The organism is Curvibacter microcysteis (assembly GCF_028649455.1).
In the GTDB taxonomy this organism is placed as follows: domain Bacteria; phylum Pseudomonadota; class Gammaproteobacteria; order Burkholderiales; family Burkholderiaceae_C; genus Curvibacter; species Curvibacter microcysteis.
The window spans coordinates 512,915-568,749 of the sequence record NZ_JAQSIO010000004.1; the positions used below are offsets into that span (position 1 = coordinate 512,915).

At 65.5% G+C, this 55,835-nt stretch carries 49 protein-coding genes (2 of these 49 running past the window's edge); 24 read left to right on the forward strand and 25 right to left on the reverse strand.

Annotated features, from left to right (window positions below):
- The 11 genes from PSQ39_RS13840 to PSQ39_RS13890 form a co-directional block, all read left to right on the forward strand.
- On the forward strand, positions 1–25 hold the 3' portion of the coding sequence (locus PSQ39_RS13840; RefSeq protein ID WP_273927397.1) for a M20 family metallopeptidase. 1,223 nt of this gene lie to the left of the window's left edge; 25 of the gene's 1,248 nt are visible here — the last part of the coding sequence; its start codon lies beyond the left edge, outside the window; it ends in the stop codon at positions 23–25.
- Positions 22–858 (forward strand): pseudouridine synthase, encoded by an 837-nt coding sequence (locus tag PSQ39_RS13845; protein ID WP_273927398.1) that lies wholly within the window; start codon positions 22–24, stop codon positions 856–858. The genes PSQ39_RS13840 and PSQ39_RS13845 overlap by 4 nt, the downstream gene beginning before the upstream one ends.
- Positions 859–952: 94 nt before the next feature.
- Positions 953–1,693 (forward strand): tyrosine-protein phosphatase, encoded by a 741-nt coding sequence (locus PSQ39_RS13850; protein ID WP_273927399.1) that lies wholly within the window; start codon positions 953–955, stop codon positions 1,691–1,693.
- A gap of 302 nt (positions 1,694–1,995) precedes the next feature.
- A complete protein-coding gene (locus tag PSQ39_RS13855) occupies positions 1,996–3,279 on the forward strand; it encodes a C4-dicarboxylate transporter DctA (RefSeq protein WP_273927400.1) in 1,284 nt (427 codons plus the stop codon).
- A gap of 118 nt (positions 3,280–3,397) precedes the next feature.
- A complete protein-coding gene (locus tag PSQ39_RS13860) occupies positions 3,398–5,263 on the forward strand; it encodes a methyl-accepting chemotaxis protein (RefSeq protein ID WP_273927401.1) in 1,866 nt (621 codons plus the stop codon).
- A gap of 21 nt (positions 5,264–5,284) precedes the next feature.
- Positions 5,285–5,974, forward strand: coding sequence for a GntR family transcriptional regulator (locus PSQ39_RS13865; protein WP_273927402.1), 690 nt, complete (start codon positions 5,285–5,287; stop codon positions 5,972–5,974).
- 216 nt (positions 5,975–6,190) lie between these two features.
- A complete protein-coding gene (locus PSQ39_RS13870) occupies positions 6,191–7,678 on the forward strand; it encodes a nucleobase:cation symporter-2 family protein (protein WP_273927403.1) in 1,488 nt (495 codons plus the stop codon).
- A gap of 152 nt (positions 7,679–7,830) precedes the next feature.
- Complete coding sequence (locus PSQ39_RS13875) at positions 7,831–10,131, forward strand: NADP-dependent malic enzyme (protein WP_273927404.1); 2,301 nt, start codon at positions 7,831–7,833, stop codon at positions 10,129–10,131.
- A gap of 190 nt (positions 10,132–10,321) precedes the next feature.
- Positions 10,322–11,353, forward strand: a complete 1,032-nt coding sequence (locus PSQ39_RS13880; protein WP_273927405.1) for an ABC transporter substrate-binding protein — start codon at positions 10,322–10,324, stop codon at positions 11,351–11,353.
- A gap of 32 nt (positions 11,354–11,385) precedes the next feature.
- Positions 11,386–12,225 (forward strand): ABC transporter ATP-binding protein, encoded by an 840-nt coding sequence (locus PSQ39_RS13885; protein ID WP_273927406.1) that lies wholly within the window; start codon positions 11,386–11,388, stop codon positions 12,223–12,225.
- Between the two features lie 22 nt (positions 12,226–12,247).
- Positions 12,248–13,021 carry an ABC transporter permease gene (locus PSQ39_RS13890; protein WP_273927407.1) on the forward strand — a complete coding sequence of 258 codons (774 nt, stop codon included), beginning with the start codon at positions 12,248–12,250 and terminating at the stop codon, positions 13,019–13,021.
- Positions 13,022–13,162: 141 nt separating this feature from the next.
- Here PSQ39_RS13890 and PSQ39_RS13895 read toward each other — a convergent pair whose 3' ends face one another.
- Positions 13,163–14,185 carry an isopenicillin N synthase family dioxygenase gene (locus PSQ39_RS13895; RefSeq protein WP_273927408.1) on the reverse strand — a complete coding sequence of 341 codons (1,023 nt, stop codon included), beginning with the start codon at positions 14,183–14,185 and terminating at the stop codon, positions 13,163–13,165.
- Between the two features lie 566 nt (positions 14,186–14,751).
- Between PSQ39_RS13895 and PSQ39_RS13900 the strand changes: the two genes are divergently transcribed.
- From PSQ39_RS13900 to PSQ39_RS13915, 4 genes are read left to right on the forward strand one after another with little or no spacing between them, the layout of a single operon-like run.
- Positions 14,752–15,792 (forward strand): ABC transporter substrate-binding protein, encoded by a 1,041-nt coding sequence (locus PSQ39_RS13900; protein WP_273927409.1) that lies wholly within the window; start codon positions 14,752–14,754, stop codon positions 15,790–15,792.
- Positions 15,793–15,818: 26 nt separating this feature from the next.
- On the forward strand, positions 15,819–16,817 hold the full coding sequence (locus tag PSQ39_RS13905; protein WP_273927410.1) for an isopenicillin N synthase family dioxygenase: 999 nt from the start codon (positions 15,819–15,821) through the stop codon (positions 16,815–16,817).
- On the forward strand, positions 16,814–17,263 hold the full coding sequence (locus PSQ39_RS13910; protein ID WP_273927411.1) for a VOC family protein: 450 nt from the start codon (positions 16,814–16,816) through the stop codon (positions 17,261–17,263). Before PSQ39_RS13905 ends, PSQ39_RS13910 begins: the two co-directional genes overlap by 4 nt.
- Before the next feature lie 31 nt (positions 17,264–17,294).
- Entirely contained in the window at positions 17,295–18,122 is an 828-nt protein-coding gene (locus PSQ39_RS13915) for an urease accessory protein UreD (RefSeq protein WP_273927412.1), read from the forward strand.
- Between the two features lie 37 nt (positions 18,123–18,159).
- Here PSQ39_RS13915 and urtE read toward each other — a convergent pair whose 3' ends face one another.
- From urtE to urtA, 5 genes are all read right to left on the reverse strand, one after another.
- Positions 18,160–18,852: an urea ABC transporter ATP-binding subunit UrtE gene (gene urtE / locus PSQ39_RS13920; protein WP_273927413.1), complete on the reverse strand. Its 693-nt coding sequence runs from the start codon at positions 18,850–18,852 to the stop codon at positions 18,160–18,162.
- 90 nt (positions 18,853–18,942) lie between these two features.
- Complete coding sequence (gene urtD, locus PSQ39_RS13925) at positions 18,943–19,824, reverse strand: urea ABC transporter ATP-binding protein UrtD (RefSeq protein ID WP_273927414.1); 882 nt, start codon at positions 19,822–19,824, stop codon at positions 18,943–18,945.
- Entirely contained in the window at positions 19,821–20,969 is a 1,149-nt protein-coding gene (gene urtC / locus PSQ39_RS13930; RefSeq protein WP_273927415.1) for an urea ABC transporter permease subunit UrtC, read from the reverse strand. The genes urtD and urtC overlap by 4 nt, the downstream gene beginning before the upstream one ends.
- A gap of 19 nt (positions 20,970–20,988) precedes the next feature.
- The gene (gene urtB, locus PSQ39_RS13935) at positions 20,989–22,566 is read right to left on the reverse strand and encodes an urea ABC transporter permease subunit UrtB (protein WP_273927416.1); all 1,578 of its coding nucleotides are present in this window, start codon (positions 22,564–22,566) and stop codon (positions 20,989–20,991) included.
- A 114-nt stretch (positions 22,567–22,680) separates the two neighbouring features.
- Entirely contained in the window at positions 22,681–23,943 is a 1,263-nt protein-coding gene (urtA, locus tag PSQ39_RS13940; protein ID WP_273927417.1) for an urea ABC transporter substrate-binding protein, read from the reverse strand.
- A gap of 343 nt (positions 23,944–24,286) precedes the next feature.
- On the opposite strand from urtA, the gene PSQ39_RS13945 reads away from it, so the two are divergent.
- Entirely contained in the window at positions 24,287–27,226 is a 2,940-nt protein-coding gene (locus PSQ39_RS13945; RefSeq protein WP_273927418.1) for a putative bifunctional diguanylate cyclase/phosphodiesterase, read from the forward strand.
- On the opposite strand, the gene PSQ39_RS13950 is transcribed toward PSQ39_RS13945, so the two are convergent.
- Positions 27,220–28,026 carry an N-acyl amino acid synthase FeeM domain-containing protein gene (locus PSQ39_RS13950; RefSeq protein WP_273927419.1) on the reverse strand — a complete coding sequence of 269 codons (807 nt, stop codon included), beginning with the start codon at positions 28,024–28,026 and terminating at the stop codon, positions 27,220–27,222. The two genes, PSQ39_RS13945 and PSQ39_RS13950, sit on opposite strands and share 7 nt — an antisense overlap.
- Before the next feature lie 281 nt (positions 28,027–28,307).
- Here PSQ39_RS13950 and PSQ39_RS13955 point away from each other — a divergent pair, with 281 nt between their 5' ends.
- Complete coding sequence (locus PSQ39_RS13955) at positions 28,308–29,579, forward strand: Glu/Leu/Phe/Val family dehydrogenase (protein WP_273927490.1); 1,272 nt, start codon at positions 28,308–28,310, stop codon at positions 29,577–29,579.
- Between the two features lie 107 nt (positions 29,580–29,686).
- A complete protein-coding gene (locus PSQ39_RS13960; RefSeq protein WP_273927420.1) occupies positions 29,687–31,147 on the forward strand; it encodes a flavin-containing monooxygenase in 1,461 nt (486 codons plus the stop codon).
- 131 nt (positions 31,148–31,278) lie between these two features.
- Here the strand turns inward: PSQ39_RS13960 and PSQ39_RS13965 are convergent, their stop codons facing one another.
- Positions 31,279–33,516: an NADP-dependent isocitrate dehydrogenase gene (locus PSQ39_RS13965; protein ID WP_273927421.1), complete on the reverse strand. Its 2,238-nt coding sequence runs from the start codon at positions 33,514–33,516 to the stop codon at positions 31,279–31,281.
- A gap of 280 nt (positions 33,517–33,796) precedes the next feature.
- Between PSQ39_RS13965 and PSQ39_RS13970 the strand changes: the two genes are divergently transcribed.
- A complete protein-coding gene (locus PSQ39_RS13970; RefSeq protein ID WP_273927422.1) occupies positions 33,797–34,252 on the forward strand; it encodes a DUF2177 family protein in 456 nt (151 codons plus the stop codon).
- Here the strand turns inward: PSQ39_RS13970 and hemW are convergent.
- The 5 genes from hemW to PSQ39_RS13995 all read right to left on the reverse strand — a co-directional run bounded on the left by hemW (position 34,235) and on the right by PSQ39_RS13995 (position 38,885).
- Entirely contained in the window at positions 34,235–35,413 is a 1,179-nt protein-coding gene (hemW, locus tag PSQ39_RS13975) for a radical SAM family heme chaperone HemW (RefSeq protein ID WP_273927491.1), read from the reverse strand. The two genes, PSQ39_RS13970 and hemW, sit on opposite strands and share 18 nt — an antisense overlap.
- A 29-nt stretch (positions 35,414–35,442) precedes the next feature.
- A complete protein-coding gene (rdgB, locus tag PSQ39_RS13980; protein WP_273927423.1) occupies positions 35,443–36,057 on the reverse strand; it encodes an RdgB/HAM1 family non-canonical purine NTP pyrophosphatase in 615 nt (204 codons plus the stop codon).
- Between the two features lie 35 nt (positions 36,058–36,092).
- The gene (rph, locus tag PSQ39_RS13985; protein ID WP_273927424.1) at positions 36,093–36,839 is read right to left on the reverse strand and encodes a ribonuclease PH; all 747 of its coding nucleotides are present in this window, start codon (positions 36,837–36,839) and stop codon (positions 36,093–36,095) included.
- A 136-nt stretch (positions 36,840–36,975) separates the two neighbouring features.
- A complete protein-coding gene (locus PSQ39_RS13990) occupies positions 36,976–37,878 on the reverse strand; it encodes a PP2C family protein-serine/threonine phosphatase (protein ID WP_273927425.1) in 903 nt (300 codons plus the stop codon).
- Positions 37,875–38,885, reverse strand: a complete 1,011-nt coding sequence (locus PSQ39_RS13995) for a serine/threonine protein kinase (RefSeq protein WP_273927426.1) — start codon at positions 38,883–38,885, stop codon at positions 37,875–37,877. The genes PSQ39_RS13990 and PSQ39_RS13995 overlap by 4 nt, the downstream gene beginning before the upstream one ends.
- 71 nt (positions 38,886–38,956) lie before the next feature.
- On the opposite strand from PSQ39_RS13995, the gene PSQ39_RS14000 reads away from it, so the two are divergent.
- Entirely contained in the window at positions 38,957–39,874 is a 918-nt protein-coding gene (locus PSQ39_RS14000) for a YicC/YloC family endoribonuclease (protein WP_273927427.1), read from the forward strand.
- Positions 39,875–39,907: 33 nt separating this feature from the next.
- On the opposite strand, the gene PSQ39_RS14005 is transcribed toward PSQ39_RS14000, so the two are convergent.
- The 9 genes from PSQ39_RS14005 to PSQ39_RS14045 all read right to left on the reverse strand — a co-directional run bounded on the left by PSQ39_RS14005 (position 39,908) and on the right by PSQ39_RS14045 (position 50,407).
- Entirely contained in the window at positions 39,908–40,675 is a 768-nt protein-coding gene (locus tag PSQ39_RS14005) for an enoyl-CoA hydratase (RefSeq protein ID WP_273927428.1), read from the reverse strand.
- A gap of 89 nt (positions 40,676–40,764) precedes the next feature.
- Positions 40,765–41,592, reverse strand: coding sequence for an acyl-CoA thioesterase (locus tag PSQ39_RS14010; RefSeq protein WP_273927429.1), 828 nt, complete (start codon positions 41,590–41,592; stop codon positions 40,765–40,767).
- A 635-nt stretch (positions 41,593–42,227) separates the two neighbouring features.
- Complete coding sequence (locus PSQ39_RS14015; RefSeq protein WP_273927430.1) at positions 42,228–43,427, reverse strand: acetyl-CoA C-acyltransferase; 1,200 nt, start codon at positions 43,425–43,427, stop codon at positions 42,228–42,230.
- Between the two features lie 12 nt (positions 43,428–43,439).
- A complete protein-coding gene (locus PSQ39_RS14020; RefSeq protein ID WP_273927431.1) occupies positions 43,440–43,964 on the reverse strand; it encodes a DUF4442 domain-containing protein in 525 nt (174 codons plus the stop codon).
- A complete protein-coding gene (locus PSQ39_RS14025) occupies positions 43,964–46,363 on the reverse strand; it encodes a 3-hydroxyacyl-CoA dehydrogenase/enoyl-CoA hydratase family protein (protein ID WP_273927432.1) in 2,400 nt (799 codons plus the stop codon). The genes PSQ39_RS14020 and PSQ39_RS14025 overlap by 1 nt, the downstream gene beginning before the upstream one ends.
- 50 nt (positions 46,364–46,413) lie before the next feature.
- Positions 46,414–46,845 carry a DUF2147 domain-containing protein gene (locus PSQ39_RS14030; RefSeq protein WP_273927433.1) on the reverse strand — a complete coding sequence of 144 codons (432 nt, stop codon included), beginning with the start codon at positions 46,843–46,845 and terminating at the stop codon, positions 46,414–46,416.
- 41 nt (positions 46,846–46,886) lie between these two features.
- The gene (locus PSQ39_RS14035; RefSeq protein ID WP_273927434.1) at positions 46,887–48,683 is read right to left on the reverse strand and encodes an acyl-CoA dehydrogenase C-terminal domain-containing protein; all 1,797 of its coding nucleotides are present in this window, start codon (positions 48,681–48,683) and stop codon (positions 46,887–46,889) included.
- Between the two features lie 54 nt (positions 48,684–48,737).
- Positions 48,738–49,412: a TetR/AcrR family transcriptional regulator gene (locus PSQ39_RS14040; protein WP_273927435.1), complete on the reverse strand. Its 675-nt coding sequence runs from the start codon at positions 49,410–49,412 to the stop codon at positions 48,738–48,740.
- A gap of 161 nt (positions 49,413–49,573) precedes the next feature.
- The gene (locus PSQ39_RS14045) at positions 49,574–50,407 is read right to left on the reverse strand and encodes a siderophore-interacting protein (protein ID WP_273927436.1); all 834 of its coding nucleotides are present in this window, start codon (positions 50,405–50,407) and stop codon (positions 49,574–49,576) included.
- 55 nt (positions 50,408–50,462) lie between these two features.
- Here PSQ39_RS14045 and PSQ39_RS14050 point away from each other — a divergent pair, with 55 nt between their 5' ends.
- The gene (locus PSQ39_RS14050) at positions 50,463–50,942 is read left to right on the forward strand and encodes a MarR family winged helix-turn-helix transcriptional regulator (protein WP_273927437.1); all 480 of its coding nucleotides are present in this window, start codon (positions 50,463–50,465) and stop codon (positions 50,940–50,942) included.
- Between the two features lie 12 nt (positions 50,943–50,954).
- On the opposite strand, the gene PSQ39_RS14055 is transcribed toward PSQ39_RS14050, so the two are convergent.
- A complete protein-coding gene (locus PSQ39_RS14055) occupies positions 50,955–51,764 on the reverse strand; it encodes an SDR family NAD(P)-dependent oxidoreductase (protein ID WP_273927438.1) in 810 nt (269 codons plus the stop codon).
- A gap of 133 nt (positions 51,765–51,897) precedes the next feature.
- On the opposite strand from PSQ39_RS14055, the gene PSQ39_RS14060 reads away from it, so the two are divergent.
- Positions 51,898–52,854, forward strand: a complete 957-nt coding sequence (locus PSQ39_RS14060; protein ID WP_273927439.1) for a LysR family transcriptional regulator — start codon at positions 51,898–51,900, stop codon at positions 52,852–52,854.
- Here PSQ39_RS14060 and PSQ39_RS14065 read toward each other — a convergent pair.
- Entirely contained in the window at positions 52,788–53,501 is a 714-nt protein-coding gene (locus PSQ39_RS14065; protein WP_273927440.1) for a Crp/Fnr family transcriptional regulator, read from the reverse strand. The genes PSQ39_RS14060 and PSQ39_RS14065 overlap by 67 nt on opposite strands.
- 146 nt (positions 53,502–53,647) lie before the next feature.
- On the opposite strand from PSQ39_RS14065, the gene PSQ39_RS14070 reads away from it, so the two are divergent.
- The gene (locus tag PSQ39_RS14070; RefSeq protein ID WP_273927441.1) at positions 53,648–54,184 is read left to right on the forward strand and encodes an Mpo1 family 2-hydroxy fatty acid dioxygenase; all 537 of its coding nucleotides are present in this window, start codon (positions 53,648–53,650) and stop codon (positions 54,182–54,184) included.
- Between the two features lie 64 nt (positions 54,185–54,248).
- Here the strand turns inward: PSQ39_RS14070 and gntR are convergent, their stop codons facing one another.
- Positions 54,249–55,274, reverse strand: coding sequence for an HTH-type transcriptional regulator GntR (gene gntR, locus PSQ39_RS14075; protein WP_273927442.1), 1,026 nt, complete (start codon positions 55,272–55,274; stop codon positions 54,249–54,251).
- A 192-nt stretch (positions 55,275–55,466) separates the two neighbouring features.
- On the opposite strand from gntR, the gene PSQ39_RS14080 reads away from it, so the two are divergent.
- Positions 55,467–55,835, forward strand: partial view of a gluconokinase gene (locus PSQ39_RS14080; protein ID WP_273927443.1) — the 5' portion only. The gene runs 141 nt beyond the window's last position; 369 of the gene's 510 nt are visible here — the first part of the coding sequence; it begins with the start codon at positions 55,467–55,469; its stop codon lies beyond the right edge, outside the window.

Below are 55,835 nucleotides of genomic sequence, written 5' to 3' on the forward strand. Positions count from 1 at the left end.
CACCCTCTGCGACCTGCTGAATTGAACCTCGCGCCCACCCCGCTGTCGGTGCTGTGGCGCGACGAGCACCTGGTGGCCGTCTACAAGCCCGCGGGCTGGCTGGTGCACCGCACCGGCCTGGACGCGGGCGAGACCCGCTTTGTCATGCAAACCTTGCGCGACCAGCTGGGCCAGCACGTCTTCCCGGTGCACCGCCTGGACAAAGGCACCTGCGGCGTGCTGGTGATGGGCTTGCATTCGGACGCGGCCCGCGCCCTGTCGCAGGCCTTTGAGCAGCACCTGACCCGCAAGCACTACCTGGCCCTGGTGCGCGGCTGGGCCCCTGGGGCGATTGAGGTGGACCACGCCCTGCGCCCTGACGACGCGCCGCCCGATGCCCCGGTGCAGGACGCCCGCACCCGCTTTGAGCGCCTGGCCACCCTGGCCCTGGCCCCCACCGAGGGCGAGGCGCCGGCCGACCCCCGCTACCCCAGCAGCCGCCTGTCCCTGGTGCAGGCCTGGCCCGAGACCGGCCGGCGCCACCAGATCCGGCGTCACCTCAAGCACCTGGCCCACCCCATCATTGGCGACGCCACCCACGGCAAAGGCCCACTCAACCGCTGGTGGGCCCATCACCTGGGCCAGGCCCGGCTGTGGCTGCACGCGGCCAGCCTGACGCTGCCGCACCCGGTGCACGGTCAGGCCTTGCAGTTCAGCAGCGGCCTGTTCGCGCCCGCAGGCCTGGCCGGCCACGCGCCCTGCCAGGACACGCCTGCGGATCTGCAAGACTGGCAGCGGCTGTTGCAGCGCTGGCCCTGGCAACGCGACAGCGACACCTGGGGGACAAGCCCCCACACAGATCAGCGGGCACAGCGCTAGCATGGAGGGCAGGCCCGCGCCGACCCGCGCCAGCCTGAGCAGCCCGTCCACCGCGCGGCCGCTCCGCTTTCCGGCTTTCTTCAGCACCACCCGCATGAACCTGCACAACCCGTCGATCCCCCTGGCTGGGGCTTCCAACTTCCGCGACCTGGGCGGCTACCAGGGCAAGGACGGACGCCGCCTGCGTCTGCGCCGGCTGTTTCGCTCCGATCACCTGGCCCAACTCAGCGCCGCCGACATCGAGCAACTGCAGGCCCTGCAGGTGGGGCGCACCGTGGACTTTCGGGGCGAACACGAGCGCCTGGCCCAGGCCTACACCCTGCCCGAGGTGACGCAACACGCGCTGTCCATCGAGCCCACCGTGGTGCAGCGCGCCAAAGACATGCAGGCCCGTGGCCAGACCTTGACGCCAGAGGGCGCTGCCGCCTTGATGGAGCAGACCTACCGCGACTTCGTGCTGAACAACTCGCCCCGTTTTGCCCAGCTGTTCGCCCTGCTGTTGGAAGACGACCAACCCCTGGTGTTCCACTGCACCGCCGGCAAGGACCGCACCGGCCTGGCCGCGGCCCTGATCCTGCGGGCGCTGGGCGTGGCGCCCGACGTGGTGATGCACGACTACCTGCTGACCAACCAGCTCTACCGGCGCCCAGCCCTGCCGCACAGCGAAGCCCCCGAGGCCGTGCTGCGCGTGATCTGGCAGGTGCAGCCCAGCTTTCTGGAAGCCGCCCTGCAGACCATTGACGAGACCCACGGCGGCCTCGCGCCCTACCTGCACCAAGCCCTGGGCCTGGGCCCGGCCGAACTGCGCCGGCTCGAATCGCTTTACCTTGCCTGACGACAGGGCCTGATCCACAGGCCTGACCCTCGATCCCGCCGGGCCTGAACAGGCCCGGGGACGGCGGCTGCGCGGCCCGCCATCGCCCATGGGCGCCTCACCCCACTGCGGCGCCCCGCCCCCTTCTGGCGCCAAAGGCCAGCCCGCGCACCAAAATCAGTCAGAACAGCTCTACAGACCCCAAATTGGTGCTATTTCGCACCGAGCCCCCACGTGAAAACCCTGTATCCATGGGCACGACATTTGCCTACAGTTCTTGCATACAAGATTTGAGAACAACATTCACATCCCTCGGAGCCAACATGTCCCGCCTCTTCAAATCCCTTTTTGGCCAGGTTGTCCTGGCCTTGATCCTTGGTGTCATCGTCGGCCTGGTCTGGCCCGAGCAGGCCGTGAAGCTCAAGCCCCTGGGCGACGGCTTCATCAAGCTGATCAAGATGCTGATCCCCTTCATCGTGTTCGGCGTCGTGGTGCACGGCATTGCCGGTACGGGTGACCTCAAGCGCGTGGGCCGCGTGGGCATCAAGGCCTTGATCTACTTCGAGGTGGTCACCGGCATCGCGCTGGTGCTCGGCCTGGTGCTGGCCTGGGTGTTCCAGCCTGGCGTGGGCATGAACATCGACCCCAGCACGCTGGACGGCTCGGCCTTGAGCAGCTACAAGGACAACGCCAACAAGCTCAGCGGCGGCGGCTTCACCGAATTTGCACTGCGCCTGATCCCCACCACGGCGCTCAGCGGCTTTGTCACTGGCGACGTGCTGCAGGTGCTGCTGGTGGCCATTTTGTTTGGCTGTGCCCTGGCCCTGCTGGGCCCCAAAGGCGTGCGCATCACCAGCGCCATTGAGGACCTGTCGCACGCCCTGTTCAAGACCATGGGCCTGCTGATCCGCCTGGCACCGCTGGGCGTGCTGGGCGCGATTGCCTTCACCGTGGGCAAGTACGGCATTGGCTCGCTCAAGCAACTGGGCATGCTGGTGGCGCTGTTCTTCGCCGCCACGATCTTCTTTGTCAGCGTGGTGCTGGGCTTGATCATGCGGATTTCGGGCTTCAGCCTGTGGAAGCTGCTGCGCTACCTGCGCGAAGAGCTGATGGTGGTGCTGGCCACCACCTCGTCGGACAGCGTGCTGCCGCAGATCATGGCCAAGCTCAAGGCGCTGGGCATCCGCGACTCCACCGTGGGCCTGGTCATTCCCACGGGCTACTCCTTCAACCTGGACGCCTTCTCCATCTACATCACGCTGGCCGCGGTGTTCATCGCCCAAGCCACCAACACGCCGATCTCCACCGCTGACCTGCTGGCCATCCTGGCCATCTCGCTGGTCACCTCCAAGGGCGCACACGGCGTGCCCGGCTCGGCCATCGTGGTGCTGGCCGCCACCTTGCAGGCCATTCCAGCCATTCCCGCGATTGGCCTGGTGCTGGTGTTGTCGGTGGATTGGTTCATGGGCATTGCCCGCGCGCTGGGCAACCTGATCGGCAACTGCGTGGCCACGGTGGCGATCGCTGCCTGGGAAGGTGACATCGACCGCGAACGCGCCCACGCCGTGCTGGATGGCCGCGCCCCTGGCACCGCCGCCGAGCAATGACCCCGTCCTGCCTGCCTCAGGCCCGCCAGGGCCTGGGGCCCCAGTGGGAGGCTGGCGCCGGCAGACCGTCCAACAGAGCCCGTCGCATGGGCTCGCCCCCCACCCCGAAGTTATCCCCATGCTGAGTTCACTGCGCACCAAACTGCAACTGATCACGACCCTGTCGGTCGTGGTGGCCTTGAGCCTCACAGGCGCCATCACCTACGTCCTGCTGCGCGCCAGCATTGCCCAGACCGCAGCGCAGCAACTGAGCGCGGCCAGCGAAGGCAATGGCATGGCCATCGACCTGTGGGTGGCCGCCAAAGCCACGTCCGTGCAGGCGGCCGCCAACGCCGTGCAGCATGGCGACCCGCAGGGCATCGTGCTGCACATGAACAAGGCCGGTGGCTTTCCAGTGACCACGGTGGGCTGGACGGACAAGACTTACGTCTCCAGCAGCACCACCACCCCCGCCAATTACGACCCCACGGTGCGCCCCTGGTACAAGGCGGCCGCGCAGGCCGGCAAACTGGTGGTCACGCCGCCCTACGCCGACGCCTCGACCGGGGTGGCTTTTGTGTCCTTTGCCGCACCGATGCTGCGCGACGGCACGCTGGCCGGGGTGGTCAGTGGGGCCGTGCCCCTGGACGGCGTGCGCCAGGTGGTGAACGCCGTGCACCCGACCCCCAACAGCTTGGCCATCCTGGTCACCCGCAGCGGCCAGTTGCTGGCCCACACCGATCCAAAGATGACCCTGAAACCCGCCTCGGAGCTGTCGCCCGCCTTGGCCGGTGACTCGCTGTCCAATTTGCTCAACGCCACCACCCCGCAGGCGCTTGAACTTGGCGGCGTCAGCAAACTGATGCAGGCGCGCGCCATCCAGGGCACCGACTGGTACCTGATCGTGGCGCTCGACAAAGCCGACGCCACCCAGGCCCTGGGCGAGGTGTCGCGCGGCATGCTGCTGGCCACCGTGGTGCTGGCCCTGCTGGCGGCGGCCCTGAGCGCGGTCTTCACAGCCCGAGCCTTCCGCCGACTGACCCAGGTGCGCGATGCCATGGCCGACATCAGCTCCGGCGGCGGCGACCTGACGCGGCGCCTGCCCATCTCGGGGCGGGACGAGGTGGCCCAGGTGGCCCGCTCCTTCAACACCTTCGCCGACAAGATGGCCCTGGTCCTGCGCGAGATCCGCCAGGGCGCCGAATCGGTGCGCCTGGCCAGTGACGAGATCCGCAACGGCAACCAGGACCTGTCCAGCCGCACCGAGGGCGCGGCCAGCAGCCTGGAGCAGACCTCTGCCGCCCTGGTGCAGCTGACGGCCAGCGTCCAGCAGTCGGCCGAAGCCACGGTGCGTGCCACCCAATTGGCCAGCGAAGCCAGCCAGGTCGCTGCCAAGGGGGGAGAAGTGGTGGCCGGCGCCGTCAGCACCATGGACGAGATCAACCAGTCGTCCGCCCGCATCAGCGACATCATCGGTGTGATCGACGGCATTGCCTTCCAGACCAACATCCTGGCCCTGAACGCGGCCGTCGAGGCCGCCCGCGCCGGTGAAAACGGCCGAGGCTTTGCCGTGGTGGCGGCTGAAGTGCGCAGCCTGGCGCAACGCAGCGCCACGGCCGCCAAGGAAATCAAGGGCCTGATCAGCACCTCGGAAGAGCGCGTCAGCACCGGCACCCAGCGGGTGCAGGCCGTGGGCCAGACCATGGACGCCATCATGGGCAGCATCCGCCGCGTCAGCCAGCTGATCGGGGAGATCAACGGCGCCATGCACGAGCAAAGCAACGGCATCGGCCAGATCAGCCAGGCGGTGGCCGAAATGGACCGCTCCACCCAGCAAAATGCGGCCCTGGTCGAAGAATCAGCAGCGGCCGCATCGGTGCTGAACGACCAGGCCCACCACTTGGCTCAGGCCGTCGGCACCTTCCAACTGGGCGACGCGTCCCTGCCAGACAGCGCGCTGGCAGGCCCTGCGGCACCGAGCGGCCACGCAGCTCGCCTGCGCTGACCCCCGATAATCCAAGACCCCATGAGCCGCTCCCAGACTGAAATCGCACAACAGGTGGTCGAATCCATCCTGGCCCAAAAGCTGGCCCCCGGCGAGCGCCTGGGCGAACAAGACCTGGCCGACCTGTTTGGCGTCAGCCGCACCCTGGTGCGCGAGGCGCTGATGCAGCTGCAAGCGCGCGGCTTTGTCGAGGTGCGCTCGCGCCGGGGCTGGTACGTGATCGAACCCTCGGTGGAAGAAGCGCGCGACGCTTTTTCGGCACGCCGCATTGTGGAGGCCGGCATCCTGGCCAGTGCCGCCGAGGAAGGCCGTCCCCTGCAGGCCCTGACACGCCGCCTGCGCGCCCACATCGCGGACGAGCAAAACGCCATTGAGGGTGCCGACGCGGCCACCCGGGCTTTTTTGTTGGCCGACTTCCATGTCTGCCTGGCGGAAAGCATGGGCCACCGCAGCCTCAGCGACGTGCTGCGCGACCTGACAGCGCGCACCACGCTGGCCGCCTCGCTGTACCAGTCGCGCCATGAAGCCAGCCAGTCGTGCGCCGAGCACACGGCCATCGTCGAGGCCCTGGAAGCCGGCGATCTGGCCTTGGCGCGCGACCGTCTGCTGGCCCACATCGGCCATGTGGAAGAGGCCTTGCGCCCTGACACACCGCGCAGCCACGACCGGCTGCGGGATTCGCTGAGCCCGCTGGCCCGCAGCCCAGGCTGATCCAGCCCATCACGCCGGCCAGCTTCTGCCTGGGCCGGTCGGTGATTTCTGGCTTGCTTCTTGCAGGCTTTTGGCGCTCGGGTTTTCACTGACCCCTCCGCGGCCTGGCGTGTATACACTTTTCACATACAAACATGTGCACGAAGTGTGCGGCGTTGTGTTGCGGCGGTTGCAGGTTCAGAGGCCCGCCCTTTTCCAGCCCTCAAGGAACTCAGCATGAATTCAGCGGTCCATCCCGTCGACGAACGCCTACCCCTCAACCGCCTGGCCGCGCTCGGCCTGCAGCATGTGCTGGTCATGTACGCGGGGGCCATCGCCGTGCCCCTGATCGTGGGCCGCGCTCTCAAGCTCGACCCGCAGCAGGTGGCCATGCTGATCTCGGCCGATCTGTTTTGCTGCGGCCTGGTCACGCTGATCCAGTCGCTGGGCGCCACACAGTGGTTTGGCATCCGCCTGCCGGTGATGATGGGCGTGACCTTTGCATCGGTGGGCCCCATGGTCGCCATTGCTGGCAGCCACCCCGGGCAAGCGGGGGCGCAGCTGATTTTCGGCGCCATCATCGGGGCCGGGCTGATATCCATCTTGATCGCCCCCATCGTCAGCCGCCTGCTGCGCTTCTTCCCGCCCGTGGTCACGGGCACGCTGATCCTGGTCATCGGGGTCAGCCTGATGCGCGTAGGCATCAACTGGATCTTCGGTAACCCCGTGGGCCCCACCGCCCCCAGCGTGCCCGACCCGGAGCACCTGCGCTGGCTCGCCGAAGCCGGCAAACTGGCGGCCGCCCCTGGCTCGGCCCTGCCCGCCCTGCCCAAGGGCCTGGCCATTCTGCCCACGGTGCCCAATCCCAAATACGCCGACCTGATGGGCGTGGGCGTGGCCGCCCTGGTGCTGGCTTCCATCCTGCTGATCACCAAGTACGCCAAGGGCTTTGCCGCCAACATCTCGGTGCTGCTGGGCATCGTCATCGGCGGCGTGGTCTCGGTGGCCTTGGGCATGATGAACTTCGACAAGGTCGGCAAGGCCGCCTGGTTCGACATCGTGCTGCCCTTCGAGATCGCCACCCCGGTGTTCGACCCCATCATGGTCATCACCATGACGGTGGTGATGCTGGTGGTGATGATCGAGTCCACCGGCATGTTCCTGGCCCTGGGGGACATGACGGACCGCCCGGTCAGCAACAAGGCCCTGACAGCGGGCCTGCGCACAGATGGCCTGGGCACCTTGATCGGGGGCATCTTCAACACCTTCCCCTACACCAGCTTCTCGCAGAACGTGGGCCTGGTGGCGGTGACGGGCGTGCGCAGCCGCTTTGTCTGCGTGGCCGGCGGCGTGATCCTGATCGTGCTGGGCCTGCTGCCCAAGATGGCGGCGCTGGTCGAGTCCCTGCCCACCGTGGTGCTGGGCGGCGCAGGCCTGGTGATGTTTGGCATGGTGGCCACCACCGGCATCCGCATCCTGGGCGGGGTGGACTTCAAGACCAACCGCTTCAACGCCCTGATCGTCGCCATCTCGGTGGGCGTGGGCATGATCCCGCTGCTGGCCCCCAACTTCCGCCAGTGGATGCCACACGCCATCCACCCGCTGATCGAGTCGGGCATTTTGCTGGCCACCGTCTGCGCCGTGCTGCTCAACCTGTTCTTCAACGGCGCCAAGCAAGACGACCAAGCCACCATCGCCGCGGCCAAGCAGGCCGACGCCCATTGAGGCCCCCGGCCCCACACCAAGGCCCCCAGGCTGCCCTGGGGGCTTTGTCGCTGGGCCCTCGCCAGGCCTGGCCCTGGCGCCGCGAGCGTCAGCCTGACGTCAGGATGGGGTAAGCTCCCAGCCCGCTATCGCCACCGAAGGAAAACCATTCAATGACCAAAACCTTGTCTGCGGCCGAACAAGCGCTGCGCGACGCAGCCCGTGAATACCACCGCACGCCGGTGCGGGGCAAAATCTCCGTCACCCCGACCAAACCCCTGTCCAACCAACGCGACCTGTCCCTGGCCTACTCGCCGGGCGTGGCCTACCCCTGCTTGGACATCGAAGCCGATCCGAGCAAGGCCTGGGACTACACCTCGCGTGGCAACCTGGTCGGTGTGATCACCAACGGCACCGCCGTGCTGGGCCTGGGCGACATCGGTCCGCTGGCCAGCAAGCCGGTGATGGAAGGCAAGGGCTGCCTGTTCAAGAAGTTCGCGGGTGTCGACGTGTTTGACATCGAACTGGCCGAGCGCGACCCGGACAAGCTGGTCGAGATCATCGCGGCGCTGGAGCCCACGCTGGGTGGCATCAACTTGGAAGACATCAAGGCGCCCGAGTGCTTCTACATCGAGAAGCAGCTGTCTGACCGCCTGAACATCCCCGTCTTCCACGACGACCAACACGGCACGGCCATCATCTCGTCGGCCGCCCTGCTCAACGGCCTGGAGCTGGTGAACAAGGCCATCGGTGAAGTGAAGATCGCGGTGTCGGGCGCCGGTGCCGCCGCCATCGCCTGCCTGGACGTGATGGTCGGCCTGGGCGTGAAGCGCGAGAACGTCTTTGTGGTCGACTCCAAGGGCGTGATCTACCAAGGCCGCCCCGGCACGCTGGACGCCTCCAAGCAGCGCTACGCCCAAGACACCGCCGCACGCACGCTGGCCGATGTGGTCAACGGCGCGGACGTGTTCCTGGGCTGCTCGGCCCCGGGCGTGCTGACCGCCGAGATGGTCAAGACCATGGCGCGCCAGCCCATCATCCTGGCCCTGGCCAACCCCGAACCCGAAATCCGCCCCGAACTGGCCAAGGCCATTCGCCCGGACTGCATCATCGCCACCGGCCGCTCGGACTACCCGAACCAGGTCAACAACGTGCTGTGCTTCCCCTACATCTTCCGGGGTGCACTGGACTGCGGCGCGACCAAGATCACGGCCGAAATGAAGCAGGCCTGCGTGCGCGAAATCGCCGACCTCGCCAAGGCCGAGATGAGCGACGAAGTGGCCGCCGCCTACGCGGGCCAGGAGCTGGTGTTCGGCCCCGACTACCTGATCCCGACGCCGTTTGACGCGCGCCTGATCCTGCGCATCGCCCCCGCCGTGGCCAAGGCCGCGGCCGAGTCCGGCGTGGCCACGCGCCCGATCGAGGACCTGGAGGCCTACCGCGAAAGCCTGTCGCGCTTTGTCTACGCCACCGGCATGTTCATGCGCCCGGTGTTCGCCGCCGCCAAGGCCGCCAACAAGCGCGTGGCCTATGCCGAAGGTGAAGACGAGCGCGTGCTGCGCGCCGCCCAGGCCGCCGTCGACGACGGCCTGGCCCGCCCGATCCTGATCGGTCGCCCTGCCGTCATCGCCGCGCGCATCGCCAAGGCCGGCCTGCGCCTGCAACTGGGCCGCGACGTCGAAATCTGCGACCCCGAAGACGACCCGCGCTTCCGCCAGTACTGGGAAACCTACCACCGCCTGATGGGCCGCCAGGGCGTCACGCCCGAAGCTGCCAAGGCCGCCGTGCGCCGCTCCAACACCTTGATCGCCGCGCTGATGGTCAAGCTGGGCGACGCCGACGCCATGCTGTGCGGCCTGGTCGGTCGTTACGACAGCCACCTGGAGCATGTGCGCGACATCCTGGGCCTTCAAGAAGGTGCCAGCGGCTTTGCCGCACTGAACGCGCTGATGCTGGACAAGCACACCCTGTTCATCGCCGACACCTACATCAACGAAGACCCGGATGCCGAGCAACTGGCCTCCATCGCGTTGATGGCGGTCGAAGAGGTGAAGCGCTTCGGCCTGCCGCCCAAGGTGGCTTTCCTGTCGCACTCCAACTACGGCTCGTCCAAGCGCGCCTCGGCCATCAAGATGCGCCAAGCGCGCGACCTGTTCGCCAAGCTGGCCCCCGACGTCGAGTGCGACGGTGAAATGCATGGCGACGCGGCCCTGTCGGAATCGGTGCGCGGCAACGCGCTGATGGACGGCAGCCTGACCGGCGAAGCCAATGTGCTGATCTGCCCCAACCTGGACGCGGCCAACATCCTGTTCAACGTGCTCAAGACCACGGGCGGCCACGGCGTGACCATTGGCCCGATCCTGCTGGGCGCCGCCGCTTCGGCGCACATCATGACCCCGTCGTCGACCATGCGCCGCGTGGTCAACATGACGGCCCTGGCCGCCGCCGGCGCCGCCGTGCAACAGGGCGCCTGAGCCCCGACCGGCCACCGCTCGCCCCGGGCCAAGCCCCAAGGCGCTGGCGGGGTGCCCGCCCCCCTTCAGCCCCCGCACCTGAGGCCAGGTCCGGGGGCTTTTTCATGGGCGCTCGCCGGCAGCCCTCGGCCCAGCGCCCGCCGTGCCGGGCACTGTTTTTGCTTTGAGTCTCCATCCCTTGGAGACTTGAATGACGCCACGCACTTTCCTCAAAGCCAGCCTTGCCCTCAGCCTTGCCGCCGCCCTGGGCAGCGCCCAGGCGCAAACCACGCCGATCAAGTTCCAACTGGACTGGCGCTTCGAGGGCCCCTCGGCCCTGTTCCTGCTGCCGGCCGCCAAGGGCTACTTCAAGGACGCCAAGCTCGACGTCACCGTGGACGCCGGCAACGGCTCGGGTGGCGCGGTGCAGCGCGTGGCCTCGGGCAGCTACGACATGGGCTTTGCCGACCTGGCCGCGCTGATGGAATTCCAGGCCAACAACCCCGACGCGCCCAACAAACCCGTGGCCATCATGATGGTCTACAACAACACCCCGGCCTCGGTCATGGCGCTCAAGAAAAGCGGCATCACCAAGCCCGCCGACCTGAACGGCAAGAAGCTGGGCGCCCCGGTGTTTGACGCCGGCCGCCGCGCCTTCCCCATCTTTGCCAAGGCCAACCAGGTCGGCACCGTGCAATGGACCGCCATGGACCCGCCGCTGCGCGAGACCATGCTGGTGCGCGGCGACATCGACGCCATCACCGGCTTCACCTTCACCTCGCTGCTCAACCTGGAAGCGCGCGGCGCCAAGGCCTCGGACGTGGTGGTGCTGCCCTATGCCGACTTCGGCGTGAAGCTGTACGGCAACGCCATCATTGCCTCGCCCAAGATCCTCAAGGAGAACCCGGCCGCCGTGAAGGCCTTCCTGCAAGCCTTTGCCAAGGGCGCCAAGGAAGTCATCGCCAAGCCCGAAGCCGCCATCGAGTACGTGAAGCAGCGCGACGGCATCATCAACACCGAGCTCGAAACCCGGCGCCTGAAGCTGGCCATCGACACCGTGATCAACAGCCCCGACGCGCGCAGCGAGGGCTTTGGCCAGGTCAACCCGGCACGCCTGTCGCTGATGGCCTCGCAGGTGTCTGACGCCTACGCCACCAAGACCCGCGCCAACCCGGACACCGCCTGGACCAGCGCCTACCTGCCCTCGGCCGCCGAGCTCAACATCCTGCCGGCCAAGAAGTAAGCCGCCCGGCCCCGTCCACGAGAACCGTCTGCATGAGCACTGCCCCCGCCCCCCTGGAGTCCGCGCCTTTCGTGGACTTCCGCGATGTCTGGCTGGCCTACAACGATGAGTTGCTGGCTCAGAACCACTTTGCCGTCGAAGGCATCAACCTGCAGGTCAAGCAAGGCGAGTTCATTGCCATTGTGGGGCCCTCGGGTTGCGGCAAATCGACCTTCATGAAGCTCACCACGGGGCTGAAGATGCCCTCGATGGGCAAGATCTTCATCGACGGCCAGCCCGTGACCGGGCCGCTGAAGATCTCGGGCATGGCCTTCCAGGCCCCGTCCCTGCTGCCCTGGCGCACCACGGTGGACAACGTGCTGCTGCCGCTGGAGATCGTCGAGCCCTACCGCTCCACCTTCAAGCAAAAGCGCAAGGAATACGAAGCCCGTGCCCGTGCGCTGTTGCAGAAGGTGGGCCTGGGCGGCTACGAGGACAAGTTCCCCTGGCAGCTCTCGGGCGGCATGCAGCAGCGCGCCAGCATTTGCCGCGCGCTGATCCACGAGCCCAAGATGCTGCTGCTCGACGAACCCTTCGGTGCGCTGGATGCCTTCACCCGCGAAGAGCTGTGGTGCATCCTGCGCGACCTGTGGACCGAGCAGAAATTCAACGTCATCCTGGTCACCCACGACCTGCGCGAGTCGGTCTTCCTGGCCGACACCGTGTACGTGATGAGCAAGAGCCCGGGCCGCTTTGTGGTCAAGCGCGACATCGAGTTGCCGCGCCCGCGCGAGCTGGAGCTGACCTACACCAAAGAATTCACCGACATCGTGCTGGAGTTGCGCGGCCACATCGGTGCGCTGCGCAAGACCGGCGCCGTGATCAACCAATGAGCCCGCAGGGACACCCCAAGCCATGACGAACAAGAAAAAACTCATCGAAGCCTGGTCGCCCTGGCTGCTGCTGTTGGCGGTGCTGGTCGCCTGGCAGTTGCTGTGCTCGGCCTTCAATGTGTCGGAATTCATCTTCCCCAGCCCGGCCCGCATTGGCAGCCAGTTCATGGAGTTCAAGTGGATCATCGCGGGCCACGCCTGGCGCACCTACTGGGTGACGATGGCGGGCTTTGGCCTGGCCATCGTGGTCGGCGTGCTGCTGGGTTTTGTGATCGGCAGTTCGCGCCTGGCCTATGCCGCGGTCTACCCGCTGATGACGGCCTTCAACGCCCTGCCCAAGGCCGCCTTTGTGCCCATCCTGGTGGTGTGGTTCGGCATTGGCGTGGGCCCGGCCGTCCTGACCGCCTTCCTGATCAGCTTCTTTCCCATCATGGTCAACATTGCCACCGGCCTGGCCACGCTGGAGCCCGAACTTGAAGACGTGCTGCGCGTGCTGGGCGCGCGCCGCTGGGACGTGCTGATGAAGGTGGGCCTGCCGCGCTCCATGCCCTACTTTTATGGCTCGCTCAAGGTCGCCATCACGCTGGCTTTTGTCGGCACCACGGTGTCAGAAATGACCGCCGCCAACGAAGGCATTGGCTACCTGCTGATCAGCGCCGGCTCGGCCATGCAAATGGGCTTGGCCTTTGCCGGCCTGCTGGTGGTGGGTGCCATGGCCATGGCCATGTACGAGCTGTTCAGCCTGATCGAAAAGCGCACCACCGGCTGGGCGCACCGGGGCTCGCAGGGCGAGTGAGTCAGTGACTGATTGATGGATTGAGCCATCCCGCGCGGCGCCCGCGCTGCAGCCTCCCCCCACCCCGGCCTGAGCCCCGTCTCGGTGCCGGGGTTTTTCATGGGCGCAGCGGACCCCACCGGGCCCGCCGCGCCGACGCCCTCAATACGGCTTGAAGTTGGCCGCCACGCGCTGCTTGAGGTAGTCGCCCGCCGTGATGGCCGGGTACTTCCGGCCGGGTCCTTCGATCACCGCGTCGCGGTTGGCCTGGCAAAAGAAGGCCAGGCTGTAGCGCGAGCCCATGAACTCACCGGGCACCGGGTTCTTCACGCGGTGGAAGTTGGAGGGCAATTGGTCGTCGCTCCAGCGCATCAGCATGTCGCCGATGTTGCAGGTGATGGCGGCCTCGTCGGGCTCGACCGAGGTCCAGGCCTGCGAGTCCATCTCCTTGCCCGGGCAGACCTGCAGACCGCCCTGGCCGGGGCGCTGGAACAGCAGGGTCAGGCAGTCAAAGTCGGTGTGGGCCCCGGCGCGCCACAGGCCCAGATGGGCCTGGGCTTCGGGCGCAATCGGGTAGTAGTGCAGCAGGCGCAGCGTGCTTTGGTACTGGTCGCAGGCCGGGTCGTGGGCCCCGGTGAAAAAGTCAGAGGCCAACCCCAGCCGGTCAGCAAAACAAGACAGCACCTGCATGCCCACGCCCCAGCACTGGGCCTCGAAGGCCAGCAGGGTGGACTGGAAGTTCGCCAACTCGGCCTCGCTGGGCCACAGGCCACTCATGTGCGGACGCGTGATTTGGTAGGACTCTTTTTGGTCCGGCGTGCCGGTGCTGGGCCGCACCTGGGCCTTGGACTCCCACCCCACGTTGTTGGCCTTCTGGTGCGGGTACTGGGCCTTGACGGCCTCGGGCAAGGCAAAGAAGCGCTCGGACATGGCAAAAGCCTCGCGCACACGGGCCAGGTCGATGCCGTGGTCGACGATCTGGAAAAAGCCCACATCGACCGAGGCGTCCCACAGTTGCTGGGCAATCTCGGCCTTGCGCTGGGCGTAGTCGGCCAGGGAGATGCGGCGTATGTCGCGCTGTGCATTCTCTTGGCCCAGGGCGCCCATGCGCGACTCTTTGGCCAGCTCGGACTGGGCCGAGGCGCCGGCGGTGGCGGGTTGGGGGGTCAGGGTGGCGGTGTTCATTCAGGGATCCTCATCAAGCAGTTGGGACAAAACCAAGCCCCCGCCTCAGAGCCCCTCCGCCCCGGCAGGCACCGGGGGCCGGAAAGCCACCTGAGGCCAAGACCGCAGCCGCCCCAAGGGGCAGCCCAGCGGGGGCCTCAAGAGCAATTCCCGGTGTGCGCCGCCCCTGCTGGGCCAACGGGCCAGGGGTCTGCGCAACTGAACGCTTCTACTCTTGCCGAGCAACAAGCAGGTTCCAGGCCAGCCAATTACGCCCCTCAACGCGCTGGCGGGGGGGATCCAGTTCAGGTCACGCACCAGCCTGGCGCAGCAGGCCTCATCCCAGTGCCTGCGCCACGCGCCACGGGGCCTGTGCGGGTGGCACGGAAGCTGCAACCGGTCCCCGCCAAGAGTAGAAGCGTTCAGCGGCCTGGCCGTCCGGAAATTGCTCTTGAAGTCAGGTGCTGCTGCCGTGGGCTACCCCACGCGCACTGCCATGTCTTCAAGGGCCTGCGCAGGCGCTTGGTGGCCCGGTGGTGAGGCGCTGCAGCACCGCATCCCAACGCCTACCCAGGAGTGACCTCTCTATGCAACGCCGTTCCCTTTTGCGCGCCAGCGCCGCCGCCCCTTTGGCCATCGCCAGCAGCCTGGCCAGCCCCTGGGTGCGGGCCCAAGGCTCGCTGCACAAATTCAAGTTCAATTTGGGCTGGAAGATCGAGGCCTCGGGTGCCGGCTTCTTGCTGGCCCAGCAGCGCGGCTACTACAAGGACCTGGGCCTGGACGTGGCCATCGACACCGGCAATGGCTCGGCCGCCGCCATCAGCCTGGTGGGCAGCGGTGCGTATGACGTGGCGTCGGCCGACCTGTCGACCCTGATCGAATTCAACGTCGCCAACCCGCAAGCCGCGCTGCAAGCGGTGGCCATCCAGTACGACCTGAACCCGAACTCGATCATCGTGCGCAAGGACAGCGCGATCAAGAAGCCTGCCGACCTGGCGGGCAAGACCTTGCTGGGCCAACCCTTCAACGCCTCGCGCAAACTGTTCCCGGCCTGGGCCAAGGCGCAGGGCTTTGACCCCAGCGGCGTGAAGTGGGAGAACGTCACGCCCGACATCGGCGACACGCGCTTTGCCAAGGGCGACTTCGATGGTGCGGCTTACTTCTTCTTCACCGGCCTGCTCAACCTCAAGGCGCGCGGCCTGTCGGCGGACCAGTTGACCGTGTTCCGCTACTCGGAGCTGGGCCTGAAGTCCTACGGCAACGGCCTGGTGGCCAACCCCAAGAGCCTGCAAGACCACCCCGAGGCCATGAAGGCCTTTGTCAAAGCCACCACCCGGGGCTGGATCGAGGTCATGGCCGACCCGCGCGCGGGGGCGGCCGCCATCAAGGCGCGCGAGCCTTTGGCCAATGAGGAGCTGGAGTTCGAGCGCCTCAAGCTGATCGTGGACGGCACCATGAAGACCGCCGACACCCGCGCCAACGGCTGGGGCGCAGCCACCCCGGCGCGCTTGCAAGCCACGCTGGACGAGACCGTGGCGGCCTTTGGCCTCAAGGGCGCGCCCACCCAGGCCGAGTTCTGGACCGACCGCTTTTTGCCCGTCGCCGCCGACCGCAAACTCAAGGCCTGAGCGCCGAGACCGCCCCGGAGCCCGCCATGCCCACCGCCCCCCAGCTCCCGATCCTGGACCTCCACGACGCGCTGACGCCCGGGGCGCCGCGCAGCGCCGAGGTGGCGCGCCAGTTCCGCGCCGCCGCCCAGGACTCGGGCTTTTTCTATGTGCGCCGGCACGGCGTGCCCGAAGCCCTGATCGCGCAGCAATTTACCCTCGCCGAACAGCTGCTGACCCTGCCACCGGCCGTGCGCGAGGCCTTGTCGATCCGGCATTCGCCCTCCTCGCGCGGCTTCGAAGCGCTGGGCGCTCAGACCCTGGACGCCAACGCCCACCCCGACCTCAAAGAAAGTTTTTATTGCGGCCTGGCCTACCCCGAGGAGCACCCCTATGTGCGCGCCGGCTACCAAACCTATGGCCACAACCAATGGCCCGCCCAACTGCCCGACGCGCCAACCCAATGCGAGGCCTACATGCAGGCCATGCTGGCCCTGTCACGGCGCTTGATGCAGCTGATGGCCTTGTCGCTGGACTTGCCAGAGAACTACTTTGACGCCGCCGACGGCAGCCCCATGGTCACCCTGCGCCTGGTGCGCTACCCGCCCCACCCACCGGGGGCGGATGAGCACACCTTTGGCGCCGGCGCCCACACCGACTGGGGCGCCCTGACCCTGCTGGCGCAGGACCACCACGGCGGCCTGGAGGTCTGCACGCCCAGCGGTGACTGGGTCGACGCCACGCCCCTGCCTGGCACCCTGGTGGTCAACCTGGGCGACATGATTCCACGCTGGACCAATGGGTGCTACCACTCCAACCCGCACCGGGTGCGCAACCGCCACTCCGGGGGCGCGGCGCGCTACTCGATCCCCTTCTTCTACGAACCCGACTACCTGGCCCCGATCACCCCGGTGCCCGGCACCGTGGCGCCTGGCACCCCCCCGCTGTTTGAGCCCTGCACCGCCGGCGAGCACCTGCGCCAGATGTACCTCAAAACCTACGCACCCCAGGCCAAGACTTGGGCCCCGACCGCCCCCAGCCCATGAGACTCTGGTTCAACCTGCTGTGCCCCGATCCCCAGGCCTTGATGCTGTTCTACCAAGCCCTGCTGGGCTTGCCCGAGGCCACCGCCAGCCGCTCCCCCATCTACCGGGCCTTGGCCTGCGAGGCTTTCGAGCTGGGCTTCAACGCCCTGCCCGCCTATGGCTTGCTGGGCCTGCAAGGCCGGGAGCCCCTGCCCGGGACCCTGCCGCCCGTGACGGCCTATGCGACCTTCATGCTCACCACCCCGGCCGAGGTCAGCGAAGCCGCCGGGCGGGTCGGTGCCTTGGGCGGGCAAGTGCTCAAGCCACCCTATGCGACCTACTACGGGCAATGGCAGGCGGTACTGGCCGACCCACAAGGCCATGCCTTCCGGCTCAGCACCGAACACCTGCCCGAGGGCGTCGAAAAGCCCGCATTTCCTCGGCCCCAAGACACCACCCAGGCCTGAGACGGCACAGCGCTCCCCTACACTCGACCCCATGTCCTGGCACGCCCGACTCGATCTCCAATACACCTTTGAAGCCCAACGCACTGCGGCCCGTTTTCAACACGACGGCCCGTTGCGGATTCTGCAAAGCCTCTACCCCGAAGGGCCGATTTGCCACAACGTGCTGGTGCACCCGCCGGGGGGGCTGGTCGGCGGTGACACGCTGGACATCACGGTGCAGGTGGCCGAGGGCGCGCATGGCCTGGTGACCACCCCAGGGGCGACGCGCTTTTACCGATCCCTGGGCGAGCCCGCTTTGCAGCGCGCGCGCCTGGACTTGGCCGCCGGCGCGCGCCTGGAGTGGCTGCCGCTGGAGGCCATTGCCTACAACCAGTGCCTGGCGCGCAACGAGCTGCACCTGCGCCTGGCGCCCGGTGCCGAGATGATGGGCTGGGACATCACGGCCCTGGGCCTGCCACACGCCAAGCAGCCGTTTGAGCAAGGTGAGTTTGCCCAGCACATTGAGCTGGATGGGGTGTGGCTGGAACGCGGGCGCATCGCCGCCAGCGACCACCGCCTGCTGCAAAGTCCGCTGGGCCTGGCTGGTCAGCGCTGTGTGGGTTCCTTGTTTTTCATCGCCGGCAGTGCGCTGAGCCGCGAACGCCGCGAACTGGGTTTGGACCTGGCGCGCCACGCGCTGGAGCCGCACACCTTGCGCGACCTGGCGGGTGCCACCTGCCCCAACGACCAGGTGATGGTGGTGCGGGTGCTGGGCCCGCAGGTGGAGCCGGTGATGCAATTGCTGCGCGCCGTGTGGGCCAGTTGGCGCGCAGGCCTGTGGCAGTTGCCCGCCACGCCGCCCCGCATCTGGGCGATGTGATCCATTCAGTGGGCGGTGTCGCCCACCAGCTTGAGCCTCAGATGGCGACCAGTTGACGCACGCCTTTTTCAGCCATCTCACTGCCGGGGCCGCGCGCGATGACCTCGCCGCGTTCCATCACCAGGTAATCGTCGGCCAGTTCTTCGGCGAAGTCGTAGTACTGCTCGCACAGCAGGATGGCCATCTCGCCACGGTCGGCCAACATGCGGATGACGCGGCCGATGTCCTTGATGATGCTGGGCTGAATGCCTTCGGTGGGTTCATCGAGGATCAGCAACTTGGGGCCGGCGGCCAGGGCGCGCGCGATGGCCAGCTGCTGCTGTTGCCCGCCCGACAGGTCGCCGCCTCGGCGGTGCAGCATTTGCTTGAGCACAGGGAAGAGCTCATACAGCTCGGCGGGCACGGGGGTGCTGCCGCTTTTGTAGGCCAGGCCCATGCGCAAGTTTTCTTCCACGGTGAGGCGGGCAAAGATTTCACGGCCTTGGGGCACAAAGCCGATGCCGGCGCGGGCGCGCTCGTAGGGCGTGGCTTTTTCGATGGCCTGGCCGTTGAACTCGATGCTGCCGGTCTTGATGGGCACCAGGCCCATCAGGCTTTTGAGCAAGGTGGTCTTGCCCACGCCGTTGCGGCCCAGCAGCACGGTGACTTTGCCGGGGGTGGTTTGCAGGCTCACGTCACGCAGGATGTGGGAGCCGCCGTAGTACTGGTTGATGTTTTTGACGGTCAGCATGGTGGCAGGCTAGTCGGGTTGAGGTGAGGTCGTGGTGGCAGGGGAGCCAATGGGGCGCAGCCCCTCGCTTCGCGCTGTGGGTTCTGTGGATCACCGCCCGAGGTAAACCTCGATCACGCGCTCATCGGCCTGCACTTGGTCCAGCGTCCCCTGGGCCAACACGGAGCCATCACACAGCACGGTGACGATGTCAGAGATGGTCCGGATGAAGCTCATGTCGTGCTCCACCACCATCAGCGAATGCTTGCCCTTGAGCGTCAAAAACAGCTCCGCCGTGCGCGCGGTTTCTTCGTCGGTCATGCCCGCCACGGGCTCGTCCAGCAACAGCAGCTTGGGGTCTTGCATCAGCAACATGCCGATCTCGAGCCACTGCTTTTGCCCGTGACTCAAATTGCCCGACAAGCGCGTCACATGCTCGGCCAGGTGAATGGTGTGCAGCACCTCGGCCAGTCGGTCTTTCTGCGCTGAATCCAAACGGAAGAACATCGAGGCGCGCACACCCTTGTGGGTCTTCAACGCCAGCTCCAGGTTCTCAAACACGGTCAGATGCTCGAACACGGTCGGCTTCTGGAACTTGCGCCCAATGCCCAACTGGGCGATCTCGGCTTCGCGGTAACGCAGCAAATCAATCGTGCTGCCAAAGAACACCTGGCCCTCGTCCGGCCGGGTCTTGCCTGTGATGATGTCCATCATCGTGGTCTTGCCCGCGCCGTTGGGCCCAATGATGCAGCGCAGCTCGCCCGGCGCGATGTCCAGCGACAGCTTGTTGATGGCCTTGAACCCATCAAAGCTCACCGACACATCTTCCAGGTACAGGATGCGGCCGTGGCTCACATCGACCTCGCCCTGGCTCACCACCCGGCCAAAGCCGGCACTGCGGCCACCGGACTCGGTGTTGCTCTTCTCGGCCTTCAAGGCGGCCAAGCGGTCTTGCGCGCGGCGCGCGCCCTGCTCCAACAGATCTGGCGTCATTTGGCGCCCCCTTCACGAAACTTCTTGGTCACCAAACCCACCACCCCTTGCGGCAGGTACAGGGTCACGGCAATGAACAGCGCGCCCAGGAAATACAGCCAGAACTCGGGTGCCGTGACGGTCAGCCAGCTCTTGGCGCCGTTGACAATGAAGGCCCCGATCACCGGGCCAATCAGCGTGGCGCGACCGCCCACCGCCGCCCACACCGCCATCTCGATGGAGGCGGCCGTGCTCATTTCACCCGGGTTGATGATGCCCACCTGGGGCACGTACAAAGCGCCCGCCACGCCGCACATCACGGCCGACAGGGTCCAGATGGTGAGCTTGTAGGGCAGCGGGTTGTAGCCCGAGAACATGACGCGGCTTTCCGCATCGCGGATGGCCTGCAGCACACGACCAAACTTGGAGCGGATCAACCAGCGCGCCATCAAGAAGAAGCCCAGCAAGGTCAAGCCAGTGAGCACAAACAGGGTCATGCGCATGCTGGGGGTGGCGATCGGCAAGCCCAGGATGCGCTTGAAATCGGTGAAGCCGTTGTTGCCCCCAAAGCCGGTCTCGTTGCGGAAGAACAGCAGCATGGCGGCAAAGGTCATGGCCTGGGTGATGATGGAGAAGTACACCCCCTTGATGCGCGAGCGGAAGGCGAAGAAGCCAAACACCAGGGCCACCAGACCGGGCACCAACACGATCAGGATCAAGGTGGCGACGAAGCTGTCCGAAAAGGTCCAGTGCCAGGGCAAAGTCTTCCAGTCGAGAAAGACCATGAAATCGGGCAGATCGCTTTTGTAGTTGCCGTCGCGGCCAATCTGGCGCATCAGGTACATGCCCATCACATAGCCGCCCAGCGCAAAGAACAGGCCGTGGCCCAGGCTCAGAATGCCGGTGTAGCCCCAGATCAGGTCCATGGCCAAGGCCACGATGGCGTAGCACATGATCTTGCCGATCAAGGCCACGGCGTAGTCACTGAGGTGAAAGGCGCTGTCTGCGGGCACCATCAGGTTGAGCACCGGGGCGATGGCGCACACCACGATCAGCGCCAGCAGGAAGGCCCCCCAACCCGCGCCGGACAGCAGCGGCGCGGGCGCCGGCAAGGCAAAGCGGGAGGACGTGGCGGCAGACGTCGGGGTCGAAGAGGTGGAGGTCATGGTCATTTGCTGCGCTCCTTCAGGCTTCTGCAGAGCGGCCCTTCATCGCGAAGATGCCTTGCGGGCGCTTCTGAATGAAGACGATGATGAAAACAAGGACCGCGATCTTGGCCAGCACGGCCCCGGCGAAGCCCTCAAGAAACTTGTTCAGGATGCCCAGGCCCAGCGCCGCGTACACGGTGCCGGCGAGTTGGCCGACCCCGCCCAGCACCACCACCATGAACGAATCCACGATGTAGCCCTGGCCCAGGTCCGGGCCCACATTGCCCACCTGGCTCAGCGCACAGCCCGCCAGGCCGGCGATGCCCGAGCCCAGGGCAAAAGCGTAGGTGTCGATGCGAGCGGTGTTGACGCCCATGCAGGAGGCGATCGGGCGGTTCTGCGTCACGCCGCGCACAAACAGGCCCAGGCGCGTCTTGCCGATCAGGAAGGCCATGCCCAGCAGCACGGCGGCGGCGAAGGCGATGATGATGATGCGGTTCCAGGGCAGCTGCAGATTGCCCATGAGCAGCACGCCGCCACTCATCCAGCTGGGGTTTTCAACGCCCACGTTCTGCGCCCCGAAAATCGTGCGCACCAGCTGCATCAGCATCAGGCTGATGCCCCAGGTGGCGAGCAGGGTTTCCAGGGGGCGGCCGTACAGGAAACGCAGCACGCTGCGCTCCAGCGCCGCGCCCATCAGGGCCGAAGCCAGGAAGGACGCCGGCACCGCGGCCAGCAAGTACCAGTCAAAGGCACCGGGCAGGTATTTTTGGAACAGGCCCTGCACCACGTAGGTGGCGTAGGCGCCAATCATCATCAGCTCGCCGTGGGCCATGTTGATCACGCCCATCAGGCCGTAGGTGATGGCCAGGCCCAAGGCGACCAGCAGCAGGATGGAGCCCAGGCTGATGCCCGAGAACAAGGCCCCCAGGCGGTCGCTCCAGACCAGGGAGGCCTCGATGTTTTGCAGCGAGCGTTGGATGGCGCTCTTGACGGCGACATCGCTTTCTTCTTTCAGGCGCTCGACCAACACCGTCTTGGTGCTGGCGTTGTGGCTGTCACCGAGCAGGCGCGCTGCCTCCAGGCGGCGGGCGGGGTCGCTGCTGCCCAGCAGGATGCGGGCGCGCACCACGCTGAGCTGGGCTTTGAGCGCGGCCACCGACTCGGCGGCCAGGGCTTTTTCGATCAGCGGCAGGCGGGCTTCGTCGGTTTCGGATTCCAGGGTTTTGACGGCCTCGCGGCGCAGCTTCTCGTCCGTCGAGAACAGCTTGAGCGCGGCCAGCGCGGCGTCGATCTCGCCGCGCATGCGGTTGTTGTTGATGACGTCTTCAGCGTCTTCGGCCACCGGCGACGCGGTGCCGGTGACCGGGTCCAGGCCTTGCCCGTCTTTTTGGATCAGCCACACCTGTTGGCCTTTGACCTTGACGGCATCGTCGGCCAGGGCCTGGATCAGGGCAGCGGTTTTGTCGTCGGGTGTCGCCGTCGCTTTGGCCAGCGCCTCGATGCGGGCGTCGGTCTCTCCGCTGACCAGCGACAGGGCCACAGCGGGTTCCAGGGCATGAACCTGGCAGGCTGCCAGCAGGGCAGCGAGGGAGAAAAGGAGTCGGGTCAGCATGGCGCCTCGGGGGTCTGGGTGGGGCGCTGTGCCGTATCTTGGCCAGCACAGCGCCCGGGTGACCTGCAAGGCGGGTCGCAGGTCCGGTGGCCCCCAGGCTGGGGGCCGGTTCACTTACTTCTTGGCGGGCTCGTCGGCCTTCTTTTCGTTACCTTCGATGAAGGGGCTCCAAGGCTTGGCCTTGACCGGGCCCGGGGTCTTCCAGACCACGTTGAATTGGCCGTCGGCCTTGATTTCGCCGATGAACACCGACTTGTGCAGGTGGTGGTTCTTTTCGTCCATCTTGGAGACGATGCCGCTCGGGGCCTTGAAGGTTTGGCCGGCCATGGCGGCGATCACCTTGTCCACGTCGGTGGACTTGGCCTTCTCAACGGCTTGCTTCCACATGTTGATGCCGATGTAGGTGGCTTCCATCGGGTCGTTGGTCAGCGGCTTGTCCTTGTGGCCAGCGATGTTGTTGGCCTTGGCGTAGGTGCTCCACTTCTTGATGAACTCGTCATTGGTCGGGTTCTTGATGGACATGAAGTAGTTCCAGGCGGCCAGGTGGCCCACCAGCGGCTTGGTGTCCACGCCGCGCAGTTCTTCTTCACCCACCGAGAAGGCCACCACCGGCACGTCCTTGGCCTTCAGGCCCGCGTTGCCCAGTTCCTTGTAGAACGGCACGTTGGAGTCACCGTTGATGGTGGACACCACGGCGGTCTTGCCACCTTGGCTGAACTTCTTGATGTCAGCAACGATGGTTTGGTAGTCAGAGTGACCGAAGGGGGTGTACTTCTCGTCGATGTCCGATTCCTTCACGCCCTTGCTCTTCAGGTAAGCGCGCAGGATCTTGTTGGTGGTGCGGGGGTACACGTAGTCGGTGCCCAGCAGCACCCAGCGCTTGGCGGCGCCGCCGTCCTTGCTCATCAGGTAGTCGACGGCGGGGATGGCTTGTTGGTTCGGGGCGGCGCCGGTGTAGAACACGTTCTTGGACAGCTCTTCACCTTCGTACTGCACCGGGTAGAACAGCAGGCCGTTGAGTTCTTCCACCACGGGCAGCACCGACTTGCGCGACACGCTGGTCCAGCAGCCGAAGATCACGCTGACCTTGTCTTGGGTCAGCAGTTGCTTGGTCTTTTCCGCGAACAGGGGCCAGTTGGAGGCCGGGTCCACGATCACGGGTTCAAGCTTCTTGCCCAGCACGCCGCCCTTGGCGTTGATTTCTTCAATGGCCATCAACACGGTGTCTTTCAACACGGTTTCCGAGATGGCCATGGTGCCCGACAGGCTGTGCAGCACGCCGACCTTGATGGTGTCGGCAGCGTGGGCCGGGATGGCGGTGATGCCTGCGAGCGCGACGGCAGCGGTCAGGGCCTTGAGGGTGAAGCGACGTTGCATGAGGAAACTCCGGTTGAGGTTGGATCGGTCCGTCACCGCTGGAGCCACCCCCTGGTGACCTTTTCGATGACGACGGATGTCATCGTAGGAAGCATGGGCGGTATGAGAAATACGCCGGGTGGCGTATGTGGGGGGAGGCGCGGGCGCGGCTCAGGGAACAGGCCGCCCTCGTTGGTAAAGCACCAACATCAACTTCATCGAAAGGGGGAATCCCTCAATTTGATGATTGCCATGGCAACAATCCCCTCATAATTGCTCAGTCAATTTACAACTTTCGATCCGAGGCAGGCAGCTGTGGTCAAGCACTGCCAGTGGCCTGGGTCTATGTGGCATATCCCAAGACGTGGCCTTATCCGACTCGACCCGCACTGATCACTGGCTTGACCGGTTCTTACTGGCACTGTCCATCTACGTGCTGCCTCTTGGCGTGCTGATGTTCTCGGCGTGGGCGTTGGTCTTCTGGCCTCACATCTACCCGGAATCCAACAGCGAGTCCTTGCGCTTCAAAGTGGCTGCAGCCGACACTGCCTGGAACCAGGAACAAGCGCTCAAGCAATTGAGCCAACAGACAGAGACCTCGCTGTACGACACGCATTTGTCCGAGCGCCCCGTTTGGTTCCAGTTGGACATCCCGGTGCGCGGCAGCCTCGGGCCGGGGACCCTGGAGTTCCCGTCGCGCCATGCCAGCCAGATCACTTGCTGGGACCGCCGCTCCATGAACTTGCTCGGCAGGGCCTCTCACCATGCAAGCGTGGGCAACATGGTCAGCTCGAGAGGCGGCTTTGCCTTGCAATTGAGTGATCAAAGCGCCAACACCCAATTGCTGTGCCAGGTCGATTTCGTCGGTCCCGCCAAACTGACCGCACAGTTGTGGCACCAGTCCGCCTGGACCGTGGCCGTGCGTGAATTCGAGCACAACTCGGGCTTGCTCAATGGCGGTCTGCTGGTCTTAGCCGTGTTCATCCTGATCACAGCGGCCCTCACGCGCAGTCACCTGCATCTGCTGTTCGCCGTCTGGCTGGTCATCAATCTGCGCATGGCCTCTCTGTCCGCAGGCTGGGACTTGGCTTGGCTGGAACGCATGATTCCTCCCGATTTGATCGGACGCAGCCGCCTGTTGACCGTGACCCTATTTTTCGTGGTCGGCGTGACCCTGTTCAGCAACCTGCTGCGTCAGGAGTTGGTGGCCACCCGACAGATAGGGCGTATCCGGTTGATTCAGCTGGTATGCCTGCCCTTGCTGCTGCTGTCGACCTTCATGTCGTTCGAGCATTTTCTGCCCTTGGTGTGGGTCAGCACGACATTGTGCGGAGCAGCGCTGCTGTACCTCTTGCTGCGCGTGCTGACCTATTCCCGCACCCCCGTGGTGCTGTGGTACAGCGCTTCGATTGCCATCACGCTGGTGGCCAGCCTGTATGAAATTGCCTCGGCAGCGTTGGGCCAAAAATCCTTGCTGGGTACCGTCAACAGTGTGACTGCCGCCTTGTCCTCGAGCCTGCTGGCCTCGCTGGCCATCGCAGCGCAAATGCGACAGGAAAACCGACAAAGGCAAGAAGCGCAAGCCGCTCTGCAACACACCTTCGAGGTGATCCCGATTGGCTTGTTCACACTGGACCTGGAGGGCCAATTCCTGAGTGCCAATCCAGCCATGATGGCTTTGCTGGGCCCGGCCCTGCTGGAACCAGGCAGCAACCAATGGACCAGTTACTTCAGCCCTGACTCTTGGCTGCGCTTGACCCACATGGTGGGAACTCAAGTGGGTGCCGAATTGGAGATTGAGAGCCGACGAGACAGTCGCAATCCCAGCTCCAACAAATTCCTGGTGAAAGCCACTCTGGCGCGAGACCGGATCGAGGGGTCTTTGGAAGACATCACAGAGCGGGCCCGTGCCACGGCCCACCTGCAGTTCCTCGCCCACCACGACCCGCTGACCAAATTGCTCAACCGCAGCGGCATCCATGAAGCACTGGAAGCCGCTCTGTCGGATCCCCAAGCCCGGGGCCAGGTATCGGTCGCCTTCATCGATCTGGATCGGTTCAAGCTGATCAACCACATTTATGGCAACGCAGCGGGGGACGAGGTGTTGCGCCAAATCAGCCAGCGCCTGAGCAACCTGCTGTCCGGTGACATGCAATTGGGCCGGGTGGGCGGAGATGAGTTCCTGTTGGTGATTCCGCAAACCAGGGCTTCTCATGCCACGTTGATCTGCCAAGGCATGGTCAACAGCATCCGGACACGCCCCATCAAGGTCGGCGATCGTGCGTTTCAGGTGCGCGGGTCCATTGGCCTGATCGAGGTCGCTCCTGGGACTGCCTACAAGGACGCCATCTCAACCGCCGACCGTGCTTGCCGGGATGCCAAAGCCAGCGGCGGCGATCACCTGGTGGTGTTCGAACGGCATTCGAGGATCTTCCTCGAGCACGAGGCAGAAATGAAGTTGGTGGAACAACTGTCTGCCACCTCGGGTGCACCAGAGGGCTTGTACCTTGAAATGCAGCCCATCATGTCTTTGTCTGAACCGTATCAGACGCTCAACTTTGAGGTCCTGTTGCGAGCCCGTGACGCTGCGGGTGAATTGGTGCCCACGCCACGATTGATTGCAGCCGCAGAATTCAGCGGGCGCATGGGGGTGATCGACCGATGGGTGATTTCGGAGACACTTAATTGGCTGAGTGCCCACCTGCCAGAACTCCACAAGACGCTCTTTGTCTGCGTCAACCTCAGTGGCGCCTCACTCAATGACGAACGCTTTGTCCAAGACGTCTTCGAGTTGTTGCACCGCCACCGCGACATCGCCAGCCGTCTGTGCCTGGAGATCACGGAAAGCATCGCTTTGCATGACCTGGAAAACACCCGTCGCTTCATTGACGGCGTGCGGGCCGTGGGCGCCAAAGTAGCCCTTGACGACTTTGGCGCTGGCTACACCTCGTTCTCGTACTTGAAGGACCTGCCTGCGGATCTGCTCAAGATCGATGGCAGCTTCATTGTGAACATGAACAAACACCCGGCCAACATCGCGATTGTGGAGGCCATCGTCAACCTGGCCCGGAACCTGGGCATGAAGACCATTGCCGAATGGGCAGAAGATGCGGCCACCGTCCAAACGCTGACCGAGATCGGTGTTGACTACGTGCAAGGCTTTGCCATCGCTCGTTCACAAGCGCCAGCACGGATCCTGGAGAAGCACTCGGCCGCCGACTTCATCCAAGATCCTGCACTCAAGAGCTATTTGAGCCACCAAGAAGGCCAGCCGCAAGGCCTTCTCCTGCCTAAATTTCACTGAAGTGGTGTGGCCGATGTGCGGCCTACCGCGCCTGCGACGGGGATCGGCATGAAGGCCGATATGGTCTGCAAGGCCGGAGCCTCCAACTCGATGTCAGGGTGGTGAGTGCGGAACAGGAAGTCATAAAAGGAATGCTGCTCTGCATTGGGTAACGTGCGGGCGGTCCCGACCTCAAAGCACATCACTCGGTGCGGGATGTTGCCAGCATGGCGCAGCGGGACGGGTCCGAGGTCTGGATAGACATCCCGGAACATGAGGCGCCGGTACTGGCGGTCCAGCGGTGAACGTCCAGCGATCACCATCCAATCAATGCCAAAGCGCTCGCAAAACTGAAAGAACGCCTTGAATAAAACCGTCTTGACCAAGAGGCCTTGCACACCCTCTGTGACGCCAAGTCGCACCGCTTCGGCTAGAACGCCACCGTTTTGCAACCACCCAGGCAAATCCACCGACTGCTCCAGGGGCAGCGGCTCGTGCCGGTTGGTCTGGATGCGCATGGTGCCCAAGGGCGAGCCATCGAGGCGGGACTCGGCCAGCAAAATGACGGAATCGTCACTGAAATCAGAGCGCTCAGGCCGCTTCAAGGATTCCGCGAAATCAGGCAGATGACGGGCATAGGCCGCATGGCGAATCGAGACCGCCTTGGCCAGTTGTTGCTCGTTGGACACGACCCGCACCGTGAAAGGCAAACGCTCCTCCACCAGGGAGACAACACTGCTGGACGGACGGACCGCCTGGCCTGCGCGCGGTGGGCTTAAGTGAATGTCCGACTCGAGGAACGGGGTCAAAACGGCAGCCATGAGGTACTCCTGTGGGTAGGTGGGAGGTAAGTGGTTTGAGTGACCACTCTAGAGATTTACCCCCAGGCGGAATACGTGAAAACGGACCTAAAAGCGCGCCTTTTCACGCGCTCAGTCAAGCGCATGCTGTGCACAAACCCATCCCCTTCGTCCCGTGCATAACCCCTTGCGGCAACGGCATGACGCGCCCCGCATAACCCTTGTCACGGCGCGCATAACCCATGGCAAGCACGAGAAGGCAGGCGTAACGTTCGGCCATGTTCATCAGCCGCGAGAAGTCCATGAAGTCGAACCTGTCTTACGTTCAGCCCAGCGTCACCAGCCCCTGGGGCACTTACCTGTCGCAAGTCGACCGCGTCCTGCCTTACCTCGGCGATCTGGCCCGTTGGTCCGAGACCCTGAAGCGCCCCAAGCGCGCCCTGATCGTGGACGTTCCCATTGAGATGGACGACGGCCGCATCGCCCACTTCGAGGGCTACCGCGTGCAGCACAACCTGTCGCGCGGCCCCGGCAAGGGCGGCGTGCGCTTCCACCCCGAGGTGACACTGGAAGAAGTGATGGCCCTGTCGGCCTGGATGACCGTCAAGTGCGCGGCCGTCAACCTGCCTTATGGCGGCGCCAAGGGCGGCATCCGTGTCGACCCCAAACTGCTGTCGCAAAAAGAGCTGGAAAAGGTCACGCGCCGCTACACCAGCGAGATCGGCGTCATCATTGGCCCGCAGCAGGACATCCCGGCCCCGGACGTGAACACCAACGCCCAAATCATGGCCTGGATGATGGACACCTACTCCATGAACACCGGCGCCACCGCCACCGGCGTGGTCACGGGCAAGCCGATCCACCTGGGCGGCTCGCTGGGCCGGGTCAAGGCGACGGGACACGGCGTGTTTGTCACCGGTCGTGAAGCCGCACGCCGCATTGGGCTGGACCTCAAGGGTGCCCGCGTGGCCGTGCAAGGCTTTGGCAATGTGGGCTCGATCGCGGCTGAACTGTTGGCCGAAGCCGGTGCCCGCATCGTGGCAGTGCAAGACCACACCGGCACGATTTACAACGCCCATGGCCTGGACCTGACGCAGCTGATCCCGCACGCCAAGCAAAACGGCGTGGCGGGCTTCCGCGGCGGCGACCGCATTGGTGACGAAGACTTCTGGGACCTGAAGACCGACATCCTCATCCCGGCGGCCCTGGAAGGCCAGATCACCGCCAGCCGCGCCCAGCGCATCCAGGCCCGCCTGGTGCTCGAAGGCGCCAACGGCCCCACCGTGCCCGAGGCCGACGACATCCTGGCCAGCCGCGGCGTGCTGGTGGTGCCCGACGTGATCTGCAATGCCGGGGGCGTGACGGTCAGCTACTTCGAGTGGGTGCAGGACTTCTCCAGCTTCTTCTGGGACGAGGACGAGATCAACCAGCGCCTGGACCGCATCATGGTCAATGCGCTCAACCAGATCTGGGACACCGCCGACAAGCACCGCATCACCCTGCGGACCGCCACCTTCGCCGTCGCATGTGAACGCATCCTGACCGCTCGCCAAGAGCGCGGTCTCTACCCCTGAGGCGGACCGCTCCGCGCCCGGGGCTCTGAAAGGGCTTGCCAAGCCCAGGCACTGCCGCTGCAATGGACCCCACGAAGGCGATGGCGCCTTCCTGGGGGAGCGCGCACATGGCAGAGCAAGGGGCAGACCACTGGGATGTGTTGATCGTGGGGGCCGGTCTGTCCGGCATCGGGGCCGCCGTGCACCTGCAGCAGGCCAGCCCCGGGCAGCGCTGGGCCTTGCTGGAGGCGCGCAACACCTTGGGCGGCACCTGGGACCTGTTCCGCTACCCGGGTGTGCGCTCCGACTCGGACATGCACACCCTGGGCTACCGCTTCAAACCCTGGACCGACGCCCAGGCCATCGCCAGTGGCCCAGCCATCCTGCGCTACCTGCAGGACACCGTGGCCGAGCACGGCCTGGCGCCTCACATGCGCTACGGCCAGCGCGTGCGCCGTGCCCGCTGGCGTGACGACGACGGGGTCTGGCATGTGGATGTCCACGCCACAGAAGACGCTCCGCCACGCCACTGGCGCTGCCGCTTCCTGATCCTGGCCTGCGGCTACTACCGCTATGACCAGGGGCACCAACCCGACTTCCCGGGCCAGGCGCAGTTTGAAGGCCGCCTGGTGCACCCGCAGCACTGGCCAACCGACCTGGCCGTGCGGGGCCAGCGTGTGGTGGTGGTGGGCAGTGGAGCCACCGCCATGACCCTGGTGCCCGCGCTGGCGCAGCAAGGCGCCCAGGTCACGCTGCTGCAACGGTCACCGACCTATGTGGTGTCGCGGCCCTCGGTGGACCGAATGGCCCAGGCCTTGCAGCGCCACCTGCCCGCGCGCCTGGCCCACGGTCTGACGCGCTGGAAAAACATCTTGTTGGGCCAGTACATCTACCGCCTGGCCCGGCGGCGCCCGCAACGCCTGCGCACCCTGTTGCAGCGAGGCGTGCGCCACGCCCTGGGGCCTGACTTTGATGTGGAGCGCCACTTCAGCCCGCGTTACGCCCCCTGGGACCAGCGCCTGTGCCTGGTACCTGACGGCGACCTGTTCAAGGTGCTGCGCCGGGGCCAGGCCCAGGTGCTGACCGACGAGATCGCCACCTTCACCGCCCACGGCCTGCAGCTGCGCAGCGGACAAACGCTGGAAGCCGATGTGGTGGTCAGCGCCACCGGGCTGGAACTGCTGGCCTTTGGGGGCATTGAACTGGAGGTCAACGGCCAGGCCATCCACCCCGGCCAGAGCCTCAGCTACCGAGGCCTGATGCTGGCTGGTGTGCCCAACCTGGTGTACGTGATGGGCTACACCAACGCCGCCTGGACGCTGCGCAGTGACCTGGTCAGCCAGTACGCCTGTCGCCTGCTGCGCCACATGCACCAGCAGCAGCTCAACCGCTGCATGGCCCCCATCCCGACGCCCTGGCCGGCCACTGCAGGCTGGGCCGATTTCAGCTCGGGCTACATCCTGCGCTCGCTGGACCAGTTCCCCCGCCAGGGTCACGACAGCCCCTGGCGCGTGCGGCAAAGCTACCTGCACGAGCTGCTGAGCCTGCGCTGGGGCCGACTCAACGATGGGGTGCTGCGTTTTTCCTGACGGGGTGAAGGGCCCCCCGAGCGACCCCGCATCCCCCAATGCAACGCCCATGAAAAAACCCGCCACCAGGGCGGATTTCAGGGGCTTTGCAACCTGGCCCCGCCAGCGGCGGGTCCAGGCGGGGGGCAGCCTCAGGCCTTGACGGTGGCCAGCGCGGCGTTCAGGGTCGCGCTCGGTCGCATCACGGTGTCGAGCTTGTCGAAGTCGGGCTTGTAGTAACCACCGATGTCGACCGGCTTGCCTTGCACAGCGGCCAGCTCGGCCACGATGGCTTGTTCGCCATCGGCCAGGGCCTTGGCCAACGGTGCAAACTTGGCGGCCAGGGCTGCGTCTTCGGTCTGCGCGGCCAGCTCCTGAGCCCAGTACAGGGCCAGGTAGAACTGGCTGCCACGGTTGTCCAACTGACCGGTCTTGGGCGACGGGTTCTTGTTGTTGTCCAGCAGCTTGCCGGTGGCGGCGTCCAGGGTCTTGGCCAGCACCTTGGCTTGCGCATTGCCGGTCTTGATGCCCAGGTCTTCCAGGCTCACGGCCAAGGCCAGGAACTCGCCCAGCGAATCCCAGCGCAGGTGGTTCTCTTCCACCAGCTGTTGCACGTGCTTCGGAGCCGAGCCGCCAGCGCCGGTTTCGTACATGCCGCCACCTGCCATCAAAGGCACGACCGACAGCATCTTGGCCGAGGTGCCCAGTTCCATGATGGGGAACAGGTCGGTCAGGTAGTCGCGCAGGATGTTGCCCGTGGCGCTGATGGTGTCCAGACCGCGGATGACGCGTTCCAGGGTGTAACGCATGGCGCGCACTTGGCTCATGATCTGGATGTCCAGACCCGTGGTGTCGTGCTCATGCAGGTACATCTTGACCTTGGTGATGAGCTGGGCTTCGTGCGGACGGTAAGAGTCCAGCCAGAAGACCACCGGCATGCCGGAATTGCGGGCGCGGGTGACGGCCAGCTTGACCCAGTCGCGGATGGCGGCGTCCTTGACCTGGCACATGCGCCAGATGTCGCCGGCTTCCACGTTCTGGCTCAGCAGCACTTCGCCAGTGGCCAGGTCGGTGATGTTGGCCACGCCGTCTTCGCTGATTTCAAAAGTCTTGTCGTGCGAGCCGTACTCTTCGGCTTGCTGAGCCATCAGACCCACGTTGGGCACCGTGCCCATGGTCTTCGGATCGAAAGCGCCGTGCCACTTGCAGAAGTTGATGATTTCTTGGTAGATGCGGGCGAAAGTCGACTCCGGCATCACAGCCTTGACGTCCTTCAGGCGGCCGTCAGCACCCCACATCTTGCCGCCGTTGCGGATCATGGCGGGCATGGAGGCGTCCACGATCACGTCGTTGGGCGAGTGGAAGTTGGTGATGCCCTTGGCCGAGTCGACCATGGCCAGCTCCGGACGGTGCTCGTGGCAGGCGTGCAGATCGCGCTTGATTTCGTCTTGCTTGGACTGCGGCAGGGTGGCGATCTTGTCGTACAGATTGGCCATGCCGTTGTTCACGTTCACGCCCAGTTCTTCAAACAGCTTGGCGTGCTTTTCGAACGCATCCTTGTAGAAGATCTTCACGCAGTGACCGAACACGATGGGGTGCGACACCTTCATCATGGTGGCCTTCACGTGCAGCGAGAACATCACGCCGGTCTTGTGTGCGTCTTCGATTTCTTTTTCGTAGAACTCGACCAGCGCCTTCTTGCTCATGAACATGCTGTCGATGACTTCACGGTCGAGCAGGGAGACCTTGGGCTTGAGGATGACGGTCTTGCCACTCTTGGTGATCAGCTCCATCTTCACATCGCGGGCGCGGTCCAGGGTGAGGGACTTTTCGCCGTGGTAGAAGTCGCCAGCGTGCATGTGCGAGACATGCGAGCGCGAAGCTTGGCTCCACTCGGCCATGCTGTGCGGGTTCTTGCGGGCGTATTCCTTGACGGCCTTGGGCGCGCGGCGGTCCGAGTTGCCTTCACGCAGCACCGGGTTCACAGCCGAGCCCAGGCACTTGTTGTAGCGCAGGCGGATGGCCTTTTCTTCTTCGGTTTGCGGTTGCTCCGGGAAGTCCGGCAGCTTGTAGCCCTTGGCTTGCAGTTCGCGGATCGCCGTCACCAATTGGTTTTGCGAGGCGCTGATGTTGGGCAGCTTGATGATGTTGGCGTCGGGCTGCAGCGTCTTCTTGCCCAGCTCGGCCAGGGTGTTGGGCACGCGCTGGTCTTCACTCAGGAACTCCGGGAACTCGCCCAGAATACGGCCAGCCACCGAGATATCAGCCGTGGTGACCTGGATGCCGGTCGGGCCGGTGAAGGTGCGGATGATGGGCAGGAAAGCACTGGTCGCCAGCAGCGGTGCTTCGTCGGTCAGGGTGTAGATGATGGTGGGTTGCTGCGTGCTCATCGCTGATCTCAAGAATGGGTAATGAAAGGCCGTCGGCTGGTTCTCAGACCGGCAGTCATGCTTGGATATTGCCTGATTTTGCTTGCGGTCGTCTGACCCCAAGCTGATTTTTGCAACGCGATTTTACAATGCAAAAACCGACCCGACGCGGGCTGGGGTGACCGGGGGCCAGGCAGCGCAAATCATCCCCCGATCGCCGCCCGACAGCAAGGCGGACGACCCGCATTCACCGCTCCAAGGCCATGCTGCACGGCCAGGGCGGCACCTCACTGGAAAGACCATGACGCAAGACAACACCGTGCTGAACGGCCCAGGCCCTCGCCCCCTCCAACGCTGGCTGCGCGCCTACGGCGCCGCCTTGCTGGGGCTGTGCGTGCTGGACGGCCTGTGGCTGGGCTGGGCCAGCGGGGACCTGTACCAGGTGCTGCAGCCCTGGCTGGGCCCGGTGCGCTGGGGCCCGGCCGCCCTGTTTTACCTGGGCTACCCGGCGGGCCTGGTCACGCTGTGCCTGGGGCCGCGCCCGGCCCACGTCCGGGTGGCCGCGCTGCGGGGGGCGCTGATGGGCTTGATGGCTTACGGCACCTACGACCTCAGCAACCTGGCCACGCTGCGCGATTGGCCGCTGGGCTTGAGCCTGATCGACCTGCTGTGGGGCACGGCCCTGTCGGCCGCCCTGGCCACGCTGGGCTACTGGGCGCAGGGCCTGGGCCTGAGCCGCTCAGGCCAGGAACAGTGACTGCAGGTCGCTCAGGAAGTCAAAGCCGCGTTCGGTGGGTTTGACGCGCGCGAAGTCGCGCTCGATCAGGCCCTTGCGCTCGGCCTCGTCCAGACCAGCGGCGATGGCGCTCAGCGGCAGGCCGGTGCGGTCGCTGAAGTCTTGCAAGGCAAAACCCTCGCGCAAGCGCAAGGCATTGAGCATGTACTCAAACGGCAGCTCGCTGCGCTTGACCTCGTTTTCCTGCGCGATGGCCTGGCCCGCCAGGGCGCGCTCCATGTACAGGCGCGGCTCGCGCACCCGCACCTGGCGCAGCACGCGGTGGGCAAAGCTCAGCTTGCCATGCGCGCCCGCGCCAATGCCCAGGTAGTCGCCAAACTGCCAGTAATTGGTGTTGTGGAAGCAGCCATGGCCAGGCTTGGCATAGGCCGACACCTCGTAGCGGCCCAGGCCGGCCAAGGCGGTGCGTTCGGTGATCAAGTCCAGCATGGCGTAGGCGGTGTCGTCCTCGGGCACCACGGGCGGGAACTTGGCAAAGTAGGTGTTGGGCTCGATGGTCAGGTGGTAGACCGACAGGTGCGGGGGCGCCAGCGCCAGCGCCGTGTCCAGGTCCTGTGCCAAGCCGGCCAGGTCCTGCCCGGGCAAGGCGTACATCAGGTCCAGGTTGAAGGTGTCAAACGAGGCCGCTGCTTCTTCCACCGCGGCCAAGGCCTGGGCCCGGTTGTGCACCCGACCCAAAGCCTGCAGGTGGCCGTCGTTGAAGCTCTGCACCCCCACCGACAGGCGCGTCACGCCGGCCTGGCGGAAGGCGCGGAAGCGGTCTTTCTCAAAGGTGCCGGGGTTGGCTTCCAGGGTGATCTCGCAGTCGGCCTCCAGGCGCAGGCGCGCTCGCAAACCGCTGATGAGCTGGTCAATGGCCTCGGGCGAGAACAGGCTGGGCGTGCCCCCGCCAATGAAGATGCTGTGCACCGAACGGCCCCAGATCAAGGGCAACGAGGCCTCGAGGTCGGCCATCAGCGCGGCCAGGTAGCGTTGCTCGGGCGGCGAGGCGCTTTGGCCGTCATCGCCCTTGAACTCGTGCGAGTTGAAGTCGCAGTAAGGGCACTTCTTCAGGCACCAGGGCAGGTGCACATACAACGACAGCGGCGGCAAGGCGCTCAGGCTCAGGGTGCCGGGACGCATGTAGTGCTGGGGGTCGAGCGGGGCGCTGCTCACAGGCAGCCCTCCGGCAGCCAGCGCTCGCGCATCAACTGCAGCATCTGCTGCGCGGCGCGGCCTCGGTGGCTGTTGGCGTTCTTGACCTCGGTGGGCAATTGGGCAAAGGTCTGGCCGAACTCGGGTATGAACATCACGGGGTCAAAACCAAAACCGTTGTCACCCACCGGCTCCTGCGTGATCTGGCCCACCGCGCGGCCGACGGCAATCAGCGGCTCGGGGTCTTCAGGCGAACGCACGGCCACCAGGGTGCTGACCAGGGCCGCACGGCGCTGGCTCTGGCCCTTCATTTGCTCCAGCAGGGCGCGGACATTGTGGTCGTCGCCCTTGGGGTAGCCGAACTGGGTGGCGTAATAAGCCGTGTCCACGCCGGGCAGACCGCCAAAAGCGTCCACGCACAAGCCGGCATCGTCGGCCAGCGCGGGCAAGCCACTGTGCTGAGCGGCATGGCGGGCCTTGGCCAGGGCGTTTTCCACAAAGGTGCGAAAGGGTTCGGCCGCTTCGGGAATGCCCAGTTCACCTTGGCGCAGGAGCGCAATGCCCAAGGGGGCGAACAAGGCCTGCAGCTCGGCGAGCTTGCCTTGGTTGTTGGAGGCCAGGACCAGTTTCATCGGGTTCTCACATCAGGGGTCAAAAAGGCGTCGGATCAGGCCGCCGCCAAAGCGTTCTTTTGCAGTTGCACCAGCTCGGCGATGCCTGACTCGGCCAGGGCCAGCAGCTGGTCCATCTCGTGGCGGGTGAAGGCCACGCCTTCGGCCGTGCCCTGCACTTCCACATAGTGTCCCGCACCGGTCATGACCACGTTCATGTCGGTGTCACAGGCCGAGTCTTCGGTGTACTCGAGGTCGAGCAGGGGCGTGCCTTGCACGATGCCCACCGAAATGGCCGCCACGTGGTCGCGGATGGGCGAGGCCGTGATCTTGCCCGCGGCCAGCAAGCCGTTGACCGCGTCTTGAGCCGCCACAAAAGCGCCCGTGATGGCCGCGGTGCGGGTGCCGCCATCGGCCTGCAGCACGTCGCAGTCGAGGTGCAGGGTGCGTTCGCCGAGCAATTGCAGGTCAAACACCGCACGCAGGGAGCGGCCGATCAGGCGCTGGATTTCTTGCGTTCGGCCGCTTTGCTTGCCACGCGCCGCCTCACGGTCGCTGCGCGTGTGGGTGGCGCGCGGCAGCATGCCGTATTCGGCGGTGACCCAGCCAGCACCGGTGCCGCGCTGGTGGCCCGGGACTTTTTCTTCGACCGAGGCGGTGCACAAGACCTTGGTGTGACCGAACTCGATCAGCACCGAGCCTTCGGCATGCATGGTGTAGCGGCGCGTGAGGCGCACTGGGCGCAATTGCTTGGCCGTGCGTTGCTGGCTGCGGACAAAAGCGGAGGCGATGGGGGTGGTCATGGGTTCATCCTGTCTTCAATGGAGCTCTTGCAGAGCCTGTGCGGTGGCGCCCGCCAAGCGGTGGGCAAGCGCCCTCTCCGGGGCCAGCCGCCGAGCGAGGCCAGGGGACGGCGGCTCGACCGCAGCAGCCCCCAACTCAGTTCTTGCGCGCTGCCGAACGCCGAATGGCCTCGTTGATCTCGGCAATCGAGCGCTCGATGGCCGCGTCGTCCAGGTCGTCCACCAGGTTGTCGAGCACGCCCGACTGGATGGTGGAGGCGAACACCCCTTCATGGATGCTGTCGGTGGAGATGCCCCGGGTGGACTCGAAGGTGTCGGGGGTCTCCCACTCCAGCGCCACGGCCGTGACGTTGTCGCTGTTATCACCGGCCTTGCGCAGGGCGGACTCAACCAACTCAGGCACGGCTTCAGCCACCGGAGCCCGGCTGAGCTGGTGCACGATTTCATCCTCGCTGACGCTGCCCCACAAGCCGTCCGAGCACAGCAAAATCTTGTCACCCTGCTGCAGCAAGGCTGGGCCGGCCAAATCGAACACCGGCTTGGTGGGCGACCCCAGGCAGGTGAACAGCACGTTGCGGTTGACGCGGTCGGGCAAAGTCAAACCGGGGGTGCGGTGCTCCATGTAGGAGTGGTCGCGGGTGCGGGTCAGCAGCTCGTTGTCGCGCACCAGGTAAAGGCGCGAGTCACCGCAATGCACCCAGCTGGCGCTGCCGCTTTGCAGCACCCCTGCGACCAGGGTGGTGCGCGGTGTGTCCAGCATGCCCTGGTCGGCCGCGTAGCGCAGGATCTGCTGGTGCGCGGCCATCAGCGCGTTGGACAGGAATTCGCTCACATCGGCCAAGCGGGGCTTGGCCTCGCGCTGGAACAGAGCCGAGATGGTTTGCAGCGCCAGTTGCGCCGCCACCTCGCCCTCCGGGTGCCCGCCCATGCCGTCGGCCAGCACGAACAAGGCCGAATCCCGCGTGTAGCAGTAGCCCATGCGGTCTTCGTTCTTTTCTCGGCCACCTCGGCGGCTGACCTGGAAAACGGAGAATTTCATTTGGGTTTGGCCCCCATGTCAGTGGCCTCACGCCCGGTCTTCTTCTTCGTGTCAGACACCAGGGTGTCGAACTGCAGGCGCACCTTCTCGCCCACGGTCAGCTTGGTGTAGCGGCGCTCGCCTTCGCGGCTGAGCTCTTTTTGCAGCGCGAACACCGACTGCGGGCGCGACAAGGGGTCCAGCGCCATGCACCACTCGACCACCTCGATCAAGTTGTCCGAGTACACCCCGCGCAAACGCGACAAGGCCAAGGAGAGCCGGTCTTTTTCCAGCCGCTGCGGCGCCTCGTTGGGCGGGTAGCCCTGCATGCAGGCGTAGATGCAGGCACCGATGGCGTAGATGTCGGTCCAGGGGCCCATGGAGGCGTCACGCCGGTACATCTCAGGGGCGGCAAAACCAGGGGTGTACATGGGGCGGATGAAGTTACCCTCTTTGGACAGCACTTCGCGCGCCGCGCCAAAGTCGATCAGCACCGCTTTGTTGTCATCGGTGATGAAGATGTTGGCGGGCTTGATGTCCAGGTGCAGCATCTTGTGCTGGTGCACGATGCGCAGTCCGCGCAGCACCTCGTCAAACAAGGAGCGGATGGTGGACTCGCGGAACACCTTTTGCGTCTTCAAGTCGCGCGCGGTGATGATGAAGTCCTGCAGGGTGGCGCCCTCCAGGTAGTTCATCACCATGTAGACGGTTTCGTTCTCACGGAAGAAGTTCAGCACGCTCACCACCGAGGGGTGGGAGATTTGCGCCAGCGAACGACCTTCTTCAAAAAAACTCTTCAAACCCAGCCGGTACAAAGACAACTTGTCGGCCTGCACCTTGGGCAGCAACTCGCCCGGGGCGCGCGTGGCCAGCGAAGACGGCAGGTACTCTTTGACCGCGACCTGCTGCCCTTCCATGTCCAAGGAGAGGTAGACCACACCAAAGCCGCCCGCAGAGAGGCGTCGCACCACGCGGTAGCCACCGATCACGGTATCTGGTGGGAGTGGCGCCGGTTTGACCTTCGACATGGGTGAGAGACGGGACGGCAGAGCATCCAGGCGGGATAATCCGCAGTATTGAAGTTACGTGAAAAAGTCCAATGCCAGTTTACAGCATGACCGGTTACGCCACTGCCCAACAGGAAGTGGCCCCCTCCGAGACCGGCGGCGACGCCAAAAGCGCCAGCGCCACCCGCATCGGGCTGGAAATCCGCTCGGTCAACAGCCGCTTCTTGGACCTGAGCTTTCGCCTGCCCGAAGAGCTGCGCCAGCATGAGCCCGCCCTGCGCGAGCTGCTGAACGCCAAGCTCAAACGCGGCAAGGTGGAAGTGCGCGCCGCCCTGGAGCAGGAAAACGGCGGAGGCCTCAAAGAGCCCACCACGCGCCAGCTGCAAAAACTCAATGCCATGCAGGACAACATCCGCGCCTGGCTGCCCCAGGCCGCGCCGCTGAGCGTGGCCGACGTCATCCGACTGGGGGGCAGCGAGGCGGGCACCGTGCAAACCACGGGCGAGCAAATTCAAGCCCTGGCCGCCAAAGCCATCAAGGAGCTGATGGCGGCGCGCCAGCGCGAAGGCGCTCGCCTGTCGACCATGCTGCTGGACCGCATCGCCCAACTGCGCGCCTTGGCCGCCCAAGCCGTGCCGCTGGTGCCCCAACTGGTGGAACAGCAGCGTCAGCGTTTTCTCGAGCGCTGGAAAGAGGCCATGAACCTGGCCGAGGGCGCCACCGCCCCCGAAGCCGCTCAGGACCGGGCCCTGTCCGAAGCCACGGCCTTTGCCATCCGCATCGACGTGGCCGAAGAAATCACCCGCCTGGACTCCCACCTCGACGAGCTGGAGCGCCTGCTGAGCAAGGGGGGCGAGCTGGGCAAGCGCCTGGACTTCCTGATCCAGGAACTGCACCGCGAAGCCAACACCCTGGGCTCCAAATCCGCCGCCATGGAGCTGACGCGCATCAGCGTGGACATGAAGGTGCTGATCGAGCAAATGCGCGAACAAGTGCAGAACATCGAGTGATCTGCACCGTGGCCCCGCCTGGGGCCACGGACCTCACAGGCCCGAGAAGTCGGGGCGGCGCTTTTCCATGAAGGCCGTGAAGGCCTCCTTGGCTGCCGGCTCTTGCAGCATGCGGCCAAAGCTGGCGCCCTCTTCCGTCATGCGCTGGGCCACCAAGGCGGCTTGGCCGCCCTTCATCAGGCGCTTGGTCTCGATCAAGGAGCTCAGCGGCTTGGCCGCCAGCTTCTTGGCTACCAACTGCGCCACACCATTGGCTTCGGTCGGCGGCACCACGCGGTTGACCAGGCCGACTTCCAGGGCGGCTTCGGCCATGAAGGGCTCGCCCAGCAGCAGCGCCTCGGCAGCGCGGTGGTAACCCAGCATCTGCGGCACCAGCAGGCTGGAGGCGGCCTCCGGGCACAGGCCCAGGTTCACAAAAGGCATCGAGAACGCCGCGTTGTCACCCGCGTAAACCAGGTCGCAGTGGAACAGCATGGTCGTGCCGATGCCCACGGCCGGACCGCAGACCGCCGCCACCACCGGCTTGGGGAAGGCCGCCAGGCCGTGCAGAAAACGGAACACCGGCGAGTCCATGCCCGCGGGCGGCTTGTTCAGGAAGTCACCAATGTCGTTGCCGGCACTGAAGATGGTGAGGTCGCCCTGGAACACCACCACACGCACCGCTGCGTCCGCCTGAGCGGCCACCAGCGCGTCGGCCATGCTGGCGTACATCGCTGAGGTGATGGAGTTCTTCTTGTCGACGCGGTTCAGGGTGATGGTGGTGACACCGGCTTCGGTGTGGACCAGGATGTCTTGGCTCATGCGGCCTCCTTGGATGTGAGTGGGGTGGGGGTGAATCGGGCAGGAACGAGCAACAGCAGGCCAGCGACCGAGGGGCCGCGCCTGGCCACTCACTCCTTGAAGTACACGACTTGGTGGGTGCTGACCAGCAACTGGCCCGCCTGGTTCCAGAGCTGGGCGGTCTGGTCAAAGAAGCCGTTGCGGAATTCTTGCGCGCGGGCCTGACCCAGCAAATAGCCGGGCCCTGTGGCGGCCAGTTCGGCCAGGCCCACATGGAAATACGTGGTGATGGACACCGTGCCTGCGGGCACCCGGGTGGCGCGGCGCAGCCAGACGCGGGGAAAGAAGATGTCGGCCATGGCCGCCAGAGCGCAGAAGTCGAGCGGGCGTGGTGGCTGGTCGCGCATCCACAGCTGGGACAGGCTGCTGTCGCCCGAGCCGTCCCACTGCTGCGGGATCACGCCGGCCACCGGCCGCATCTCATAGCGGTTGATCCACTCCACGGCGCGCGCCAGGTCCAGGCGGGGCACTTCCTCGGGTGGGGGCACTTGGGGCATGGGCGCGTCGGACACGCTCCAGGTCTCGCGCCGCGCCGCCGTCACGGCCGTGGCCGTGGTGCACACCACCGGCTGGCCATCGGCGTCTTTTTGCAATTGCGTGATGACCCAGTGCTGGGTCGAGCGGTTGGTGCGCACCGGTTGCGCCTGCACTTCGAACTCACCCGCACTCACCGCGCCCGCGTAATTGACCGTCAGCGACAGCGGCTCGCCCAGCAGGTCGGGGTGGCGCAGCACCGCCTCCAGCAGCGTCGCCGCGGTGGTCCCACCAAATGGGCCCACCATGTTCCAGTAGGCCGGGCTGGACTGCCCCGTGTAATGCCCTGCAGCCGAAGCCGAGGGCGCCAGTTTCAGCGCGGTATCAAGCGGATGTGAGCTCATGCGTGCAGTGTCAGACAGGTTCAAAAAACAGACAGTCGAATTGGCGACGCCGGATGTTAAGCCGAGCAGAGCCGACCTGCCCCGGAACCCGCGCCCACCCCGCACTCAGGGGCGTAGCGGATAGGTTTCAGGTCAGCCGGACGGAGCACAGCAACCGAGGCGGACTCACCCAAAAAACGCTGCGCCCCAGCCAAGCGCCCGAAAAAGCACCCATCGCGCCGCAAGCCCCCCGCGACAGCCTGAAGGGCGTAGCGGATGGGTGTCAGGCTAGGCGGACGGAGCGCAGGAACCGGAACGTACTTCCTGTACGTGAGGATTCCGAGCACCGCCCAACGACGCATGGCGCCCATCCGGTAGCCAGCCCCCCAACAGCGGCCTCGAGGGCGTAGCGGATGGGTGTCAGGCTAGGCGGACGGAGCGCAGGAACCGGAACGTACTTCCTGTACGTGAGGATCCTGAGCACCGCCCAACGACGCATGGCGCCCATCCGGTAGCCAGCCCCCCAACAGCGGCCTCGAGGGCGTAGCGGATGGGTGCCAGGCTAGGCGGACGGAGCGCAGGAACCGGAACGTACTTCCTGTACGTGAGGATTCCGAGCACCGCCCAACGACGCATGGCGCCCATCCGGTAGCCAGTTAACAACGTTCGAAGATGCCGGCGGCGCCTTGCCCCATGCCCACACACATCGTCACCATGCCGTACTTCAACTGGTGCCGCTGCAGCGCATGCACCACGGTGGCCGAGCGGATCGCGCCCGTGGCGCCCAGCGGGTGGCCCAGGGCGATGGCGCCCCCCATGCGGTTGACCTTGGCCGGGTCCAGGCCCAGGGTGTTGATGACGGCCAGCGATTGCGCGGCAAAAGCCTCGTTCAGCTCGAACCAGTCGATGTCGTCTTGCTTCAGGCCCGCATAGCGCAGCGCGGCAGGAATGGCCTCGATCGGGCCGATGCCCATGATGTGCGGCGGCACGCCCTTGCTGGCGAAGCTGACAAAGCGCGCCAGCGGCTTGAGGCCGAAGCGCTTGACCGCGTTGCCGCTGGCCAGGATCAGCGCGCCGGCGCCGTCCGAGGTTTGCGAGCTGTTGCCCGCCGTCACCGAGCCGCGCGCAGCGAACACGGTCTTGAGCTTGGCCAGGCCTTCGAGCGTGGTGTCAGGGCGGGCGCCCTCGTCCAGGCTCACGGTGCGGGTCTTCAGGCTGACCTCGCCGGTGGCCAGGTCGGGACGGCGTTCGGTCACCTCGATGGGGGTGATTTCGGCCGTGAATTCGCCGGCCTGCTGGGCCTTGAGGGCCTTCAGGTGCGACTGCAGCGCGAACTCGTCTTGCGCTTCGCGGCTGACCTTCCATTGCTGGGCCACCTTCTCGGCGGTCAGGCCCATGCCGTAGGCAATGCCCACGTCGCCATCACGCTCGAAGATGCTGGGCGACAGCGAGGGCGAGTTGCCCATCATGGGCACCATGCTCATGCTTTCAACGCCCGCGGCGATCATCACCTCGGCCTCGCCAACGCGGATGCGGTCGGCGGCCATCTGCACCGCAGACAGGCCCGAGGCGCAGAAACGGTTCACGGTGATGCCCCCCACGCTGGTGGGCAGGCCCGCCAGCACGGCCGCCACGCGGGCCACGTTCAGGCCTTGCTGGGCTTCGGGGATGGCGCAGCCGCAAATGATGTCTTCGATGCTGGCCGGGTCGAGGTCCGGCACCTGGGCCAGGGCGGCCTTCAGGGTGGTGGCCAGCAGATCGTCGGGCCGGGTGTTGCGGAAGAAGCCGCGGTGCGAACGCCCGATGGGCGTGCGCGTGGCAGCAACGATGTAGGCGTCCTGGATGGGGTGGGCCATGGTGAAACTCCTTCAGTTCTTTTTCGGGCGGCTGGCGGGAACCCAGGCCCAGACAAATTCGCATTGCACCGGCTCGGCGCCGGTGTCGTCGGTGACGGTGACCGCCACGCTCAACTCGCCTTTTTCATTGGCCTGCATGTAGGCGGCCTGCTCTGGGCTGAGCGTGGCCACGGCCTTCAAGCCGCCGCTGGCGCGCTGCACAAAGCGCATGGACAGCGACTTGGCCAGCGGCGTGCAGTCGTCGCGCACATTCATGCCAATGACCATGCCGGTGGCCGTTTCGGCCAGCAGGTTCATGGCTGAGGCGTAGACACCACCGATGTGGTTGTGCACCCGCGCCTCATTGGCCACGCGCACTTCGACCCGGTCGGTGCTCAGCGAGATGAAGCGCAGGCCCGCCGTGCCCGTGAAGGGCACCGCGCGGCGCAGGATGATGTTCTGCACCCAGCCCCGCATGAAGGCCGGGGCTTCGTCCAGGCGCATCAGCGAGCGCTGCAGCTTGTTGGGCGCGCGTTCCAGCGCAGTCACCGGGCTCATCAGTTGCGCACCGGCTTGCCGGTCGAGAGCATGCCCATGATGCGTTCCTGCGTCTTGGGGTGGACGATGAGCGAGCAGAAGGCCTTGCGTTCCAGCGCCATCAGGTACTCCTCGCTGACCAGGGTGCCGGCGTCCACGTCGCCACCGCACACCACCTCGGCAATCAGGCTGCCGATGTGGAAGTCGTGCTGGCTGATGAAGCCACCGTCACGCATGTTGACCAGAGAGCCCTTGATGGTGGCCACACCGCTGCGGCCCGCCACCGGGAACTGGCGCTTCAGAGGCGCGCGCCAGCCGCCGTCGAACATCGACTTGGCCTCGTTCAGGGCGACGAAGAGCAGCTCGTCCTTGTTGGGCACGATGACGTCACTGTCGAGCAGGTAGCCCAGCTTGCGCGATTCCAGCGCGCTGGTGCCCACCTTGGCCATGGCAGCCGCGGTGAAGCCCTCGGTCAGGAAGGGCAGCAAGTCCTTGCCCGTGGAGGTGGCCGCGTTTTCGGCGGCACGGCGTGCGATGTAGGTCAGGCCGCCGGCGCCGGGCACCAGGCCCACGCCGACTTCAACCAGACCGATGTAGCTTTCCATCGCCACCACGCGGCGTGCCGAGTGCACGGCCAGCTCGCAGCCGCCGCCCAGGGCCAGGCCACGCACGGCCGACACCACGGGCACGCCGGCATAGCGCAGGCGCAGCATCAGCTGCTGCAGCTCGTGCTCGGCGCCTTCAATGGCGTCGACCCCGGCGATCATGAAGGCCGGCAGCATGGACTGCAGGTCGGCGCCGGCGCTGAAGGGCTCGTCACCCGACCAGATCACCAAGCCCTTGTACTGTTGCTCGGCCAGTTCGATGCCTTGTTGCAGGCCCTCGACCACGCCCGGACCAATCGCGTGCATCTTGCTCTTGATGCTGGCGATCAGGACCTCGTCGTCCAGCGTCCACAGGCGGATGGCTTCGTCTTCATGCAGGGTCTTGCCTGCGGTCTCGAAGGTCACCGCGCCCTCGCCCAGCAGGGCTTCGGGGAAGTGCTGGCGCGCGTACACCGGCAGTTGGCGGCGCGGCTCAAACGTGTTGGTGCTGGGGTTGAACGAACCCTGCGGCGTGTGCACGCCACCGGCTTCGGCCACCGGGCCCTCGAACACCCAGGCGGGCAGCGGCGCGTTGCACAAGGTCTTGCCCGCGGCGATGTCTTCGTTGATCCACTGCGCGACCTGCAACCAACCGGCTTCCTGCCACAGCTCGAACGGGCCTTGCTTCATGCCAAAGCCCCAGCGCATGGCCTGGTCCACATCGCGGGCGTTGTCGGCGATGCTGGCCAGGTGCACGGCGGCGTAATGGAAGCTGTTGCGCAGAATGGCCCACAGGAACTGGCCTTGCGGGCCTTCGGCGTTGCGCAGCAGGGCCAGGCGCTGGGCGGCCGGCTTTTTGAGCATGCGGCCATAGACCTCGTCGGCCTTCTGGCCAGCGGGGACGTAGTCTTCGCTCTCGAGCTCGAAGCGCAGCACGTCGCGGCCCACCTTCTTGAAGAAGCCGGCCTTGGTCTTCTGGCCCAGGTGGCCCAGTTCAAGCAGCTTCTTGAGCACATCGGGCGTGCCAAAGCTGCCGTAGAAGGGGTCGCTGTCCAGCGTCAGGTTGTCTTGCAGCGTCTTGATGACGTGGGCCATGGTGTCCAGGCCCACCACGTCGGCGGTGCGGAAAGTGCCCGAACTGGCGCGACCGAGCTTCTTGCCGGTCAGGTCATCGACCACGTCGTAGGTCAAGCCAAAGTTCTCGACTTCCTTCATGGTGGCCAGCATGCCGGCGATGCCGACGCGGTTGGCAATGAAGTTGGGCGTGTCTTTGGCACGCACCACGCCCTTGCCCAGGCCGCTGGTGACGAAGCTCTCCAACTGGTCGAGGATGTGGGGCTCCGTGGTGGGGGTGGCGATCAACTCCACCAGGTACATGTAGCGCGGTGGGTTGAAGAAGTGGATGCCGCAAAAACGCGGCTTGATGGATTCGGGCAAGGCCTCGCTGAGGGCCGTGATCGACAGGCCCGAGGTGTTGGAGGCGACGATGGCGTGCGGCGCCACAAAGGGCGCGATCTTGGCGTACAGGTCGCGCTTCCAGTCCATGCGCTCGGCAATGGCCTCGATGATCAGGTCGCAGTCGCGCAGCTGGTCCAGGTGCTCTTCGTAGTTGGCCTGGCCAATCAAGACGGCGTCATCTGCCACACCCAGGGGCGAGGGCTTGAGCTTTTTCAGGCCATCCACGGCCCGGCTCACGATGCCGTTCTTGGGACCTTCCTTGGCCGGCAGGTCGAACAGCACCACGGGCACTTTGACATTGACGAGGTGGGCGGCGATCTGCGCGCCCATCACGCCTGCGCCGAGGACGGCGACTTTTTTCACTTGAAATCGGTTCATGAGTTTTCCTGTTCAGGACAAAGGGGCGCAGACCCGCTGCGCCCGTGGCCTTATTCGATGCGTTGCCAGACCTGGGTGCGGTAGAACACGCCGATGTAGCCCCGCACCTGGAGTTGCTTGCCGCCCTCCAGAGGCGTCAGGCGCACGGTGTATTCCTTGCCGTTTTCCGGGTCCAGGATGCGGCCGTTTTCCCACACGTCCTTGCCCTCGGTCTTGCGCACGCCACGGATGATGTCCAGGCCCACCACGGGCTTGTCCTTGCGGTCGTCCGTGCAGACGTTGCAGTTGGGGCTGCCTTTTTGCACCAGGGCCTTGTCGATGCGACCGGTCAGCTGACCCGAAGGCTCACTGACGATGCGAATCTCGGCCTTGGCTTCGCCGGTGCCGTCGTCCACGCTGCGCCACAAGCCCACCGGGCTGTTTTGCGCGCAGGCCAGGCTGCTGAGCAACAGCAGGCTGGTGGCCCAGAAAGACTTGATCATGGAGATCTCCTGCATGAGGTGGGGCGTTGACGTCACGCGGATCAGGCGAACACGGCGTCGGTGTCCATCAACACCTTGGAGCCGCTGCGGGCGGTGCGCATCAGCGAAGCGGTTTCAGGGAACAGCTTGGCGAAGTAGAAGCGCGCGGTTTGCAGCTTGGCCTGGTAGAACGGGTCGGTGTTGCCAGCCGCGATTTCCTTCAGCGCCACCGAGGCCATGCGGGCAAAGAAGTAGGCGAACACCAGGTGGCCGGCGACGCGCAGGTAGTCGACGGCGGCAGCGCCCACTTCGTCGGGGTTCTGGAAGCCCTTGAAGCCGATTTCGGTGGTGAACTTGGTCATCTGGTCGCCCAGGTAGGCCAGCGGGTTGATGAACTCGGCCATCTTCTCGTTGACGCCTTCGGCTTCCACCAGTTGAGCCACGAGCTTGCCGAACTTCTTCAGCGAAGCGCCGTTGTTGCCCAGGATCTTGCGGCCCAGCAGGTCCAGCGACTGGATGGTGTTGGTGCCTTCATAGATCATGTTGATGCGGGCATCGCGCACGAACTGCTCCATGCCCCATTCCTTGATGTAGCCGTGGCCACCAAACACTTGCTGGCAGGCGGTGGTCGCCGCCCAGGCGTTGTCGGTGATGAAGGCCTTCACGATGGGGGTCAGCAGGGCCACCATTTCGGCGGAGTCCTTGCGCACCTTTTCGTCGGGGTGGTTGATTTCCTTGTCCAGCAGCACGGCGCAGAAGCAAGCCATGGCGCGGCCGCCTTCGGCGTAGGCGCGGGCGGTCAACAGCATCTTGCGCACGTCGGGGTGCACGATGATGGGGTCGGCCGGCTTGTCCTTGGCCTTGGTGCCCGTCAGCGAGCGCATCTGGATGCGGTCCTTGGCGTAGGCCAGCGCGTTCTGGTAGGCCACTTCGGTCAGGCCCAGCGACTGGTTGCCCACGCCCAGGCGGGCGGCGTTCATCATCACGAACATGGCGGCCAGGCCCTTGTTGGGCTGGCCGACCAGGGTGCCGACCGCGCCGTCGATGACGATTTGCGCCGTGGCATTGCCGTGGATGCCCATCTTGTGCTCCAGGCCACCGCAGAAGATCGGGTTGCGCTCACCCAGGCTGCCATCGGCATTGACCTGGAACTTGGGCACCACGAACAGGCTGATGCCCTTGCTGCCGGCCGGAGCGTCCGGCAGGCGCGCCAACACCAGGTGCACGATGTTGGGGGTCATGTCGTGCTCGCCGGCGCTGATGAAGATCTTGTTGCCGGTGATCTTGTAGCTGCCGTCGGCTTGGGGTTCAGCCTTGGTGCGCAGCAAGCCCAGGTCGGTGCCGCAATGCGGTTCGGTCAGGCACATGGTGCCGGTCCATTCACCGCTGGTGAGCTTGGGCAGGTACAGGCGCTTTTGCTCGTCGGTGCCGTGCGCGTGCAGGGCTTCGTAGGCGCCGTGGCTCAGGCCCGGGTACATGGTCCAGGCTTGGTTGGCCGAGTTCATCATCTCGTAGAAGCACTGGTTGACCACGAAGGGCAGGCCTTGGCCGCCGTACTCGGGGTCGCAGGACAGGGCCGCCCAGCCGCCTTCGACGTACTTGGCATACGCATCCTTGAAGCCCGTCGGGGTCTTGACTTCGTGGGTGCTCTTGTCGAGCACGCAGCCCTCGGTGTCGCCGCTGATGTTCAGCGGGAAGGTGACTTCGGCGGCGAACTTGCCGCCTTCTTCGAGCACCGCGTTGATGGTGTCCGCATCGATCTCGGCATGCTTGGGCAGGGCCTTGAACTCGTCGCTGACCTTGAGCACTTCATGCAGCACGAATTGCATGTCACGCAGGGGGGGGTTGTAAGTAGGCATGGAATGTCTCCTAGACAGATCGATGGGATGAAAGCGAAAAACGGGGGAAATCCATCAGCTCGCGCTGTGGGGGTCGGCCGCGCCGTAGCGGGCCAGGATGTTGTCAAAGCCCTGATTGGCCTTGGCGATGGAACCGGGGTGTTTGAGGAAGCGGGCCTCGTAGTGCAGGGCCAGGATCAGGCCGTGGATTTCGAACAGCATCTGGTCCTCGTTCACGTCGGCGCCCAACTGGCCATCGTGCTTGGCCAAGGTGATGGCGCGCTTCATGGCGGCATGCCAGGTCATGACCGAACTGGCCAGGGCGTCGCGCACCGGGCCCGGTCGGTCGTCAAACTCGACGGCCCCGCTGATGTAGAGGCAACCCGAGTCAATTTCGACGGAGGTGCGCTGCATCCAGTTGGCGAACATGGCGCGCAGGCGGGGCAGGCCCCGGGGGGCACTCATGGCGGGGTAGAAGACCTCGTCTTCGAATCGGACGTGGTACTCACGGATGACGGAGATTTGCAGTTCTTCACGCGAGCCGAAGTGGGCAAACACGCCCGACTTGCTCATTTGAGTGACTTCGGCCAAAGCCCCGATGGACAGGCCTTCCAGGCCAATTTGGGTGGCCAGGCCCAGGGCCGCCTCCACAATGGCGGCCTTGGTCTGCTGGCCTTTTTGCAGCGCGCGGCCACTGCGCGCCCGCGTGGCGGCACGGGGCTTTTTGGCAATCGAAGAGGCTTCAGGCATGGGCTGTCTTGCAAATAAAACGAACGGTCGTGCTATTTTGCAGTACTTTTGGTGACAGCCATTTGAATATCCGAGAGAAATGAAGGAAATTGTTCGCCAATCACCAGGGTTTACCCTCGGTTGTGACGAACTTGCGGCTTTTTAAGCGCGACAGGCCCGGCTCAGGCCAGGTTTTCATGGTGACCAGGCAGGCCTTGCTTCCAGTAGGCGGCCACGCGCATCAGGGAAGCAGGCTGTCCCAGTGCCAGCCAATGCTCACGCACCGCAGCCATGGTGCGCCCTTCCCCGGCCGCCCACAGGTAGGTGTGGCCTGGCGGCAGGGGCAACTCCCGCACGGCTTGCAGCAATCGCTCGCCCGGCGCGGCGTCCGCGCGCACCAGCCAGCGCAAGTCCACCCGGGCAGGGCTGCTCAGGCCCCGTTGATCCGCCGCCTGAGCGACCTCGACCAACACCGTGACTCGCGCCTGCGCGGGGAGTTCTTCCAGGCGGCGGCCGATGGCGGGCAAAGCGCTTTCATCGCCCACCAACACATACGCATCGTGGCCCGGCGGCACCACCCACGACCCCTTGGGCCCGCCGATGCCGACTTCATCGCCTGGGCGGGCGTGCAGGGCCCAATCCGCGGCAGGACCTGCGCCGTGCACGGCGAACTCCAGGTCCAGCTCCAGGCTGATGGGGTCAAAGTGGCGCGGCGTGTAATCACGCATCACCGGGCGCTGCTCGGGGCGCAGGCCTTCGGGCCAGGCAGGGCGGCCATCGCGCAGTTCAGGCAAGACCAAGGGCGCGCCCGGCTGGGGCGGCAGCATCAGCTTCAAGTGGTCATCAAAGGCCGCCGAGACAAAGCCTTGCAGCGCTTCGCCGCCCACGGTGAGGCTGATCACGCCGGGGCTGGGGCGGCCGCTGCGCAGCACACGCAGGCGGCGCACCACCGCGTTGTGGCGCACGCGCTGGGGCAAGAGGTGATCGGGAATGACGGGGTTCAGCACAGCAGACATGGGCACTTTCAGTTAGTTGATATGATCAACCAAATATTAAAAATATAAGTTGATAATGTCAACCAAAAAACAAGACCCCACAGGCGCCCTGGAAGATGAGGTGCTGGAAAGCCTGCAAGCGCTGGTGTTCGGGCTCAAGGGCCGCTTGCGCCACGGTTTGGGCGAACAAGCCCAGGCGCTGCCGCCCATGGAAATGCGCGCGCTGCAGTACTTTGTGCGCCACCCCGGCGCGAGCCAAAGCGATCTGGTGCAGCACAGCGGCCGCGACAAGGCCCAGATCGCGCGCCTGATCAAGTCTTTGGTCACGGAGGGCTATTTGCAAGCCGAGCCTGCGCCGCACGACCGGCGCAGCCAGTGCCTGAGCCCTTCGGCCAGCGGCCTGGCGCTGCACCAGACCTTGCAACAGGCCCGTCGTGAGGTGCTGGCGCTGAGCCTGCGCGGCCTGGCCCCGAGCGAATTGACGCAACTGCTGGGCCTGCTCAAGCGCTTGCGAGGCAATTTGGACAGCGACGCCAACGCCTCGCCTCAACACTGAGTGCGTGGTTCCTCAGAGGAACATGCCGCCCGAAGCCTCGATGCGCTGCGCATTCACCCAGGCGCTGCCAGGCGACAGCAGCGCCGCCACAACGCCCCCGATGTCATCGGGCAAGCCGACCCGGCCCAAGGCGGTTTGACTGGCCACGAATTGGTTCAGCGCCACGTTGTCACGCACCGCCCCATCCCCAAAATCGGTTTCGATGGCACCGGGCGCCAACGCGTTGACCGCGATGCCGCGCGGGCCCAACTCCTTGGCCAGATAGCGTGTCAGCACCTCGAGGCCGCCCTTCATGCTGGCGTAGGCCGCATAGCCCGGCAGGGCAAATCGCGTCAGGCCACTGGACACGTTGAGGATCCGCCCGCCGTCACGCAACAGAGGCAAGAGGGCCTGAGTCAGGAAGAACACCCCCTTCAGGTGCACATTGAACAGCAGATCGAACTGCGCCTCCTGGGTGTCGGCGATGGGCGCATACGCACCCACCCCCGCGTTGTTCACCAAAGCATCCAAGTGACGGGCGCCCCAATGCTGGGCCAAAGCCTCGCGCAAACGGCCCGCGAAGTCAGCAAAGTAAGCGCTCATGCCCTGGGCCATGCCCACATCGAGTGGCATGGCCAAGGCCCGCCCACCCAGCGCTTCAATCTCGGCCACCACGGCCTGCGCCTCGGCTTGCTGCTGGCGGTAGGTCAGCACCACGTCGGTGCCCTGGCGCGCCAGGGCCAAGGCCATGCTGCGCCCCAGGCCCCGGCTGCCCCCAGTGATCAGGGCCACTGGGGCGGCGGGCGGGGTCGAAGGCCGTGTGGCAGCGTCAAAATTTGTCATGTCAGATCCTGGCAAAAGACCGATCAGGCGGTCGGGGTTGAAAAGTGACGCCAGTCTATTGATCTGAAAAAATAGAATAAATACAGATATCTTGATTTCACAATCCAGCCTGAAATAACAATCAAAGGCGGTCATGAACCCCATCGAGACCTTGCACGCGTTTGTCCGGGTGGCGGAGCTGCACAGCTTCACCCAAGCCGCTGAACAACTGGGCTGTCCCAAGGCCAGCGTGTCCCTGGCCATTCAACAACTGGAAGGCCAAGTCGGCACGCGCCTGCTGCTGCGCACCACACGCCGGGTGCAACTCACGCCGGACGGTGCTCTGTTTTACGAGCGAAGCAAAGATGTACTGGCCGATCTGGACGAACTGCAAGGCCTGTTTCGCCAGCAACCCGAACAGCTCAGCGGCCGCTTGCGAGTGGACATGCCGGTGAGCACGGCCAGAAACCTGGTGCTGCCCCGGCTACCGGAATTCATGCGCCAACACCCTTTGCTGAAGTTGGAGCTCAGCTGCACCGACCGCCGGGTGGACCTGGTGCGCGAAGGCTTCGACTGCGTGCTGCGCGTGGGTCGCCTGGAGGAATCGGGCCTGGTGGCTCGGCCCCTGGGCCAGCTGGCCCAGGTCAACTGCGCGAGTCCGGCCTACCTGCAGGCGCAGGGCCATCCACAAACCCTGGCGGACCTGGCTGGGCACCAGTTGGTGCATTACCAAAGCCCGCTGGGCGCTCGGGGTGGTGGCTGGGAATGGTGCGATGAACGGGGTCAATGCCACACCCTGCCCATGCAGGGGGCGCTGAGCGTGAACAGCACCGAGGCCTACCAAGCCGCCTGCCTGGCTGGTCTGGGCCTGATCCAAGCCCCGCTGGCCGGCCTGCGACCCTGGATGGACTCAGGCCAGTTGGTCGAGGTCCTGCCCCGCTACCGTGCGCCGCCCCTGCCTGTGTCATTGCTCTACCCGCACCGCCGCCAGCTGGCGCGCCGGGTTCAGGTCTTCATGGATTGGCTGGCCGGGGTGCTGATCCCTTATGTGGATGGGCCTTCAGACAGCGCTCGCAGCGCCTCCCAGTCCAGCAATTCGATGGTGCCGTAGCGCAGGCTGATCCAGCCGCGCAGCTCCAGGGCGTGCAAGGCCTTGCTGGCACTTTGCCGACTCACGCCGAGCATCAAGGCCAGTTGCTCTTGCGGCAGCCGGATCAAGCGGCGGGGTGGCCCGCTGCGCGCGCCATAGCCGCTCGACACCAGCCACAAACGCTTGGCCAGGCGCTGCTCCAGTGGCAGCCGGGCGATGTCTTCCAGCGCCATGAAGGTCATGCGCAGTTTGGCGCAAGCCAACTGGGCCAGGGCCCGCCAATGCACCGGGTGCTGGGCCAGCCAATCCTGCAACGCAGCCTCGGGGATGCGCAGCACCGTGGTCGGGCCGTCGGCCACTACGTCGTGGCTGCGGGGGCGGTCGTCCAGCAGGGAGATTTCACCCAGCCATTGGTAGGGCTCGATGTAGGCCAACAGCGACGCGCTGCCGTCCTCGCCCCAGGCCCCCACGCGCAAGGCGCCCGCTGTGACGCAGCACAGGTCCGACACCCGCCCTCCCCGCTGGTACAAGGCTTCGCCATCGTCCAGCGACCACAGTTGAGCGTGGCGCAACAAGGCCTGTTGAAAGTCACCAGGGCACTGGTCAAACCAGGTGTCGCTGCGCAAGGCAGGCAGCAACTCGGCAGGGGGCGTTGGGAGGAGTTTCATCGAAGCAAAGGCCAGAGCCAGCCAGGCACGGGGCCTTAAATGTATCGGGTTTGACAGTCGTGCCGACGACCGACTCTTAGCATGGCCTCGGGTGACGCGGGCCTCAGCAGCGTCGCCGCAGCGCATTCATACAACAGGAGACACCCATGCCAAACACCCAGGAACTGCTGACCCGGTACGCCCATTACCACCGCGATCGACGCAACATCACCACCCACTTGATCGGGGTCCCGATGATTGTGCTGGCCGTGGGTGTCTTGTTGGCCCGCGCCCGCTTTGAGCTGGTGGGATTCCCCTTGAGCGCCGCCTGGCTGGCCTGGGCCGCCAGCACCGCCTGGTACCTGCGCCGCGGCCAAGGCCTGGTCGAGTGGCTGGTCAGCGCGGCCGTGGGGGCCTTGGTCGGCCTCGCGCACCCCCTGGCCGAGGGCAGCACCGCCCATTGGCTGGGCTGGGGCGTGGGCTTGTTCAGCCTGGGGTGGGTGATCCAGTTCGTGGGTCACTACTTTGAAGGGCGCAAGCCAGCGTTTGTAGACGATCTGGTGGGGCTGCTGGTGGGCCCCCTGTTTGTCGTGGCCGAACTGCTGTTTGCCCTGGGCATGTGCCTCACCCTGCGCCACGACATCGAGGTCGAAGCAGGCCCCACGCGCAGCGGACCAGCGCCCTCGGCGGCCAAGGCGTCTTGAGGTCCCGCCATCGGCCCGGTGTGGACCACTCTGGGGCGCCGACCACCCGGCTTGAGGCGGCACCTCAGGTGCTCTTGCGCACGACCAATTGGTAGTCCAGCGCGATGCAGCCCTGGGTGACCGGCTCGCCGCGCATCAGCTTGAGCAGGAGGCCGGCGGCCTCGTCCCCAATGCGGGCCAGGGGGGTGTGCACGGTGCTCAACGCGGGCAGCATCAAGTCGCTGCCGGTGAGGTCGTTGAAACCCGCGATGGCCACGCGCTGGGGCACGGCGATCTGCAGGCGGTTGGCCGCCAGCAAAGCCCCCTGGGCCAAGTCGTCGTTACAGAAGAACACCGCATCCACAGAGGGCGACTGCCCCATGATTTGCTGGAACAAGCGCCCGCCCAGCGCCATGGAGGACGGCGCGGGGTTCATCCACTCCAACGCGGGGTCGTACAAGCCTTCGGCCTGCAAGGCCTGGCGCCAGCCCTGCTGGCGCTGCAAGGTGCGCGGATCCAACTGGGCCGCGGCAAAAGCGATGCGCCGATAGCCCTGGGCCAGCAAGTGCCGGGTCATGGTGACGGCCGCGTCAGTCTGCGAAAACCCCACGCTGTAGACCGCCGGATCGGCGCTGTTCTCCATCATGTGCACGCAGGGCACACCGCTTTGCGCCATCAACCGGCGCGTGGCTTCGGTGCGGTCGAAACCCGTCACCAACAAGCCAGCCGGGCGGTGCATCAACTGCTCGCGCAGCAACTGCTCTTCCTCGCTGGGGTCGTAGTGGGTGATGCCGATCAGGGTCTGGTAACCGGCGGCGCGCAAGCGGGTTTGTGCCGCCTCCAGCAAGCCCACAAACAGCTCGTTGGACAGCATCGGGATCAGCACGGCCACATGGGTGCTGCGCTTGGAAGCCAGCGCCCGCGCCGCTGGATCGGGCACATACCCGAGTTTGAGCGCCGCAGCCTGCACACGCTCCACCAGCAAGGGGTCCACCGCGCGTTCACCGCGCAAGGCGCGGGACACCGTGATCGGACTGACGCCGGCCGCCAAGGCCACATCGGCCAAGGTGACACGGCCAGTGGCGCGCTGATGGGCAGGCGAGCGGGGCATGAATCCTAGGGTTTGTACGTAGTGAAGGCAAGGCGGTTTTGGATAGGATAGCGCTATCCAAACTTGACCTTACTCAATGGGTGTGCGTTCGATCATAACGAAAATGTCGAGCCGCGCCGGTTTGATTGCCGGTCCTTTTTTTATTCCCTTCTGGGATAGCGCTATCCGAAAATGAAACCTCCAGTTGTTGTCATGGGCGTCGCCGGTTGCGGCAAATCCAGCCTGGGCGCGGCACTGGCTCAGGCTGAACAAGTCCCGCTGATCGAAGGCGACGACCACCACAGCCAGGCCAGCCGCGACAAGATGCAGCAAGGCACGGCTCTCACCGACGCCGACCGCCAAGGCTGGCTGCAAACCCTGGGTCAGTTGCTGCAGGCCCAACCCGCCGGCGTGGTGCTGACCTGCTCCGCCCTCAAAAAAGCCTACCGGGACCAATTGCGCCAGGCCCGCCCCGACCTGCGCTTTGTGTTCCTGGACATTGACCGCCAAGCTGCCGGTGAGCGGGTGGCCTCGCGGGCCAGCCACTTCTTCTCCAGCACCCTGGTGGACAGCCAATTCGCC

Excerpts from the sequence above, each read along its gene's own strand:
- PSQ39_RS14055 (WP_273927438.1), bottom strand. The coding sequence starts at position 51,764 with ATGACAAATTTTGACGCTGCCACACGGCCTTCGACCCCGCCCGCCGCC.
- PSQ39_RS13910 (WP_273927411.1), top strand. The coding sequence starts at position 16,814 with ATGAGACTCTGGTTCAACCTGCTGTGCCCCGATCCCCAGGCCTTGATG.
- hemW (WP_273927491.1), bottom strand. The coding sequence starts at position 35,413 with ATGCGTCCCGGCACCCTGAGCCTGAGCGCCTTGCCGCCGCTGTCGTTG.
- PSQ39_RS13865 (WP_273927402.1), top strand. The coding sequence starts at position 5,285 with ATGAGCCGCTCCCAGACTGAAATCGCACAACAGGTGGTCGAATCCATC.
- PSQ39_RS14000 (WP_273927427.1), top strand. The coding sequence starts at position 38,957 with ATGCCAGTTTACAGCATGACCGGTTACGCCACTGCCCAACAGGAAGTG.
- urtA (WP_273927417.1), bottom strand. The coding sequence starts at position 23,943 with ATGCAACGTCGCTTCACCCTCAAGGCCCTGACCGCTGCCGTCGCGCTC.
- PSQ39_RS13970 (WP_273927422.1), top strand. The coding sequence starts at position 33,797 with ATGACGCAAGACAACACCGTGCTGAACGGCCCAGGCCCTCGCCCCCTC.
- urtB (WP_273927416.1), bottom strand. The coding sequence starts at position 22,566 with ATGCTGACCCGACTCCTTTTCTCCCTCGCTGCCCTGCTGGCAGCCTGC.
- PSQ39_RS14060 (WP_273927439.1), top strand. The coding sequence starts at position 51,898 with ATGAACCCCATCGAGACCTTGCACGCGTTTGTCCGGGTGGCGGAGCTG.
- PSQ39_RS14010 (WP_273927429.1), bottom strand. The coding sequence starts at position 41,592 with ATGAGCTCACATCCGCTTGATACCGCGCTGAAACTGGCGCCCTCGGCT.
- PSQ39_RS14070 (WP_273927441.1), top strand. The coding sequence starts at position 53,648 with ATGCCAAACACCCAGGAACTGCTGACCCGGTACGCCCATTACCACCGC.
- urtE (WP_273927413.1), bottom strand. The coding sequence starts at position 18,852 with ATGCTGACCGTCAAAAACATCAACCAGTACTACGGCGGCTCCCACATC.
- rph (WP_273927424.1), bottom strand. The coding sequence starts at position 36,839 with ATGACCACCCCCATCGCCTCCGCTTTTGTCCGCAGCCAGCAACGCACG.
- PSQ39_RS13915 (WP_273927412.1), top strand. The coding sequence starts at position 17,295 with ATGTCCTGGCACGCCCGACTCGATCTCCAATACACCTTTGAAGCCCAA.
- PSQ39_RS13890 (WP_273927407.1), top strand. The coding sequence starts at position 12,248 with ATGACGAACAAGAAAAAACTCATCGAAGCCTGGTCGCCCTGGCTGCTG.
- PSQ39_RS13875 (WP_273927404.1), top strand. The coding sequence starts at position 7,831 with ATGACCAAAACCTTGTCTGCGGCCGAACAAGCGCTGCGCGACGCAGCC.
- PSQ39_RS13960 (WP_273927420.1), top strand. The coding sequence starts at position 29,687 with ATGGCAGAGCAAGGGGCAGACCACTGGGATGTGTTGATCGTGGGGGCC.
- PSQ39_RS14030 (WP_273927433.1), bottom strand. The coding sequence starts at position 46,845 with ATGATCAAGTCTTTCTGGGCCACCAGCCTGCTGTTGCTCAGCAGCCTG.
- PSQ39_RS13990 (WP_273927425.1), bottom strand. The coding sequence starts at position 37,878 with ATGAAATTCTCCGTTTTCCAGGTCAGCCGCCGAGGTGGCCGAGAAAAG.
- PSQ39_RS13905 (WP_273927410.1), top strand. The coding sequence starts at position 15,819 with ATGCCCACCGCCCCCCAGCTCCCGATCCTGGACCTCCACGACGCGCTG.
- PSQ39_RS13860 (WP_273927401.1), top strand. The coding sequence starts at position 3,398 with ATGCTGAGTTCACTGCGCACCAAACTGCAACTGATCACGACCCTGTCG.
- rdgB (WP_273927423.1), bottom strand. The coding sequence starts at position 36,057 with ATGAAACTGGTCCTGGCCTCCAACAACCAAGGCAAGCTCGCCGAGCTG.
- PSQ39_RS14020 (WP_273927431.1), bottom strand. The coding sequence starts at position 43,964 with ATGAGCCCGGTGACTGCGCTGGAACGCGCGCCCAACAAGCTGCAGCGC.
- PSQ39_RS14015 (WP_273927430.1), bottom strand. The coding sequence starts at position 43,427 with ATGGCCCACCCCATCCAGGACGCCTACATCGTTGCTGCCACGCGCACG.
- PSQ39_RS13950 (WP_273927419.1), bottom strand. The coding sequence starts at position 28,026 with ATGGCTGCCGTTTTGACCCCGTTCCTCGAGTCGGACATTCACTTAAGC.
- PSQ39_RS13995 (WP_273927426.1), bottom strand. The coding sequence starts at position 38,885 with ATGTCGAAGGTCAAACCGGCGCCACTCCCACCAGATACCGTGATCGGT.
- PSQ39_RS13850 (WP_273927399.1), top strand. The coding sequence starts at position 953 with ATGAACCTGCACAACCCGTCGATCCCCCTGGCTGGGGCTTCCAACTTC.
- PSQ39_RS13965 (WP_273927421.1), bottom strand. The coding sequence starts at position 33,516 with ATGAGCACGCAGCAACCCACCATCATCTACACCCTGACCGACGAAGCA.
- PSQ39_RS13895 (WP_273927408.1), bottom strand. The coding sequence starts at position 14,185 with ATGAACACCGCCACCCTGACCCCCCAACCCGCCACCGCCGGCGCCTCG.
- gntR (WP_273927442.1), bottom strand. The coding sequence starts at position 55,274 with ATGCCCCGCTCGCCTGCCCATCAGCGCGCCACTGGCCGTGTCACCTTG.
- PSQ39_RS13955 (WP_273927490.1), top strand. The coding sequence starts at position 28,308 with ATGAAGTCGAACCTGTCTTACGTTCAGCCCAGCGTCACCAGCCCCTGG.
- PSQ39_RS14050 (WP_273927437.1), top strand. The coding sequence starts at position 50,463 with ATGTCAACCAAAAAACAAGACCCCACAGGCGCCCTGGAAGATGAGGTG.
- PSQ39_RS14040 (WP_273927435.1), bottom strand. The coding sequence starts at position 49,412 with ATGCCTGAAGCCTCTTCGATTGCCAAAAAGCCCCGTGCCGCCACGCGG.
- PSQ39_RS14065 (WP_273927440.1), bottom strand. The coding sequence starts at position 53,501 with ATGAAACTCCTCCCAACGCCCCCTGCCGAGTTGCTGCCTGCCTTGCGC.
- urtD (WP_273927414.1), bottom strand. The coding sequence starts at position 19,824 with ATGACGCCAGATCTGTTGGAGCAGGGCGCGCGCCGCGCGCAAGACCGC.
- PSQ39_RS14005 (WP_273927428.1), bottom strand. The coding sequence starts at position 40,675 with ATGAGCCAAGACATCCTGGTCCACACCGAAGCCGGTGTCACCACCATC.
- PSQ39_RS13885 (WP_273927406.1), top strand. The coding sequence starts at position 11,386 with ATGAGCACTGCCCCCGCCCCCCTGGAGTCCGCGCCTTTCGTGGACTTC.
- PSQ39_RS14045 (WP_273927436.1), bottom strand. The coding sequence starts at position 50,407 with ATGTCTGCTGTGCTGAACCCCGTCATTCCCGATCACCTCTTGCCCCAG.
- PSQ39_RS14035 (WP_273927434.1), bottom strand. The coding sequence starts at position 48,683 with ATGCCTACTTACAACCCCCCCCTGCGTGACATGCAATTCGTGCTGCAT.
- PSQ39_RS13870 (WP_273927403.1), top strand. The coding sequence starts at position 6,191 with ATGAATTCAGCGGTCCATCCCGTCGACGAACGCCTACCCCTCAACCGC.
- PSQ39_RS14025 (WP_273927432.1), bottom strand. The coding sequence starts at position 46,363 with ATGAACCGATTTCAAGTGAAAAAAGTCGCCGTCCTCGGCGCAGGCGTG.
- PSQ39_RS13900 (WP_273927409.1), top strand. The coding sequence starts at position 14,752 with ATGCAACGCCGTTCCCTTTTGCGCGCCAGCGCCGCCGCCCCTTTGGCC.
- PSQ39_RS13855 (WP_273927400.1), top strand. The coding sequence starts at position 1,996 with ATGTCCCGCCTCTTCAAATCCCTTTTTGGCCAGGTTGTCCTGGCCTTG.
- urtC (WP_273927415.1), bottom strand. The coding sequence starts at position 20,969 with ATGACCTCCACCTCTTCGACCCCGACGTCTGCCGCCACGTCCTCCCGC.
- PSQ39_RS13880 (WP_273927405.1), top strand. The coding sequence starts at position 10,322 with ATGACGCCACGCACTTTCCTCAAAGCCAGCCTTGCCCTCAGCCTTGCC.